Annotated in this window: 51 protein-coding genes (2 of these 51 only partly in view); 29 read left to right on the top strand and 22 right to left on the bottom strand. The window is 44.3% G+C overall.

Annotated features, from left to right (window positions below; genetic code table 11):
- On the bottom strand, positions 1 to 664 hold the beginning of the coding sequence (locus EPL05_RS04525; RefSeq protein ID WP_128532523.1) for a translocation/assembly module TamB domain-containing protein. The gene continues 3791 nt to the left of window position 1, outside the view; only the first 664 of its 4455 coding nucleotides appear in the window; the start codon lies at positions 662 to 664; its stop codon lies beyond the left edge, outside the window.
- A 203-nt stretch (positions 665 to 867) separates the two neighbouring features.
- On the opposite strand from EPL05_RS04525, the gene tsaD reads away from it, so the two are divergent.
- Entirely contained in the window at positions 868 to 1899 is a 1032-nt protein-coding gene (gene tsaD, locus EPL05_RS04520) for a tRNA (adenosine(37)-N6)-threonylcarbamoyltransferase complex transferase subunit TsaD (protein ID WP_128532521.1), read from the top strand.
- 70 nt (positions 1900 to 1969) lie between these two features.
- Positions 1970 to 2167 carry a hypothetical protein gene (locus EPL05_RS04515; protein ID WP_128532520.1) on the top strand — a complete coding sequence of 66 codons (198 nt, stop codon included), beginning with the start codon at positions 1970 to 1972 and terminating at the stop codon, positions 2165 to 2167.
- Between the two features lie 74 nt (positions 2168 to 2241).
- Here EPL05_RS04515 and EPL05_RS04510 read toward each other — a convergent pair whose 3' ends face one another.
- Positions 2242 to 4293 carry an IPT/TIG domain-containing protein gene (locus EPL05_RS04510; protein WP_128532518.1) on the bottom strand — a complete coding sequence of 684 codons (2052 nt, stop codon included), beginning with the start codon at positions 4291 to 4293 and terminating at the stop codon, positions 2242 to 2244.
- A 124-nt stretch (positions 4294 to 4417) separates the two neighbouring features.
- Positions 4418 to 5293 (bottom strand): alpha/beta fold hydrolase, encoded by an 876-nt coding sequence (locus EPL05_RS04505; RefSeq protein WP_128532516.1) that lies wholly within the window; start codon positions 5291 to 5293, stop codon positions 4418 to 4420.
- A gap of 298 nt (positions 5294 to 5591) precedes the next feature.
- Here EPL05_RS04505 and EPL05_RS04500 point away from each other — a divergent pair, with 298 nt between their 5' ends.
- Positions 5592 to 7439, top strand: a complete 1848-nt coding sequence (locus EPL05_RS04500) for a DEAD/DEAH box helicase (protein ID WP_128532514.1) — start codon at positions 5592 to 5594, stop codon at positions 7437 to 7439.
- A gap of 118 nt (positions 7440 to 7557) precedes the next feature.
- Here the strand turns inward: EPL05_RS04500 and EPL05_RS04495 are convergent, their stop codons facing one another.
- The 5 genes from EPL05_RS04495 to EPL05_RS04475 all read right to left on the bottom strand — a co-directional run bounded on the left by EPL05_RS04495 (position 7558) and on the right by EPL05_RS04475 (position 12206).
- Positions 7558 to 7872: a hypothetical protein gene (locus tag EPL05_RS04495; protein ID WP_128532512.1), complete on the bottom strand. Its 315-nt coding sequence runs from the start codon at positions 7870 to 7872 to the stop codon at positions 7558 to 7560.
- 58 nt (positions 7873 to 7930) lie between these two features.
- Positions 7931 to 8269: a hypothetical protein gene (locus EPL05_RS04490; protein ID WP_208394674.1), complete on the bottom strand. Its 339-nt coding sequence runs from the start codon at positions 8267 to 8269 to the stop codon at positions 7931 to 7933.
- Positions 8270 to 8298: 29 nt separating this feature from the next.
- Entirely contained in the window at positions 8299 to 9306 is a 1008-nt protein-coding gene (locus tag EPL05_RS04485; protein WP_128532510.1) for an NAD(P)H-dependent glycerol-3-phosphate dehydrogenase, read from the bottom strand.
- Positions 9307 to 9480: 174 nt separating this feature from the next.
- On the bottom strand, positions 9481 to 10821 hold the full coding sequence (locus EPL05_RS04480) for an efflux RND transporter periplasmic adaptor subunit (protein ID WP_128532508.1): 1341 nt from the start codon (positions 10819 to 10821) through the stop codon (positions 9481 to 9483).
- Between the two features lie 32 nt (positions 10822 to 10853).
- Positions 10854 to 12206 (bottom strand): TolC family protein, encoded by a 1353-nt coding sequence (locus EPL05_RS04475; protein WP_128532506.1) that lies wholly within the window; start codon positions 12204 to 12206, stop codon positions 10854 to 10856.
- 89 nt (positions 12207 to 12295) lie between these two features.
- On the opposite strand from EPL05_RS04475, the gene EPL05_RS04470 reads away from it, so the two are divergent.
- The 6 genes from EPL05_RS04470 (at position 12296) to EPL05_RS24175 (ending at position 18708) form a co-directional block, all read left to right on the top strand.
- Positions 12296 to 12919 (top strand): polysaccharide deacetylase family protein, encoded by a 624-nt coding sequence (locus tag EPL05_RS04470; protein WP_128532504.1) that lies wholly within the window; start codon positions 12296 to 12298, stop codon positions 12917 to 12919.
- Between the two features lie 48 nt (positions 12920 to 12967).
- Positions 12968 to 13789, top strand: coding sequence for an alpha/beta hydrolase (locus EPL05_RS04465; RefSeq protein WP_128532502.1), 822 nt, complete (start codon positions 12968 to 12970; stop codon positions 13787 to 13789).
- On the top strand, positions 13774 to 14049 hold the full coding sequence (locus tag EPL05_RS04460; protein ID WP_128532500.1) for a PQQ-dependent sugar dehydrogenase: 276 nt from the start codon (positions 13774 to 13776) through the stop codon (positions 14047 to 14049). Before EPL05_RS04465 ends, EPL05_RS04460 begins: the two co-directional genes overlap by 16 nt.
- Before the next feature lie 339 nt (positions 14050 to 14388).
- The gene (locus EPL05_RS04455; protein WP_128532498.1) at positions 14389 to 16656 is read left to right on the top strand and encodes an aconitate hydratase; all 2268 of its coding nucleotides are present in this window, start codon (positions 14389 to 14391) and stop codon (positions 16654 to 16656) included.
- Between the two features lie 127 nt (positions 16657 to 16783).
- Positions 16784 to 17704 carry an energy transducer TonB gene (locus EPL05_RS04450; RefSeq protein ID WP_128532496.1) on the top strand — a complete coding sequence of 307 codons (921 nt, stop codon included), beginning with the start codon at positions 16784 to 16786 and terminating at the stop codon, positions 17702 to 17704.
- Between the two features lie 179 nt (positions 17705 to 17883).
- Positions 17884 to 18708 (top strand): glycine-rich domain-containing protein, encoded by an 825-nt coding sequence (locus EPL05_RS24175; protein WP_208394673.1) that lies wholly within the window; start codon positions 17884 to 17886, stop codon positions 18706 to 18708.
- Between the two features lie 66 nt (positions 18709 to 18774).
- Here the strand turns inward: EPL05_RS24175 and uvrA are convergent, their stop codons facing one another.
- A complete protein-coding gene (uvrA, locus tag EPL05_RS04440; protein ID WP_243837212.1) occupies positions 18775 to 21735 on the bottom strand; it encodes an excinuclease ABC subunit UvrA in 2961 nt (986 codons plus the stop codon).
- 435 nt (positions 21736 to 22170) lie between these two features.
- Here uvrA and EPL05_RS04430 point away from each other — a divergent pair, with 435 nt between their 5' ends.
- The 4 genes from EPL05_RS04430 to recA all read left to right on the top strand — a co-directional run bounded on the left by EPL05_RS04430 (position 22171) and on the right by recA (position 25493).
- The gene (locus EPL05_RS04430; protein ID WP_128532494.1) at positions 22171 to 22755 is read left to right on the top strand and encodes an RNA polymerase sigma factor; all 585 of its coding nucleotides are present in this window, start codon (positions 22171 to 22173) and stop codon (positions 22753 to 22755) included.
- A gap of 29 nt (positions 22756 to 22784) precedes the next feature.
- A complete protein-coding gene (locus EPL05_RS04425; protein ID WP_128532492.1) occupies positions 22785 to 23072 on the top strand; it encodes a hypothetical protein in 288 nt (95 codons plus the stop codon).
- A 521-nt stretch (positions 23073 to 23593) separates the two neighbouring features.
- Positions 23594 to 24352 (top strand): endonuclease III, encoded by a 759-nt coding sequence (gene nth, locus EPL05_RS04420; RefSeq protein ID WP_128532490.1) that lies wholly within the window; start codon positions 23594 to 23596, stop codon positions 24350 to 24352.
- A gap of 133 nt (positions 24353 to 24485) precedes the next feature.
- On the top strand, positions 24486 to 25493 hold the full coding sequence (recA, locus tag EPL05_RS04415) for a recombinase RecA (protein WP_128532488.1): 1008 nt from the start codon (positions 24486 to 24488) through the stop codon (positions 25491 to 25493).
- Positions 25494 to 25582: 89 nt separating this feature from the next.
- On the opposite strand, the gene EPL05_RS04410 is transcribed toward recA, so the two are convergent.
- The gene (locus EPL05_RS04410; protein ID WP_128532486.1) at positions 25583 to 26050 is read right to left on the bottom strand and encodes a DUF4293 domain-containing protein; all 468 of its coding nucleotides are present in this window, start codon (positions 26048 to 26050) and stop codon (positions 25583 to 25585) included.
- Between the two features lie 133 nt (positions 26051 to 26183).
- On the opposite strand from EPL05_RS04410, the gene truA reads away from it, so the two are divergent.
- Both truA and EPL05_RS04400 read left to right on the top strand, forming a co-directional pair.
- Positions 26184 to 26960, top strand: a complete 777-nt coding sequence (gene truA, locus EPL05_RS04405; protein WP_128532485.1) for a tRNA pseudouridine(38-40) synthase TruA — start codon at positions 26184 to 26186, stop codon at positions 26958 to 26960.
- Between the two features lie 105 nt (positions 26961 to 27065).
- Positions 27066 to 28820, top strand: coding sequence for an ABC transporter ATP-binding protein (locus EPL05_RS04400; RefSeq protein WP_243837228.1), 1755 nt, complete (start codon positions 27066 to 27068; stop codon positions 28818 to 28820).
- Between the two features lie 3 nt (positions 28821 to 28823).
- Here the strand turns inward: EPL05_RS04400 and EPL05_RS04395 are convergent, their stop codons facing one another.
- The gene (locus tag EPL05_RS04395; RefSeq protein WP_128532481.1) at positions 28824 to 29075 is read right to left on the bottom strand and encodes a hypothetical protein; all 252 of its coding nucleotides are present in this window, start codon (positions 29073 to 29075) and stop codon (positions 28824 to 28826) included.
- Between the two features lie 391 nt (positions 29076 to 29466).
- On the opposite strand from EPL05_RS04395, the gene EPL05_RS04390 reads away from it, so the two are divergent.
- The 6 genes from EPL05_RS04390 to EPL05_RS04365 all read left to right on the top strand — a co-directional run bounded on the left by EPL05_RS04390 (position 29467) and on the right by EPL05_RS04365 (position 34678).
- Positions 29467 to 30345, top strand: coding sequence for a cell division protein FtsX (locus EPL05_RS04390; RefSeq protein WP_128532479.1), 879 nt, complete (start codon positions 29467 to 29469; stop codon positions 30343 to 30345).
- Between the two features lie 83 nt (positions 30346 to 30428).
- Positions 30429 to 30698, top strand: a complete 270-nt coding sequence (locus EPL05_RS04385) for a DUF3098 domain-containing protein (protein ID WP_128532477.1) — start codon at positions 30429 to 30431, stop codon at positions 30696 to 30698.
- Positions 30698 to 31492 (top strand): undecaprenyl-diphosphate phosphatase, encoded by a 795-nt coding sequence (locus EPL05_RS04380; protein WP_128532475.1) that lies wholly within the window; start codon positions 30698 to 30700, stop codon positions 31490 to 31492. The genes EPL05_RS04385 and EPL05_RS04380 overlap by 1 nt, the downstream gene beginning before the upstream one ends.
- Positions 31493 to 31742: 250 nt before the next feature.
- Complete coding sequence (gene truB, locus EPL05_RS04375) at positions 31743 to 32483, top strand: tRNA pseudouridine(55) synthase TruB (protein ID WP_243837211.1); 741 nt, start codon at positions 31743 to 31745, stop codon at positions 32481 to 32483.
- A gap of 68 nt (positions 32484 to 32551) precedes the next feature.
- Complete coding sequence (locus EPL05_RS04370; RefSeq protein ID WP_128532471.1) at positions 32552 to 33502, top strand: bifunctional riboflavin kinase/FAD synthetase; 951 nt, start codon at positions 32552 to 32554, stop codon at positions 33500 to 33502.
- 117 nt (positions 33503 to 33619) lie between these two features.
- Complete coding sequence (locus EPL05_RS04365; RefSeq protein ID WP_128532469.1) at positions 33620 to 34678, top strand: DUF2157 domain-containing protein; 1059 nt, start codon at positions 33620 to 33622, stop codon at positions 34676 to 34678.
- 78 nt (positions 34679 to 34756) lie between these two features.
- Here the strand turns inward: EPL05_RS04365 and EPL05_RS04360 are convergent, their stop codons facing one another.
- Positions 34757 to 35383, bottom strand: a complete 627-nt coding sequence (locus tag EPL05_RS04360; protein WP_128532467.1) for a LysE family translocator — start codon at positions 35381 to 35383, stop codon at positions 34757 to 34759.
- Between the two features lie 106 nt (positions 35384 to 35489).
- On the opposite strand from EPL05_RS04360, the gene EPL05_RS04355 reads away from it, so the two are divergent.
- On the top strand, positions 35490 to 36467 hold the full coding sequence (locus EPL05_RS04355) for a cobalamin-binding protein (protein WP_243837210.1): 978 nt from the start codon (positions 35490 to 35492) through the stop codon (positions 36465 to 36467).
- An 80-nt stretch (positions 36468 to 36547) separates the two neighbouring features.
- Positions 36548 to 39118, top strand: a complete 2571-nt coding sequence (locus tag EPL05_RS04350; RefSeq protein ID WP_128532466.1) for a family 20 glycosylhydrolase — start codon at positions 36548 to 36550, stop codon at positions 39116 to 39118.
- Positions 39119 to 39199: 81 nt separating this feature from the next.
- On the opposite strand, the gene EPL05_RS04345 is transcribed toward EPL05_RS04350, so the two are convergent.
- The 3 genes from EPL05_RS04345 to EPL05_RS04335 form a co-directional block, all read right to left on the bottom strand.
- Entirely contained in the window at positions 39200 to 40255 is a 1056-nt protein-coding gene (locus EPL05_RS04345) for a proline iminopeptidase-family hydrolase (protein ID WP_128532464.1), read from the bottom strand.
- 292 nt (positions 40256 to 40547) lie between these two features.
- A complete protein-coding gene (locus tag EPL05_RS04340; protein WP_128532462.1) occupies positions 40548 to 42623 on the bottom strand; it encodes a TonB-dependent receptor in 2076 nt (691 codons plus the stop codon).
- 69 nt (positions 42624 to 42692) lie between these two features.
- Positions 42693 to 44012: a PQQ-dependent sugar dehydrogenase gene (locus EPL05_RS04335; RefSeq protein ID WP_128532460.1), complete on the bottom strand. Its 1320-nt coding sequence runs from the start codon at positions 44010 to 44012 to the stop codon at positions 42693 to 42695.
- Positions 44013 to 44165: 153 nt separating this feature from the next.
- Between EPL05_RS04335 and EPL05_RS04330 the strand changes: the two genes are divergently transcribed.
- Positions 44166 to 46118 (top strand): gliding motility-associated C-terminal domain-containing protein, encoded by a 1953-nt coding sequence (locus EPL05_RS04330; protein ID WP_128532458.1) that lies wholly within the window; start codon positions 44166 to 44168, stop codon positions 46116 to 46118.
- Here EPL05_RS04330 and EPL05_RS04325 read toward each other — a convergent pair whose 3' ends face one another.
- The 4 genes from EPL05_RS04325 to EPL05_RS04310 form a co-directional block, all read right to left on the bottom strand.
- Positions 46119 to 47378, bottom strand: a complete 1260-nt coding sequence (locus EPL05_RS04325) for an outer membrane beta-barrel protein (RefSeq protein ID WP_128532456.1) — start codon at positions 47376 to 47378, stop codon at positions 46119 to 46121.
- 38 nt (positions 47379 to 47416) lie between these two features.
- The gene (locus EPL05_RS04320; RefSeq protein ID WP_128532455.1) at positions 47417 to 48073 is read right to left on the bottom strand and encodes a hypothetical protein; all 657 of its coding nucleotides are present in this window, start codon (positions 48071 to 48073) and stop codon (positions 47417 to 47419) included.
- Between the two features lie 44 nt (positions 48074 to 48117).
- The gene (locus EPL05_RS04315) at positions 48118 to 48858 is read right to left on the bottom strand and encodes a hypothetical protein (protein ID WP_128532453.1); all 741 of its coding nucleotides are present in this window, start codon (positions 48856 to 48858) and stop codon (positions 48118 to 48120) included.
- Between the two features lie 95 nt (positions 48859 to 48953).
- Positions 48954 to 49475, bottom strand: coding sequence for an NADPH-dependent FMN reductase (locus EPL05_RS04310; RefSeq protein WP_128532451.1), 522 nt, complete (start codon positions 49473 to 49475; stop codon positions 48954 to 48956).
- A gap of 267 nt (positions 49476 to 49742) precedes the next feature.
- Between EPL05_RS04310 and EPL05_RS04305 the strand changes: the two genes are divergently transcribed.
- Genes EPL05_RS04305 through lepB form a run of 5 tightly spaced genes read left to right on the top strand, consistent with a single transcriptional unit; the run spans position 49743 to position 54410 of the window.
- Complete coding sequence (locus tag EPL05_RS04305) at positions 49743 to 50546, top strand: ParA family protein (protein WP_128532449.1); 804 nt, start codon at positions 49743 to 49745, stop codon at positions 50544 to 50546.
- Positions 50547 to 50551: 5 nt separating this feature from the next.
- On the top strand, positions 50552 to 51460 hold the full coding sequence (locus tag EPL05_RS04300; RefSeq protein ID WP_128532447.1) for a ParB/RepB/Spo0J family partition protein: 909 nt from the start codon (positions 50552 to 50554) through the stop codon (positions 51458 to 51460).
- A 3-nt stretch (positions 51461 to 51463) separates the two neighbouring features.
- A complete protein-coding gene (locus EPL05_RS04295; protein WP_128532445.1) occupies positions 51464 to 52159 on the top strand; it encodes a DUF5683 domain-containing protein in 696 nt (231 codons plus the stop codon).
- A 22-nt stretch (positions 52160 to 52181) separates the two neighbouring features.
- Entirely contained in the window at positions 52182 to 52931 is a 750-nt protein-coding gene (dapB, locus tag EPL05_RS04290) for a 4-hydroxy-tetrahydrodipicolinate reductase (RefSeq protein ID WP_128532443.1), read from the top strand.
- Positions 52932 to 52943: 12 nt separating this feature from the next.
- Complete coding sequence (gene lepB, locus EPL05_RS04285; protein ID WP_128532441.1) at positions 52944 to 54410, top strand: signal peptidase I; 1467 nt, start codon at positions 52944 to 52946, stop codon at positions 54408 to 54410.
- Positions 54411 to 54648: 238 nt separating this feature from the next.
- Here lepB and EPL05_RS04280 read toward each other — a convergent pair whose 3' ends face one another.
- From EPL05_RS04280 to EPL05_RS04270, 3 genes are all read right to left on the bottom strand, one after another.
- Complete coding sequence (locus EPL05_RS04280; protein WP_128532440.1) at positions 54649 to 55665, bottom strand: Gfo/Idh/MocA family protein; 1017 nt, start codon at positions 55663 to 55665, stop codon at positions 54649 to 54651.
- 150 nt (positions 55666 to 55815) lie between these two features.
- Positions 55816 to 56880 carry a hypothetical protein gene (locus EPL05_RS04275; protein WP_128532438.1) on the bottom strand — a complete coding sequence of 355 codons (1065 nt, stop codon included), beginning with the start codon at positions 56878 to 56880 and terminating at the stop codon, positions 55816 to 55818.
- Between the two features lie 100 nt (positions 56881 to 56980).
- A protein-coding gene (locus EPL05_RS04270) for a class I SAM-dependent methyltransferase (RefSeq protein ID WP_128532436.1) crosses the window boundary here: on the bottom strand, positions 56981 to 57671 show its 3' portion. 197 nt of this gene lie beyond the right edge of the window; the window shows 691 of its 888 coding nt (coding positions 198–888); the start codon falls outside the window, past its right edge; its stop codon occupies positions 56981 to 56983.

The following is a 57671-nucleotide window of genomic DNA, read 5'->3' as shown; positions in this document are numbered from 1 at the left end:
GGGTGATGATATCCAGGTTTTGTAACAGTATCTGGGTTGTATCAATAGTAGTGTTGGCGTTAAAGTTGTTTACCTTAAAGCCGCTTTGTTCCTGCAGGGTAAGCCCGGTAACATTGGCTTTAAACAAGTGGTTCTTCAGGTCCATATTGCGCACTACGATGCTGAAATGGTTTACGTCGAGATCATCGAAGTTAACACCGCTTATTACAGCGGTACGCAACTTGTTTTTATACTTAAAATGGAAGTTATTTACCGCAATTTTATCAAAGTTGAGCGTCCATGGTTTTGCCGATGGCTTTTTGGTAGTATCGCTGCCGCCAGAGTTGAAATAATCTATAATAAACTTAAGGTTGGTGGTGCTGTCTTTCTGCTTTTTGAGATAGAAAGTGCCGTTATCCAACTGGATGGACTTGAAATCGATAACCCGTTTTTTGATGCTGCTGAAAATGGAAAACCCGCTAAGTTCTACCGCAAGTTTCGGGGTGCTTAATAAAGTATCCTGCTGCTTATCCAAAACATACAAGCCCTCCAGCACAACCGATTTAAATGGTACAATGTACAGGCTTTTTATATCAACCGTAGTTTTAAGTTCTTTTGATAAATAAACGGTAGCTTTTTTTCCCGCCCAGGTTTGCACCGGCTTATACTGGAACAGTATTAACACTATGCTGACAAACAACAGCAGTACCAATATAATGCCTAACGCTATTTTGAGTAGTTTTTTAATAACTTTGTGTTTAATTTAATTAGTGAATGAGCAATTTACTGAATGATTGAATAAGCCCTATCGCTATACGCTTATACACCCAAATAGTTTGCTTATCAATCACTAATTCGCTAATTCATTAAATCAATAATTTCTTAAAAGTGCCTGTAATATTAGGAATCGAATCTTCATGTGATGAAACCTCTGCATCGGTTTGTGTAGATGGTGAGATATTGAGCAATGTTATTGCCAACCAAACCATACACGAAGCCTATGGAGGTGTTGTGCCCGAGCTTGCCTCGAGGGTTCATCAGCAAAACATTGTCCCTGCTGTACAACAAGCCTTATTAAACGCAAAAGTAAACAAAAATGATATTGATGCGGTAGCTTTTACACGCGGTCCCGGCCTTTTAGGTTCTTTATTAGTTGGCGTGTCGTTTGCTAAGGCATTCGCGCTGGCTAAAAACCTGCCCCTTATTGATATTAACCACATGCAGGCCCATATTTTAGCTCATTTTATTGGCGATCATAAGCCAACGTTTCCCTTCATATGCCTTACCGTATCGGGCGGGCACACACAAATAGTGCTGGTGAAAGATCACTTTGATATGGAGATCATTGGCCAAACACTGGATGATGCCGCCGGTGAAGCAATGGACAAAACCAGCAAAATATTAGGCTTGCCCTATCCAGGCGGCCCGCTGATAGATAAAAACGCCCGAAGCGGCAACCCCGACGCTTATAAATTTCCTGAGCCCCAGATCCATGGCTATAATTTTAGCTTTAGCGGGGTAAAAACTGCCATCCTGTATTTTATTAGAGATAACGTTGCTAAAAATCCAAACTTTATCGAAGAGAACCTGGCGGATATTTGCGCGTCGGTAGAAAAAAGGATAGCTACCATTTTGCTGAATAAACTAAAACGCGCGGCGGAAGAGTACGGCATAAAAGATATCGCTTTGGCGGGTGGCGTATCGGCCAACACCGGTTTGCGCGAAGCGCTCACCAACCTTTGTGCCGATAAAGGTTGGAACTGCTTCATCCCAAAATTTGAATACTGCACCGATAATGCTGCTATGATAGCCATTGCCGGGCACTATAAATACTTAAAAGGCGAATTTGTAGGGCAGGAGGTAGCACCACTGGCCAGAATGCCATTTGCACCCCAGCCCCCTGAAGGGGGAGCAGGATAGCATAACGCATCAATTAATTTAATACTTTTACAAATAATTTTATTCCCCTTCAGGGGGGTAGGGGGCCAACATGACCGCAGCATCACTTATTTTTTGGGCAATCTTCGTATTGCCACTTATCGCTTTTTTAGTATGGGTAATGCGCCAGGATAAGCGCAAAGGCAAATTAGGCCTTATCGTGTTAGCCATAATTGTAGTTGGCGTTATAGTTTATATGTACTGGAACCACATGTTCCAGGCCGGCAGTGTTACGCCTACCCCGCAATAACCGCTACTAACTTCCTTAATAATAAAATAGCTCCCCTTAGTAAGGAGAGCTATTTTCTAATATTGTAGCTGCAACTAAATACCGCGGCGGAAGATCCTGTGCGAGCCGCTGGTGTTGAAGCAGAAGATGTAATAAAAATCTTCTGTTCTTTGAATCCCACCAATAACGTAACCCGAAGGGATGGTTTGCTTCGCAAAAGTTGTACCCTGATCTACAGAGATATTAAAGCTTGTACCGCCGTAAGTTACAACCGTACCAAATGTTTTTACAGTAAAGCTTTGTTCATCGCTAATTTTAACCCATGCCTCACCTTGCCCAGTAGACCTGTAAAGGCGAAGAGCATTTAAAGTGTTATTACTTGGCGGAGAGAATAAAGCAAACTGGTAATTGTCAGACGATTTAAAGAAATCCTGGTAGCCGCCCGCATACGCATAAATACCCGTTGTACCGTTTGTGGCGTTCCATGTTTTACCCTGGTTGGTAGACCGGTAAATTACGTGTTTGGCCAGGCTATCCGGAAGGTTATGGGCAATATCTATCGCGTAAAAATATTTACCATTTGCATCGCTGGTTAAATAATCAAGAGACGCGCCCTGAGGGATCTGTAACTCGACCGTCGCCCAGGTATCGCCTTTGTCGGTAGAGGTAAATAATTTGGTGGCGTTCATTATTGCTAATACCCCGGCTCTTGTAACCATGCCGGTAAAGCCCTGGTTTGGCAAGTTAGCATCGGGGAGTAGTTTTGTCCACGTAGTACCATTAGCTGATTTGGCAATACCTTGATTGGTAGTAATGTAATATGTGCTGCCATCAGATGCAACCAGGTGGATCTGCAGCGATTGCAGATCAAACGGCAGATTGTTGTATACATTTGCGTAGCTTGTTCCATTGCTGGTGTAGTACAGGTAATTTGGCGCCAGCCCGCCGGTGAATAGCATCGTTTTGCCTATTGATGCGGACAAGTTGATGTTTTGAATTAAAGGCATAAAACCTGTTTCCTGCCAATCGCCATTGGTTTGAGGGATGATTACTACATATTCGCTGCTGGTAAGTGTCGCCCCACTTCTAACGCTTACGGTTATTGGGCCGGTAAGCGCGCCTTGCGGAACTGTGACAACGAGTTTGGTGGTAGTAGCACTTTTAACTACAGCAGTTAATGAGCCTTGTACGCCGGTAAATTTAACCGAGTTCTGCCCCGGGTCGGTACTGAAATTTGTGCCTGTGATGATTACAGTATCGCCCACTTTGCCGGTTGCGGGTGATATAGAAGTTAAGGTTGCCGGCTGTATGTAGGTGAAAGTTGGGCCGGTAGTAAGGTCGCTGTTTTTTACTTTAAGGGTAACCGCGCCGGTTGTACCGTTTTGTGGGGCGGTTACAATAATGCGGGTTGCCGTTGCAGATTTTACCGTTGTAGCCACCCCATTAAATTTAACTTCGTTCTCGCTGGCTATGGTGCTGTAATTTACTCCAGTGATAGAAACCGAATCGCCGGCTTTACCCGATGTAGGGCTGATATTTTCGATAGTTGGCTTCGCAGCTACCGGGGTAGGGTCTTTTACTTCCGATTTTGGTTTGGTTACATTTAAAAAATTAACAAACGTGAATGAGCCCGCTGAATTAAACTCGCGGCCGGCTGCGTCTTTAAAATTGATGCTCCATTTTACGGTGATGGACGTGTTGGTGATAGTTATTTCTATTGAACCAGAGTAGGCAAAATAAGTATTGCCGCCACTAAAGTACGATACATAGCTTTGTACCGGGCTTGGGCTATCGGCGTATATTTTAATGGTATGCGAGCCCGGGTTAAAAGAGGTGCCCGATTTTTTGGTAAGCGCTAAAATGCCGCTTTTAAGATCGTTTAAAAAGAAATTCAACTTATCGCCCGAAGCATTTAGCGTGGCGGAGGTTTCTAAAGCCTTGCTTGCGTCGCCATCGGTAGAGTAGTAGGTTGATGTGAGCGCGCCGGCATCCAGCTTTATGGTTTTACCATCAATTGTGCCGGTCATCGAGCTGCTTGCAGTAGGTGTTGGGTCAACTTTCTTGTCTTTTTTACAAGAGCTGACCGCCAGAATAAGCAATAGCATCAAGGTAAGCGTTTTCGACAGGGTTTTTAAGTGGGTTCTCATTGCAGGTAATATGGTTTATTCACCCGTAAATGTCAACTAATTAAAGTGTTATGCCAATAGTGCATTTGCGGTATATTTTTCTGCGTACTGGTACGCATGCTGTAGGGCTAAGTTTAAACCCTCTTTACTTCAATACGTCCCATTTCTCTATCTTGCGGTACGGCTTGCTAAAAAAATCGCCTATTACACGGTTAAACATATCGCGGTAGTAAATAGGAGTAGAGTGCCCGGAGTTTGGCAAGATCCATAAATACGATTGCGGGATGTTTTTCGCTATCAGCATGGTATGTTCCGGGTTTATTACATCATGGTCGCCACCGATGACGAGGGTGGGGCAGCTTATCTTATGCAAAGCTTCCGGTTTTATATGCGGTTCGTAGCTAAGCAGGTGCAGTAACAGCACTTGGTCTTTTATCAGCCTCGAAGGATTTTTCATTTTCTTTAGCGAATCAGCCGTAAATACGTTTTGCTTCATTACTAAATCGGCAATATAGGGGTAAACAGCCGTCGTATCTGGCCAAAGGTTAGCACCGGTTACGGCAAGCATTTTTACTTTATCGGGGTTACGCATGGCTAACAGTAAACCCTCTATTCCGCCATCGCTCCAGCCAATTACATTTGCGTTTTTAAGCTTAAGCTGATCCATTAACGCGTTAAGGTCATCGCTTAACATTTCGTAGCTGAGGGAATCTTTGTCGTTATTGGATTTTCCCTGCGCACGGCTATCGGCCAAAATTACTTTGTATTTTTTGGCGAAATAAGGGATCTGATACCTGAAATCTTTTATCGAGCCGCCGTTACCGTGGATAATAAGCAAAGGTTCGCCTTTACCATAGATCTCGTAATACATTTTAATGCCGCGAATCTCGGCATACTTTCCCACTGCTTTGTTTTGGCCGTAGGTGTTGGTGTCTTTTTTGGCGGTTTCTTTTTGCTGGGCATAGCCGCTGCAAATAACTAAGGCTAATAAAATAGTGAGAAGGGCTTTGATACGTTTCATGATGGCAAGGTGTTGATTTTTAAAGGTATAAAATAACCGGCCAATACAGATATTTTTTAATTGATATTTTCCAATATCGGCGGCTTTTTAATGGGGCTGATAGTCGCCCAAAATTTCGCCGGATTATGATGTTTAAATAATCCGCACAAAAAACTGTTTGATTTTGAGAGTTTTATAGCTAATTCTGAGGCTAAAATTATCATTATTTTAAATTAGCAAAAAGGTATTGGATTAATAGAATATAAAACGTACTTTTGCGCTCGATTTGGCGATGTAGCCAAATACGTTATTTTAATTCATGAACCCATTTATCAATCTGGGAATCCGTCATGATATTGTTAATGCCATCTCTGAGTTAGGATTTGAAAATCCTACACCAATCCAGGAACAGTCAATTCCGGTATTGTTAACAGGCAGCAACGATTTTGTCGGATTAGCCCAAACAGGGACCGGTAAAACAGCTGCTTTTGGACTGCCGCTATTAGAACTGCTCGATTTCGAAGTAAATCATCCGCAGGCGCTTGTTTTATGCCCAACACGTGAACTTTGTTTACAGATTACGAACGACATTAAGAACTACGCCAAAAAAATGAACAACGTTAATGTTGTTGCCGTTTATGGCGGTGCAAGCATTCAGGATCAACTACGCCAAATTAAACGCGGCGTACAGATCGTTGTGGCCACACCAGGCCGTATGCTTGACATTATTAACCGTAAAGCGATAGACTTTTCGCAGGTTAAGTTTGTAGTATTGGATGAGGCTGATGAGATGCTCAACATGGGCTTCCAGGAAGACATTGACAGTATTTTATCCACCACTCCTGACGAGAAAAAAACCTGGCTGTTTTCGGCCACAATGCCTTCCGAAGTAAGAAGGATCGCTAAAAAATACATGGATAACCCTTTTGAGTTAACCATGGGCGAAAAAAACACAGGTAATGTAAATATAGACCACGAGTACTACGTAGTACGTGCCCGTGATAAATATGCTGCCTTTAAACGTATTGTTGATAACAACCCGTCTATCTTCGGTATCGTATTTTGCCGTACTAAAATTGAGACCCAGGAAATTGCCGAGTCGTTAATGAAAGACGGTTACAATGCCGATTCTTTACATGGCGACCTTTCGCAGCAACAACGCGATAAGGTAATGAAACGCTACCGCGAACGCAGCCTGCAATTATTAATTGCTACTGATGTTGCCGCACGTGGTATTGATGTTAACGATGTAACACACGTTATTAACTACAGCTTACCTGACGAAATTGAAAACTACACCCACCGTAGCGGCCGTACAGCCCGTGCAGGTAAAACAGGTGTATCTATCGCTATCATCAACAGCAAAGAGCTTGGTAAAATTCGGCAGATAGAACGTACCATTGGTAAAAAGTTTATCAAAGCAGAGATCCCTACAGGGTTTGATGTTTGCGAGAAACAACTTTTTTCATTGTTACACAAAGTACATAACGTAACCGTTAACGAAGAACAGATTGAACAATACATCCCACGTATTATGGATGAATTTAAAGATCTGGACAAAGAACAGGTTATCAAACGGTTTGCATCAATAGAGTTTAACCGCTTTTTAGATTATTATCAAAATGCACCGGACCTTAATGCCCCTGCGGACGATTTCCGTACAAGGGATGGCGAAAGAGGTGAGCGCGGTATGCGCGACGCCGGTGGCAAAAGCGAATACACACGCCTGTTTATCAATTTAGGTAGTGTTGATGAATTTAACCGCGGCGATCTGCTGGGTTACATTTGCAACAACTCTAAAATAAGCGGCCGTACTGTTGGTAAAATTGATGTTAAAGGTGTTTACTCTTTCTTTGAAGTAAGCAACGGCGATGTTGACCAGGTAGTGAACAACTTTAAAGGCGTTGAATTTAAAGGCCGCGAAGTTAGGATAGAAATATCTGGCGAAGGTACCAGCACAACCCGTACAGGTGGTGGCGAAAGACGCGAAGGTGGTTACCAAAGACGCGAAGGCGGCGGCGGTTTCAACCGTGAAAGAAGTGGTGGTGGCGAAAGACGCGAAGGTGGCTTTAACAGGGACAGGAACAAAAGCGCCGGTGGCGGTGGTTTCCGCGATTTCTCTGGCAAACCCCGCGAGGAACGTCCGGAGCGCCGCAGAAGATTCTAATTTAGTTTTTTAGTTTTTCATAAGAGTTTTTGGGGGGTAGTTTACCCAAAAGCATAGTTTTAGTTTAGTTTTGTTTACAAGGCCTCTCGTTTGCACCAGCATCCGGGAGGTTTTTGTTTTAACGGCTAAATTCTACCGCTACAGAATCCGGGAACAGGAGGTTTAACTGCTTTTCGTCCAGGTTTTGTATTACAAACTTAGTGTAGGGCAGGTTACCTTCAAAGGAGGTAAAAATGGTATCGCCTTTCAAAAAGTAATCTTCAGCCTCATTATCCAGCGTAAACTGCTTTTCGGTGATCTTTAGGCTGGTGATGCTGTCTTTAGATTTCCAGTTCCCCTGCAATTTTTTGTTAGATTCGTTTTTATGGCAGGCAGCCGTGAGCAGCATACCTGCGCAGGCCATATGTATAAATGTTAAAGCGTAGGATTTCATGAGGTTGATAAGGTAAAGAAAAAGCACCTGCTTTGCAACAGGTGCTTTAACGGTATTTTTAAGGCTTAGCAACTAAGGCCGATTTTCTCACATAAATGTGACGCCCCTTATAGTTTACGTAGTAGTAGTGAGCATTTTTATCAATGTAGATAGTTTGGCCGTGTGGCCCAACCATGCCGTCGTATTTTTTATCTAAAACCGCCGCTGCGCCCTTCGATGTAACTTCGGCTGTTTCATTGCCAACTTTGCTGGCTGTTTTTTTTGTTGCTTTCCATCCCTTTTTTACGGTTGTGCCAACTTTTTGGGTAACGGTTGTGTCTTTATGCGTTTGTGCAAAAGTAGAAGAGGCTGCAAACATAGCTGCCGCAAACATTGCTGTACTGAATAACTTTTTCATGGTATGGTAAATTGAGTTAATTAGCGTACTTAACTCAATTTCTCTGCCAGTTTACGCATTTCCGCCGCAGGGGAAGCTTTTTTATATAAAATAGCGTAAACAGCATCGCATATAGGCATATCTACCTTGTACTGGCGGTTTACCTGGTGTAGGCAATTTACTGCATAATAGCCTTCAGCTACCATGTTCATTTCCAATTGTGCCGATGTTACCGTGTATCCTTTGCCAATCATATTGCCAAAAGTACGGTTGCGGCTAAACTGCGAATAGGCGGTAACCAGCAGATCGCCCAGGTAGGCCGATTCTTTAATGTCCCTGTCTATAGGGTGTACCTCGTCTACAAAGCGTTCCAACTCGCGTATGGCATTTGATATTAATACCGACTGGAAGTTATCGCCATAACCTATGCCATGGCAAATACCGCTGGCAATGGCGTAAACGTTCTTCAATACGGCGCCGTATTCGGTGCCGTAGATATCATCAGATACAATGGTTTTAATGTAGCGGGTGTTCAGCATCGCCGCAAACTCGGTAGCCAGGTCAACATCCTGCGAGGCGATGGTAAGGTATGATAGTTTCTCCAGCGCTACCTCCTCTGCATGGCAGGGCCCACTTATCACCATAAAATTGCTGAAAGATACGTTGTAGTTTTGATTCAGAAATTCGCCGATGATCTGGTTTTCATCAGGTACTATTCCTTTAATGGCCGACACTATTTTTTTGCCGGCAAGGTCTTCGGGCGTTATTCCAGCCAAGGCTTCTTTCAAAAACGCGGCAGGCACATTCAGGAGGATGCAATCTGCAACTTGTATCAGGGGTTTTAGATCGGCAGATATATTTGCCGCCGGCACTTTAATTTCTACAGAACTTAAATAGTTGGGATTGTGCCCAAATTTGCTGATATGTTCAACCGCCTGCTCGTTCCGCATCCACCAAAAAATCTCTTTTTCTACGGTGTTATCGGCAAGTATTTTAATGTTAGCGGTGGCCCAGCTTCCGCCGCCAACTACGGTAATTTTATGTATTTGCTTAAGCATTACAGATATAATGTACTACCGGGGCAATTGGTTTTCCCCAGCGGTACAAATAAATGAAAAAAAGGCGATAGGTAAAAGGTTAAGGGTAAAAGGTAATTTGAGAAGCAGCTATACAAAACAAAAAGAGGTGAAAGATCCTAAAACCTTTCACCTTTCAGCCTTTAGCTTAAAAAACTAGTTTTTCTTAGTGTCGCCGGTAAATAGTTTGGCTTTATCTACTTTTTCTACTATTTGTCCATCTTTAAGGTCTTTAGAGATAGCTGCAAATGGTGCAGATATTACTTCTTCGCCGCCTTTAAGGCCGCTTAGTATTTGTATGTAGGTATCATCCTGTATGCCGGTTTTTACTTGTACCTGTTTTACTTTGTTCGCTTTATCAAGCACAAACACATATTCTTTAGCTATTGGGGTGCTTGCTGTTTTCTTAGGATCTTCGGTTCCGTTGCCATTTGCCGCAGGTTTCTTTTCTTCGCGGGTGGTAACCGATTGTATTGGCACCGATAATGCTTTTACATGACTTGTTTGGATGTCAACCGTAGCGGTTAATCCCGGGCGAAAAGGAGAGTGATTTGCAGCGTTCTTTTTCAGCAATTCCAGGTATGATTGCGCGGTGATCCTTACTTTTACGGTAAAGTTGGTTACCTGGTCGGCATTAGTACCAACCACGTTTGCCGAACTGCCTATCTCTATCACCTGGCCTTCAAATTTTTTGCCAAGGAAAGCGTCTATCTCTATTTGCGATGGGTTACCAACAGCTATGCGGTTGATATCGTTCTCATTTACATCAACATTCACATCCATTTTGTTCAGATCGGATATGGTCATGATCTCGGTACCTGCAAATTGCTGGGTTCCTAAAACGCGCTCGCCTATTTCTATAGATAGTTTTGATACAACGCCATCAACCGGTGCATAAATGGTTGTTTTGGCAAGGTTATCATGTGCTTCTTTAACAGATGCGGATGATTGGGCTAAGCCGTATGTAGAGCCTATAACGTTTTGTTTAGCTGCTTCTAAAGTTGCCTTGGCACCCTCGTAGTTGGCTTTTGCCTGCTCAAATTCGGCAGCGGTAAGTACTTTATTTTTGTAAAGCTCCTGGCTGCGTTTGTATATAGAGGCCTGGTTTGCAAAGGTAGCTTCGTTTTGTTTCAGCATTTGCGATGAGTTGCCAACGTTTGCTTTTTGTGAATTGTAAGAGGCAACTGCACGGTCGTAACCCGATTTTAAGATATCTGGGCGGATCTTACAAAGCAGCTGGCCTTTTTTTACCACGTCGCCTTCTTTAATAGGCAGTTCAACTACCTCGCCGCTCACCTCGGGGCTTATTTTTACCTCAATGTGTGGTTTAATTTTGCCGCTGGCAGATACGTTTTCGTTTATATCGCGCGTATCGGCTTTTTCAACTGCAACTTGCGTTAGTTTAGGTTTGCCAATTACGCCCGTAGCTTTCAATATAAAAAGCAGTACGGCCAGTGCGCCTAAGCTGATAAGGATATATTTAGTAGTCTTTCCCATGATATTTTTTCAGGATTTTATTTATTTAAAGTTTAGAGTGTTATAGGGTTACCAAGATAATAATCAATTACCTTACTTCTAAATATTACCTCGTAACGTGCCTGGATCAGGTCGAACTGGGATTTATTCAGGTTGGTTAACGATGTGTTGTAATCGAGCGAGTTTACCAGCCCTACATTGTACCGTTGCTGTATTACATTAAAGGCTTCTTTATTGGCCTGGTACGCTTGCTCGGTACTTTGCAGCTTCTTGTTGGCGGCCTGCACATCTAATACTGCTTGTATAATTATTTTACTGAGGTTGTTTTTTGACAGTTGCGTATTTACCTGTGCATTTAAAAAGTTGATGCGTGCTTTGCGTACCGATGTGCGGGTTGTAAACCGGTTAAAAATCGGTATCTGTAAAGAAATACCTACCGACTGGTTAAAGTTATCTTTGAACTGATCTACAAAGGGGTAATTGGCCCCATTAATGGTACGCGCATCAGAGTAAAATGAATTTGCCGAACCGAAAAGCACAACGCTTGGATAGTAGGCTCCCATGGCTGTTTTTATGGCTTGCTGCGATACCCGTTCCCTGGTTTCGGCAAGTTTTACATCAGGGTTAATTTCCAACGCAGTTTTTATTACGCTCGCGCCGTCATAAGCAGTACGTACATCGCCAAGTTTGCTGATATCCGGTTTCTCAACTGTGATCTCTTCCAGCGGGTTCATCTCCATGTATTGCTTTAGCACCAATAACGAAATATCTAACTGGTTTTGTGCCGTGGTTAAATTAAGCTCGGCAGTAGATCGCTGTGCTTTAGCTTGCGATAGGTCGGCAAGAGTTTGGTTGCCTACATCAAAATTCTTTTGCGCGCGGTCTAAAGCTATTTTAGATATATCTATCTGTTGTTTGGCGGCAGTAACTAAATCCTGATTGGTTAATATGGCTAAATATTGCGTAACTACGTTTAACACCAGGTCATTCTTTATTTTAGCGGTGTTGCTTTTATCAACATCAACCAAAATACGGTTTTGAATAATTTGATTGCGCAGTTGGAATCCCTGGAAAAGAGTTACTTGCGCATTAACGCCGCCATCTATTGCAAAAATACGCTGGTTAACGAATTGATTTGTTGACGGATCAGCGCTACGGCCAAAGTTATAGTAAGCACGCGGGCTGGCACTAACGGCCGGCAGCCTATTGTTTCTGCTTTGTTCATAATCTGCAACGCTAAGCGCTTCGTTATACTGGGCCTGTTTTATAGTAAGGTTACGTTCAAGCGCGCGTTCTACCGCTTTTTGCAGGGTGATAACTTCCTGTGCGTTGGCAGTTATGTTGGTGGCAGCAATTAATATGAGGCAAGCAATAGTTACTTTTGTGATTGGTAATTTTAGTTTCATAATATTGGTATACAATTATAAGTAATGCTATTACTTTGCAAGCCTTTTTTGTTGTGTTAAAATATGTTAAGATCTAACCTCTTGTGCGCATGTACCTCGTAAAAACTCCCCGGCTCCTTAAATGGTTATATCCTAACCTAATATGGGATGCCGGGCCCGGTGCCCGCTGTATTTATTTGACTTTTGACGACGGCCCTATACCCATTGTTACACCATTTGTGTTAAATATTTTAAAACAGTACAATGCAAAAGCAACTTTTTTTTGCATCGGCGATAATATTGACAAACACCCGGATGTATTTAATGAGGTAAAAAACGCCGGGCACGCCATTGGGAACCACACCTACAATCATTTAAAAGGATGGGATACTGGCAATGAGACCTACCTGGATAATTTTTTGCAGGCCGATAAATTAGTAGCGTCCAGTCTCTTCCGTCCGCCGTATGGGCGGATAAAGAGGGCACAGATAAAATTGCTGAAGCAGGCGCGCCCCGATTTGAAAATTATGATGTGGGATGTGCTGAGCGGCGATTTTGATACCGCGCTTGAACCCGAAGCATGCCTTAAAAAGGTGATTAAACATACCGAAGCCGGCTCTATTATCGTGTTTCATGATAGTTTAAAAGCCTTCGACAGGATGCAATATGTGTTGCCGAGGGCGATGGAGTACTGGAGTAAGCAGGGGTATACATTTGGTGCCTTGATGCCCTGAAAGAATACTTTTGATTTGTATAACGGCCGATATTTTCTACCTTTCGGGATGTACAGGAAATTATTATTACAGATATTAGGGGTGTTTTTCGTTTTCGCCATCCAAAATGTTCGGGCACAAAGTAGTACCGCGTCAGATACCCCGCGTATTATTGTAAGCAGTATAAAAATGCCGCAACTGGGCAGAGAGCGCACCATCAGGATCTATCTGCCGGCAGGCTATGCCACTTCCAACAAGAAATATCCGGTTTTGTACATGCACGACGGGCAGAACATCTTTACCGGCAATACCAGTTTTGCCGGGAGCTGGCTGGTAGATTCTACCGCGAAAACTTTTCCGGTAAATAAACAAGCAATTATAGTTGGGATAGATAATAGCGGCAAATACCGCATGGCCGAATACAACGCGTACGAAAGTAAGTACGCCAAACCCGAAGGCGACGCCTATGCAGATTTTATTGTGAAAACGCTTAAACCATATATCGACAGTGTATATCGCACAAAAAAGGAAGCCAAACACACCGCGATAGCAGGTAGTTCTATGGGAGGGCTGATCTCGATGTACGCTGCGGTAAAATATCCGGATGTATTTGGGACAGCTGGTGTTTTCTCGCCGTCGTTTTGGATAGCGCCACAACTTTACAAGTTGGTAGAAGACACAAAGATGAACACCAAACAAAAGTATTTTCTATCCTGCGGTGATAAGGAAGAGGATGAAGTTGATTATGTGAACAAGATGGATTCGATATTAATTAAAAAAGGGTTTAAACTAAAAAATGTGCCTGCTCCCCTGGTTATAAAAGGCGGCAAGCATAACGAAGCGCAGTGGAAAGCATCTTTTAAAACGTTTTACGCCTGGTTGATCAATTAAAAGACCATAAGGCATCGATTACTAATAACAACGACGCTAAACCGCAATGGAAAAACTCATTGCTGCTTGCCGTGCTGAAAGATTCGGAATTGTTGCAACTTAAACTAAACACTGCCGGTGATAAAGTGGAGGTAGTGAATACCTTTTACAAAAGTACTTACGGCCGTATGCGCGACGTAGCCATTTCGCCACAGGGAGATGTTTATATTATTACAAGTAATGGCACTAATGATAAGATCATTAAGGTGAGTAAACAGTAAAAGTTTTACGGAGTACCCTTTGCATTACATCTTGTTGTTACAAGCGGGTTTGTAAAAAAGTTTACAAAAGTTTACACTTTTCAATATGTTAACTTATTAAATTATTGATAATCAATTGCTTGAATAAATTGAAGGGTTTACACTTTTTCAGAACGGGTCATTTTTATTTGCTAATATTTAGCCCGATATTATTGATGAATGAGGGTTCTTATTTATATCGCATCTAAATAACATTTGTACAATGGCTTGACTGTGAATAAAGTTTATAATTTGTAAATTCGCCGCTAACCAGCGGAAACGCGTGGTTATCTCGTTTTACCACTAAAAAAATCAAACATTATGGCTTTTGATTTAGACATGATCAAAAAAGTTTATGATCGCTACAGCACCCGTATTGCGGCTGCACGTACCGCGACCGGTAAACATCTTACTCTTACAGAAAAAATATTATACGCTCACCTTTCCGAAGGCGATGCTAAAAAAGCTTTTGAACGCGGTACCGACTACGTTGATTTTGCACCAGACCGCGTAGCTATGCAGGATGCTACGGCGCAGATGGCCCTTTTGCAGTTTATGCAAGCTGGCCGCCCGCAGGTTGCTGTACCATCAACCGTGCATTGCGATCACTTGATACAGGCAAAAGTTGGCGCTGTTGAAGATCTGAGCACCGCTGTTGATATCAATAAAGAAGTTTACGATTTCCTTTCATCTGTATCTGATAAATATGGTATCGGTTTCTGGAAAGCCGGTGCGGGTATCATTCACCAGGTTGTGTTAGAAAACTACGCTTTCCCGGGTGGTATGATGATAGGTACCGACTCACACACACCTAACGCAGGTGGTTTGGGCATGGTTGCCATTGGTGTTGGCGGTGCCGATGCCTGCGATGTAATGGCAGGTTTGCCATGGGAGCTAAAATTCCCTAAACTCATCGGTGTTAAGTTAACCGGTAAATTATCTGGCTGGGCTTCCGCTAAAGACGTTATTTTAAAAGTTGCAGGTATCCTTACCGTAAAAGGTGGTACCGGTGCTATTGTTGAATATTTTGGCGAAGGTGCACGTTCTCTTTCTGCTACCGGTAAAGGTACCATCTGTAACATGGGTGCCGAAATTGGTGCAACTACCTCTATCTTCGGTTACGACGAAAAGATCGCGACTTATTTAAGTGGTACTTCACGTGCAGAAGTTGCCGAACTGGCCAACGCCGTTGCCGAACACTTAACCGGTGATGATGAGGTTTACGCTAACCCAACCGAATACTTCGACCAGGTTATCGAGATCAACTTATCAGATCTGGAGCCACATATTAACGGCCCTTTCACACCGGATCTGGCATGGCCTATCTCTAAATTCGCTACCGCTGTTCGCGAGAACAACTGGCCGGTTGAATTAGAAGTTGGTTTGATAGGTTCTTGTACCAACTCATCGTACGAGGATATTACCCGTTCGGCTTCTATCGCCAAACAGGCTATTGATAAAAACCTGCAAACTAAGGCGGAATTTACCATCACTCCGGGGTCGGAATTGGTACGTTACACTGTTGAGCGCGATGGTTACTTAGGTACTTTTGAGATCATGGGCGGCGTCGTATTGGCAAATGCCTGCGGTCCGTGTATCGGTCAATGGGCACGTCATACAGACGATCCTACACGCAGAAACTCTATCATCACATCGTTTAACCGTAACTTTGCAAAACGCCAGGACGGTAACCCAAACACACACGCGTTTGTTGCTTCACCAGAAATTGTAACCGCCATGGTTATTGCCGGTGATTTAACCTTTAACCCGCTTACCGATACCCTAACTAATAAGGACGGCGAACAGGTGATGCTGGATGAACCACTGGGTATAGAAATGCCGGTACGTGGTTACGCGGTAGAAGATGCCGGGTACCAGGCACCAGCCGAAGACGGCAGCATGGTAGAAGTAAAGGTTAGCCCAACTTCTGCACGTTTGCAATTGCTTGATCCATTCTCTGCATGGGAAGGTACTGACATTGCAGGCTTAAAGCTGCTGATCAAAGCAAAAGGTAAATGTACTACCGATCATATTTCGATGGCTGGCCCGTGGTTGAAATTCCGCGGCCACCTTGATAACATATCAAACAATATGCTTATCGGTGCTATCAACTATTTTAACCTGAATGCTGATAGCGTTAAGAATGCACTTACAGGCGAATACGGCCCTGTACCTGCTACCCAGCGGGATTATAAAGCAAATGGTATAGGCAGTATAGTAGTAGGCGACGAGAACTACGGCGAAGGCTCATCACGCGAGCACGCTGCGATGGAACCACGCCACTTAGGTGTACGGGTTATATTGGTGAAATCATTCGCCCGTATCCACGAAACTAATCTGAAGAAACAAGGCATGTTGGGTATCACTTTCGCCGATAGCAACGACTACGACAAAATTTTGGAAGATGATACTTTCGACATCGTAGGTTTAACCACCTTCGCTCCGGGCCACCAGTTAACCGTGGTATTGCACCATGCAGACGGCACCAGCGAAAGCTTCCAGGTTAACCATACCTACAATGCACAACAAATTGAGTGGTTTAAAGCAGGCGGTGCCCTAAACATCATCCGCAGGCAAATGGCCTCTTAATTTCGAATTTTCAATTTCGAATTTATAAAACTTAAGCCTTCCCAATTGGGGAGGCTTTTTTGTTGAGAATTCGTTGTAACTTTAAAAAAGCACAGATATCTAAACTAAAACACACCTATCTACATAAATGAAATTCTACCAACTTTTTGCATTTATCGCTTTTGTGCTACTATTTACAAATAACCTGCTGGCACAAACCAACAAGAAACTCATTGCCCAATTAGATACCATTTACCAATCCGACCAGCAATACCGCAGCAAGGCCATGCAGGAAGCCGGCAAGAACAATCCGGAATTAGATAAGGCTAACATGGATAAGCAAGCTGTCGCGGATAGGGCCAACCTGGCTAAAATAGAAAAGATATTTGCCCAATACGGCTATCCCGGTAAAACCATGGTGGGAGAGAAGTACCAGTCGGTAGCTTTTATGGTGATACAGCATAACGACCAGGAAGCGCAAGAGAAATATCTGCCTTTATTAACGGGGGCCGCCAATAAAGGAGAATTTCGTGCTACATCGCTTGCGATATTGATCGATAGGGTGAAAATGGGGAGGGGCGAAAAACAGGTGTATGGCTCGCAAATGCACGAGACAAAGGATGGCGTTAAAATATACCCGATAGAGGATGAGCCAAATGTAGACATCCGCCGGGCAAAGATAGGCTTGCCGCCATTAGCGCTTTACGTTAAAACCTGGAATATTGATTATCATGTGCCAACCGCCGAAAAACCAAACCCTGCCAGTATGTATTATGTGCAGGAAGAGCGCCATGAATCGCCGGTGGAAGCCGTAGGCGGTACCGCAGCTATTTATGCCCAATTAAATTACCCCGACAAAGCGAAAGAGAATAACATTACCGGCTTTGTAACCGTGCAACTCACGATAGATAAAGATGGTAACACTAAAAATGTGGAAGTAATTAAAAGCCTGGGGTACGGTTGCGATGAAGAAGCCCTGCGTGTGATGAAAGCAGTAAAATACACTAACAAAACTGGCGAGGATAATGATATACGGGTGAAGTTGCCGTTTCCCTATAAGAAAAAGTAACGAGCGGGACGATTATGATTAAGACTAAATAAGTTCGCGTTTTTTACGACATTTTATTGCTTGTCCAGAGATGTAGTTGGTGTTAATATTAACAACCAAATAAATAATAATTACTTAACACTAAATACACTTTAGTTATCTTCTTTCTCGTTAGCTTTAGCTAATTTATACATACAACAATGATGAAAGAAGAAATTACATTATGGCAAAAAATTGAAGCGTTCCGGCTTGATGACCCGGATGCGGGCTTTCAATTTTCTGCCAGGCTGGCCAGGGAGAACGGCTGGAGTTTGGAGTACTCGCACCGCGTGATAGCCGAGTACAAAAAGTTTATTTTTATGTGCTGCATCAGCAACACGGGCGTAACCCCGTCCGACCCGGTAGACCAGGCATGGCACCTGCATTTAACCTTTACCCGCTCGTACTGGGTGGATCTGTGCAGGGATACTATCGGCAAACAGATACATCACAACCCAACTAAAGGCGGTGTAAAAGAAGCGGATAAATTTGATGGGTTCTACAATACATCGCAAAAGCTTTATCGTGATAAATTTGGAATAGCGCCACCAGTGGATATCTGGCATGATAACGATGAGCGCTTTTCAGATATCAACTTTCGGCGGGTGAACCTGAGCCGCAACTGGGTGATTAAAAAGCCGCGGCTATCGGTAGCGTTGCTTACCTTATTGATGCTGGTTGTTGCCTGCACAGTATTTATCCAGGCGGATGGTGATTATTGGGCATCATTAATTGCGGTAGGGGCAGTAATACTTGTTGCTATCGACGTTCGTAGATGGAAATCAAACCCCAATAGAGGGAAGAACAATAATGATAACAGCGGCAGCGGTTGCAGTACCGCCGGATGTGGTGGAGATATGGACTCGTCGCATCATGGAGGCCACGACGGCGGGCACAGCGGCGATGGCGTACACAGCGGTTGCGGAAGTGGCTGTTCAGGATGCTCTTCCTCGGGTTGCAGCGGATGCGGCGGAGGTGGTGATTAAACAAAAATAGCGACAGGTTGCCCCATCGCTATCAAAAATTTTGCTCCCCTTCAGTGGGCTGGGGGGCTAAAACCTCTCCTTCAAAAATTCCCCGGTAAAACTATCAGCCTTTTTGATCAGATTCTCCGGAACGCCTTCAAATACTACATTACCGCCACGGTTACCACCTCCGGGACCGATATCAACGACCCAATCGGCACATTTTATCACATCCATATTGTGTTCAATCACAATAATGGTATTGCCATGGTCTAACAGGGCGTCGAATGATTTTAGCAGCTTTTTAATATCAGCAAAGTGCAGCCCGGTTGTAGGCTCATCAAAAATAAAGAGCGTTTTATGCGTGTTGTTACCCTTCACCAGGAAAGACGCCAGCTTAATACGCTGTGCTTCACCGCCGGATAAAGTATTGCTGGATTGGCCTAATTGCACATAGCCCAAGCCAACATCAACTAATGGTTTTATTTTGGCTAATATTTTAGGCTCTTTGTTGAAGAACTCCAAAGCTTCGTCGATGGTGAGCTCCAACACCTCAGATACATTCTTTTCATTGTAAGTAACATCCAGTATATGCTGTTTAAAGCGTTTACCGGCGCAGGCTTCGCAGGTTAAAAAGATATCGGCCATAAACTGCATCTCTATCTTCACCTCGCCTTCGCCCTGGCAAACATCGCAGCGGCCACCCTCTACATTAAAGCTGAATGCCGATGGTTTTAATCCCGCTGCTTTAGCGACCGGTAGGGCTGCATATAGGTTGCGAATCTCGTCCCATGCTTTAACATAGGTAACCGGGTTAGAGCGAGATGAGCGGCCAATTGGGTTTTGATCCACCAGTTCCACCTGTTCTATTTTGGCGTAATCGCCCTCAATGCTGTCGAAGCTGCCGGTTTGTTCGCCGTTATAGTTCCCCAATATTTTCTGCAGGGCAGGGGCAAGCACACGTTTCACCAAACTGGTTTTACCCGAGCCGGATACACCCGTAACCACGGTAAGTACCCCCAGCGGGAATTTGGCATCCACGTTATTCAGGTTGTTTTCGCGCGCGCCTTTTATTTCAATATAATCGTTCCATTTACGGCGCTGAGCTGGAATAGCGATGGATTCGCGGCCGCTTAGGTATTTACCGGTAAGGCTGTTATCGTCTACAATAATTTGCTCGTAAGTGCCGGTGAAGATAAGGTTACCGCCATGCGTACCAGCTTCGGGGCCGATATCGATGATATGGTCGGCAGCTTTCATGATCTCTTCCTCGTGCTCCACCACCAAAACGGTGTTTCCTACATCGCGCAGAGATTTTAATACCCCAACCAAACGTTGTGTATCACGTGGGTGCAAGCCAATGCTTGGCTCATCCAGTACATAAATCGAACCAACCAGGCTACTCCCCAACGAGGTTGCCAGGTTGATACGCTGCGACTCTCCGCCGGATAGCGTGTTTGACAAGCGGTTAAGCGTTAAATAACTCAGCCCTACATCATTTAAAAACTGAAGGCGGTTCACTATTTCTAACAATAAGCGTTTCCCTATTTTAACATCGGTAGGGCTCAGGTTTAAGCTGCTGAAGAAAGTCAGCGCGGTATCCAAAGGCATCAGCACCACGTCGGTAATGGATTTGCCATCTACCTTAACATAAGACGCATCTTTGCGCAAACGGCTGCCTTTACACTCCGGGCAGGTGGTTTTACCCCGGTATCTCGACAGCAGAACTCTGTACTGTATCTTATAAGTTTGCTCCTCCATTTCCTTAAAGAACTCGTTCAGTCCGCGGAAATATTGGTTACCGGTCCATAATAATTGCTGCTGCTCTTCGGTAAGCTGGTTGTATTGGCGATGGATGGGGAAGTCGAATTTCAGCGAGCTTTTTACCAGCTTGTCGTTCCATTCGCGCATTTTTTCACCGCGCCAGGGGGCAATAGCACCTTCGTATACGGTTTTACTTTTATCGGGGATAACGAGGTCCTCGTCTATACCAATAACCTTACCATACCCCTCGCAGCGTTTGCAGGCCCCATAAGGGTTGTTAAAGCTAAAGAAGTTTGGAGAGGGTTCTTCAAAGCGAATATCGTCCAGTTCAAAACGGTCGCAAAAAAAGCGCTCGTTCTCTACATCGCTTTCAGGCTCGCGGTAACGCACATAGCAATCGCCCTTACCTTCAAAGAACGCGGTTTGGATACTGTCGCCCAGGCGGCTTACGGTTTCTTCCTCGTCGTTCCTGGTGATCCGGTCGATAACGATGCGCACCGGCAATTGATGAGTGGAGAGTTGCGTGTTGTGGGCGGTTACCTGGCTTTCGGCATTCTGGCTGTCAATTTCGGCCTGGATAGCTTCCTCTGCCTTTTGTTTTTTGGTCTTGGCTTTCGCCTTAGGCCCGTCGGCCACTATTTCGTCAATGGTTTCTGCCAATAAATTCGCGTTCAGACTTTCATCCTCTAATAAAGCTTCAATACGGTTCATTACACCGTTTATCTCCACGCGGATAAACCCCTTTTGCATCAGCACGGCAAGCTCTTCTTTAAGGCTGCGGTTATTATGAGGGTGCAGTGGGCATAGGATGGTTACCTGTGTATCCAAAGGCAAACCCATAATAAAGTTGATCACATCGGTAACGCTGTCCTTTTTTACTATACCGCCCGATACCGGCGATATGGTTTTGCCTATGCGCGAGAACAGTAGTTTGAGATAATCATAGATCTCGGTACTGGTACCCACGGTAGAGCGCGGATTACTGGTAATTACTTTCTGCTCAATGGCTATAGCCGGGGCTATACCTTTAATATAGTCTACATCCGGTTTGTTCATCCGGCCCAAAAACTGGCGCGCATAACTGCTCAGGCTTTCTACATACCTGCGCTGTCCTTCGGCATAAAGGGTATCAAAGGCGAGCGATGATTTGCCCGAGCCCGACATGCCGGTGATAACCACCAGCTTGTTTTTGGGGATGGCCACATCCATATTTTTGAGGTTGTGCACCCGTGCGCCTTTGATGATGATATGTTTCTGCGGATCTTTTTCGGCTTCTTTGATCATTCTTTTAGTTGATGGTTGATGGACCATAGTTCATGGCGAATGCTTCCGGAAATTTAATAGTTATCGGGCTAAACCCTTATTTAATTCCTTAGTCTAAACGCTAAATAACCAATCCATTAACTGATATTTATTTTGTAGAGTTATGAACCATGGTCTATCAACCATAACCCGCTCTGCCGCAAAAATCCTAAAATATTTAGCTTTTTGCAAGCCGGTTTAGGAATAGTAGGAAGAATAAATGAATACTTGCAATATACTGACATGTAAACTTTATGATGCAGGCATGACAATGCCCTCTCTAAAAAATATTTGTTTTTATTTTGAAGATTATTATATTTGAGGGTAACATTTTTTAACCCCTAAAAGAAACGCTATAGACAGAACTCTACTTTTAATAACGACAAAAAAATTAATTTAGTTTATTAGTAGCTTTCTATGGATTTTCAATTGAAAAGTGATCAGGATCTAATCCATCTATATATCGCCGGTGACGAAGCAGGACTTGTTGAGCTCATCCGGAGGTACCAATCAAAAATTTACACTTCTATTTACCTGCTCGTTAAAGACGAAGCTTTGGCCGAAGATATTTTCCAGGATACGTTTATTAAGGTAATTAATACGCTAAAAGCCGGCAAGTATAACGAGGAGGGCAAGTTTTTGCCATGGGTAACCCGTATTGGGCATAACCTGGTGATAGACCATTTCCGTCGTGAAAAACGCGCGCCTATGGTTAGCAACGGCGACGACTTTGATATTTTTGAAGTACTGGGCAATTACGATGAAAGCGCGGAAGACCGGCTGGTACGCGAGCAAACCCATAAAGACTTAAAATCGTTGATACAACTGCTGCCCTCTGAGCAAAAGGAAGTATTAATTATGCGCCACTTTGGCGATATGAGCTTTAAAGAAATTGCCGACGTTACCGATGTGAGCATCAATACCGCCCTTGGCCGAATGCGCTACGCATTGAACAATCTGCGCAAAATGATGCAGACGAAAGAACTGAGTTTGAAAAATTAGTTTAGCCGCTGGTTGATTAGGGGTTAAAATTGGAAAATATTGAGGCTTTGGTCGATTATTCGGCTAAAGCCTTTTTCGTGCCTTTTGGTGTCCGTTGGCTGAAGCCAACGGCAATTATGCTTATATTCGATTTTACTCTTTTCAATTATTGCGCCCCATTTATGGGCCGGAATAATAAAATGATTGACGTGGCTTTAGCCGAAAACGACATCGCGTTTATCCATAAATTCCGCTTTTTAATTTTCTTTTCACTTAAATTACAATTTTCCTTTCCGCAAATGCGTTATAAAAATGCACAAAATAAACGTGTCGGTTAAACACAATGACTGTGTGCTTAGGCAAACATTATCAGCGGGTTAAGTAAGTGAAAAAAATTTCATTTAATTTTCATCTTCATAAAATATTCGTCTTTAACCATCGTTATTTATCTAAACAAAAAGATAGCTTATGGGTGAAACCTTTACAACAAATTTCTACGCGGTCACTAACAAAACTCAGATGAAAGAGTCAGGAACACTTGAAAATCTGGATGCGGACTCAGTGATATTCTATCACTCTATCCATGCCGAATTGGATCTTCTGAAAAAGAAGCCAAAATTGCAAACCATCCACCAGATACTTGATTACTCAAAGAGTTTACGTTAAGTACTACGCACCCCCGAAACTGGTTCATAGATCATACTTTTGGCAAGGCCGATCGTTTGATTTATGAACCTTTCTATTTTGGTTCAATTGTTCATTAGTTCAGTTGTTCATTGGTGCAGAGTTTAATATAATTGCATAAGTAATCGCCGGTTCAACCCAATGAACTAATGAACCAGCGAACCAATGAACTAACATGCTAAAAGCCGAACGCTACCGCCACTTCGTTGAATATTTTTCCAAGAATCAGCCCAATGCAGTTACCGAATTGCATTATAACAGCCCATACCAATTGTTGGTAGCCGTGATCTTATCGGCTCAGTGTACCGATAAACGCATCAACCAGGTTACCCCCGCGCTTTTTGAACGTTTCCCGGATGCTGCCGCTTTGGCTGCTTCTGATGCCGACGAGATCTTCACCTACATCCGCAGTGTGAGTTACCCTAATAATAAGGCTAAGCACCTGGCAGGCATGGGCAAAATGCTGACGGAAGTTTTCGGCGGCGAGGTGCCTTCTGATCTGGACGACCTGCAGAAAATGCCCGGCGTTGGTCGCAAAACAGCTAATGTAATTGCTTCGGTAGTTTTTGATGCCCCTGCTATTGCCGTGGATACCCACGTTTTTAGGGTTGCCAACCGGTTGGGGCTTGTGCGTGCCAGTACGCCCTTAGCAGTTGAAAAGCAGCTGGTGAAAAACCTGCCCGAAAATACACTGGCCATAGCGCATCACTGGCTGATATTGCACGGGCGCTACATTTGCGTGGCCCGCACACCTAAATGCGAGATTTGTCCGCTTACCTGGTTCTGCAAATATTACGCGCAGCAAAACACCGAAACGGCGCTTTTAAAAGCCGAGGCTTTAAAATTCCGAAAGGCAAAAGATGCTAAAAAGAAGAAAGTGCAGAAGGCGATAGTGAAGGAGTTGGTGAAGCGTAGTGTTGATAAAGATATTTGATTAGTAGTCGCTGGTTAGTTAACTTCATCCGCCACTCCTTGATAATAAGGCGATTTCACAATTAAAATAATTACTAAAAAAATTAGCAAATAATAAATATGTTATTTACATTTGTTTCACGAAAAAAATAGAGATGAGCAATACAGATAAAATGAAGGCACTGCAGCTTACCCTTGATAAGCTGGAAAAATCTTACGGGAAAGGCACTATCATGAAGTTGGGCGAACAAGCCATTGAGCCAACAGAAGTAATATCAACCGGTTCGCTGGGTCTTGATATCGCTTTGGGTGTAGGTGGTTTGCCAAAAGGCAGGGTAATAGAAATATACGGCCCGGAATCGTCAGGTAAAACTACCCTGGCCATACATGCCATTGCCGAATCGCAAAAGAAGGGTGGCATCGCGGCTTTTATTGATGCGGAGCACGCCTTTGATAGGTTTTATGCTAAAAAGCTGGGTGTAGACGTAGAGAACCTGCTGATCTCTCAACCGGATAATGGTGAGCAAGCGCTTGAAATTGCCGATAACCTGATTCGTTCGGGTGCCATCGATATATTAGTAATTGACTCTGTTGCCGCATTAGTACCCAAAGCCGAAATTGAAGGCGAAATGGGCGATTCTAAAATGGGTTTACATGCAAGGTTAATGTCGCAGGCATTGCGTAAGCTAACCGGTACCATTAGCAAAACAGGGTGCTGCTGCATTTTCATCAACCAGTTGCGCGATAAAATTGGTGTGATGTTTGGTAACCCCGAGACTACTACCGGTGGTAACGCCTTAAAATTCTACGCTTCGGTACGTTTGGATGTACGCCGTATATCACAAATTAAAGATAGTGACGAGGTATCTGGTAACCGTGTTAAGGTGAAAATTGTAAAGAACAAAGTGGCCCCTCCATTCCGTATTGCTGAGTTTGATATCATGTTTGGTGAAGGTATTTCCAAAGCAGGTGAGATCATAGACCTTGGTGTAGAATACAATATCATCAAAAAAGCAGGCTCATGGTTTAGCTATGGCGATACCCGCCTTGGCCAGGGCCGTGATGCCGTTAAACAACTGATATTGGATAACCCGGAACTGATGGAAGAACTGGAAGTGAAAATAAAAGCAACGGTAACAGGTGAAAGTTTGGCAGAAGCATAATTTTAGAACTTACGATTTAATAAATTTTGTAAACAGAGAAAGCCTTCCAATTGGGAGGCTTTCTCTGTTATATATGTTTGAATCCGAAATTACCTCAACCTATCTGCCGATTTCACCAACTTTTCATCCCTCTGTATCGCTTTAAAAGCAAAAATGATAAGGATAATACTGAGTGAAGTGAGGAACAAACCAACGCCCATATTCTTATATTCAAGGGTAATAGCACCCACTACTTTTTTAACGGTCTGCGCCATCCAGAAGCTGTAACCTATTAAAGCCAGTATGGCTATATAGCAGAAATTTATTTGCTTCTTGCGGTTTTTATACATAAAAATAACGGCCAATGGCACGAGCCCGATAATAGCGGTGGCAACTGTTAGGGCGGTAAAAGTTTCTAATAGTTTGTCTTGTCCGTTAACTATTTCGTAAACGCCGGTTACGCTTACATTAACGAGTTTGCCGTCTACATAAATATTGTGCGCCAGCGGGAACAGGAAAAGCCCGAACATTACGATGGAAGCGGCCAGGAGATAGATACTTTGTATTCGTTGTAGCATTTTGTGTTTAATGTTTAACAGTTTGTAATATTAAAACTACTGGCAAATATAATAGATATAGCCCGCTTATAAATTCAAACATTTGCAACATTTTTAACGCTTGCAACATCGCTACAAAACTTACCTTTGCCATGTGGCAAATACCCAACGCTATTTTATCGAACTCGCTTATGATGGTACCAAATACCACGGTTGGCAGGTACAGCAAAACGCCGTAAGCGTACAGGAATTACTGAACAAAGCATTAAGCACTTTATTGCGCCAGCCAATAGAAACGACTGGTTGCGGTAGAACGGACACTGGCGTACATGCAAAAGAATATTTTGCGCATATAGATGTGGAGTCCATAGACCATCGACCATGGACCATGGACAAAAGAAGCCTCAATGCCCTGCTTCCGCACGACATCGCAATTAAGAATATTATCGCCGTTTATCCCGAAGCGCACGCCCGCTTTGATGCCACTTTACGCAGTTACGAATATCATATCCACTTTGAAAAGTACCCGTTTTTACATGGATATTCGTGGTTGCTGCGCGATAGGCCAAACCTGGAACTGATGAACCAGGCTGCGGCAATTATCATGGAATATTCAGATTTTAGCTGTTTCAGTAAATCAAATACGCAGGTTAAAACCAATAATTGTAAAATTGTAAAAGCGAAATGGGAACAAACTGAAAAAGGCATTGTATTTAAAATATCTGCCGACCGTTTTTTACGTAATATGGTGAGGGCAATTGTAGGCACGCTGTTATCGGTAGGCAAAGGTGAAATGCTGCCCGAGGGTATCCACGATATTATCCAAAGCAAAAATCGCAGCAAGGCGGGCACCAGCGTACCTGCATGTGGATTATATTTAACAGAGATAAAATATCCATACCCTTTAATCGGGGTTGGTTTAGATAGGTAGATGGCAAAAGAAAATAAAGAAACCACTTCAAAAGCTCCCCCTTCAGGGGGCGGGGGGGGCAGCGTTACCGGTAAGGCTTTCGATTGGCATTTGCTTAAGCGCATTATGCATTATGTAACACCGTACAGGTCGGTTTTCGTGATCGCTGGCTTCTTAACTATTTTCCTGGCTGTTATAGCTTTGATCCAGCCTATCCTTATTCAGCGCACGCTGGATAAATATATCCTCACTAATGACTACCATGGGCTGGTATTTATGGTGGAGCTGATGGTTGGCCAGCTCATCGTCCAAACCATTGCGCAGTATTACCAAACTTATTTAACCAACTCTTTGGGCCAATCTGTAATTCGCGATCTGCGGAAGGATGTTTTTAACCACATCACGAGCCTGCGCCTAAAGTATTTCGACCGTACACCTATCGGCATGCTGATAACCCGTACGGTATCAGATCTGGAAACTATTGCCGATATTTTTTCTGAGGGGCTGATCTCTATCATGGGCGATATGCTGCTGGTGTTCGCGGTTATTGGATATATGCTTTGGCAGGACTGGAAACTGGCGCTCATTACCCTCATTCCGATGCCGTTCTTGTTTGCATCTACCTATGTGTTTAAGGAAGCTATCAAATCCTCCTTCCAGGAAGTGCGTACACAAGTGGCGCAATTGAATACCTTCCTTGCGGAGCATATCAGCGGGATCAGCATTATCCAGTACTTCTCCCGCGAGGAGCAGGAGATGCGCAAGTTTAAGGCTGTGAACCTTAAATATCGCGATGCCAACATCCGTTCTAACTGGTATTACTCCATCTTTTTCCCGGTGGTAGAAATTTTGTTTGCGGTTTGTATGGCGCTGCTGGTTTGGTACGGCTGCAAAAGGATCCTGAACGACCAGCAAATGCATGCCATATCGGCATCTCAAGGCGGCATTACGCCGGGGCTAATCACCAGTTTTATTGTGTTGCTGAATATGCTGTTTCGCCCTATTAGGCAGCTGGCGGATAAATTCAACACGCTGCAAATGGGGATGGTAGGAGCCGACAGGATATTCAAAGTGCTGGATACCGACGAGGTGGCTACTGACGATGGCAAACTTGCTCCGCCGGCCTTACAAGGCGATATAGAATTTAAAGATGTTTGGTTTGCGTATAACGATGAGAACTGGGTACTTAAAAACATCAACTTCCACATTAAGCCCGGCGAAACGCTGGCTTTGGTAGGGGCAACCGGCGCGGGTAAATCATCAACCATTAACATCCTCAACCGTTTTTATGATATAGGTAAAGGTACAGTAACGGTGGATGGGCACGACATTCGTGAATACAAGGTAGATTACCTGCGTTCCAAAATAGCTACGGTGATACAAGATGTGTTTTTGTTTACTGACACCATTGGCAACAACATCAGCCTCAATAACACCGAAATAACGCGCGAGGAGATCATCGCGGCAGCAAAGGACGTTGGCGCACATGAATTTATTGAACGCTTACCCGGCGGTTATGATTATAACGTAATGGAGCGTGGTGCAACTCTATCTGCAGGGCAGGCGCAGTTGATCTCGTTCATTCGCGCGCTGGTTTATAACCCGGCTATATTGGTTTTGGATGAGGCCACTTCATCGGTAGATACCGAAACCGAATTGCTGATACAAACAGCCATTAATAAACTGATGCAGGGGCGCACGGCCATTGTAATAGCCCATCGCTTATCTACCATACAAAATGCCGATAAGATCATCGTTTTAGATCATGGCGAGATTATGGAAAGCGGTACCCACCAGGAACTGCTGCGGATTGAGAACGGCTACTACCGCAAACTGTACGATCTGCAATTCAACTCGGCGGGGATAGCCAAGCCAATTTAAGCGCTATTTCGATTCCAGCCTGCGTTCGTCGTCGTCAGATGCGTCGGGCTGGTTTTTCTTTGGCGCGTCGTTTACCGATTTTACAGGTTGTTCCTCGTTCTCGTACCTTTTTGCCAAGTTTTCCTGTTGAGGCTCATCGGCATTATACTCTTTATCGCGGTTCTTTACAACGCTTTTATGCCCTTCGTCATTTGGCCTTTGAGTAGGCGTATCTGATGGAGATGGTTTATCGTGGTCGTTTGCTGGAGTTGTCATGATGAGATAACAGGCAGCACTTTAATTTGTTTATTGCCGGATGGCCTGTTTTATACGATTTCCGCGTTTGATAAGAGTGGAAACCCCGGAATGGAGCAGCGCTCCTATCGGCACTGTGGAATGAGGAGTTGGAGCGGATAGCACGGGCCGAAGGCAACGCCATAATGTGAATGGTTGATTGGTGAGTTGAGAATGGTTTTAGGCTGAGATTCAAAATTCTGCTCAATCCTTAAATCCCTTAATCGTGTTAGTGTCCGTTAATTATTGTTAATTATCCCGCATAAACTTTTACCTTTAGGGCAGGTTTGTTATTTTCGCAAACTATAAGAATTGATGTGCATACGCGTTATCTCGTATCTCACATCTTAAATCTCATATCTAAGGAAGGCACATGGAAGAATTTGAAGCAAGCGAATCGGCAAAAAAGACCAAAACGATATATATATCTACCGTTTTTGGTATTGCTATGGTTTTATTGATGATAGGGCTATTGGGGCTGATCTTGGTGAAGGCAAACAACCTGTCGCGTTACGTAAAAGAAAACATTGTGCTTAATATTTTTATGGACGATGCCGCCCACGAAACAGACGTGCTGCAGTTTCAAAAACAGTTGGATGGCAACCCAATGGTTAAGCAAACGCAATACGTAAGTAAAGAGCTTGCCGCCCGTAATTTGCAAAAGGACCTTGGTGAAGATTTCGTGAAATTCCTGGGGTATAACCCCCTTTCGCAATCGCTGGATGTGTATCTGAAAGCCGATTACGCCAATAATGCAGGCATCGATAAATTTAAGGCCGAACTGATGAAGAACCCACTGGTGAAAGAGGTGAAGTACCAGCAATCATTGGTTGACCAAATGAACCAAAATCTGAAATCCATCATATTGGTGATACTCGCTTTCGCGGCCATATTTGTGGTACTATCGGTGGCGCTTATTAATAATACCATCAGGCTGGCTATCTACTCGCAAAGGTTTCTCATCAAGTCTATGCAGTTAGTAGGGGCAACCAAGGGCTTTATTCGTAAGCCGTTTTTGTTGTATGGCATCTGGCACGGCTTATTAGGCGGCTTAATTGCTGTGTTGATACTGATAGGCACCCTTTACCTGGCCTACCAGCAAATACCCGACCTGGTGATCCTGCGTAACTACACCGAGTTCGGCATCGTGTTTTTAGGTGTTATTGGCATTGGGGTTATCATGTCTGCCGTGAGCACTTTCCTGGCGGTAAACAAGTTTTTACGTTTAAAAATATACGATCTGTACAGATAGTTCATTGGCTCATTGGTTCAATAGTTCATTGGGAGTGTTGAGGCACTTCTAAATCATAAATCACAATTCAACAATTAAAATATATGGCATTGCAATCAAAACCGGCCGGTCCGGTTAAAACAGCTCCCAAACCAGCATCACTGCAGACCACTACCCCGGCCCAGTTTGTGTTCGGTAAAGAAAATTATCGCTGGTTAATTATCAGCATTGCTGTAGTAACTTTGGGTTTTGTGCTAATGAGCGGCACCACCGATATTTACAGCACTACAAAAATTGTAATTGCACCAATAGTTGTATTGGCGGGCTTTGGTTTAGGTTTTTACGCGATCCTAAAAAAGACAGCAGCTAACTAATGAATATTATTCATGTAATTGTGCTTGCCATCATTGAGGGCATCACCGAATTTTTGCCTATATCTTCCACCGGGCACATGATCATCGCCTCGTCGGTGATGGGCATCCAAAGCGACGATTTTGTTAAGCTATTTACCGTTGCTATCCAGTTGGGCGCTATCCTATCGGTAGTCGTTTTATACTGGAAACGCTTTTTCCAAACCCTCGATTTTTACTACAAATTATTTGTAGCCTTTCTTCCCGCAGCAGTGTTCGGGTTGCTATTCAGTAAAAAAATTGACGAATTGATGGAAAGCGCTCTAACAGTAGGTATCACCCTGTTTATTGGAGGCGTTATTTTATTGTTTGTTGATAAATGGTTTAACAAGCCCGACGTTAAAGAAGAAAAAGAGATCAGCTATCTTACCGCGCTTAAGATCGGTTTCTTCCAGTGCTTATCTATGATTCCGGGCACTTCGCGCTCTGCTGCAACTATTGTAGGCGGTATGTCGCAGAAACTTACCCGCAAGGCAGCCGCAGAATTTTCGTTCTTTTTAGCAGTGCCCACCATGTTTGCCGCAACCGCCAAAAAATTATATGACTTTATTAAAGACGGTCACGTTTTTACCGGCGAAGAAATAAAGCTTTTAGCTATCGGTAACGTTATAGCCTTTATTGTGGCTTTATTAGCCATTAAAACATTCATCACCTTTTTAGAGAAACGTGGCTTCCAACTATTCGGCTGGTACCGTATTTTAGTAGGAGGGGTTATTATAGGTCTTTATTTAAGTGGGCATAACCTGCAGATTTTATAAGATACACTATTGTTATGCAGGATAGCGATGTGCTGAAAGCCATCGCTATTTTTGTTTGTAAGGTGCCTGAATCAGAATTTACAGAATTAGAAAATTTTCAGAATAAAATAAAGTGACCGAATTACCGCAATGACGGTTATCGAATTCTGTTCATTCTAAAATTCTGTGAATTCTGATTCAGACAGGGGGCTGCATAGTAGAATAGAATGCCATCTGTAAAATCTTTACCTTTGCCGCTTAAAAAATAATTTTGAGCACTACTACTTTCACCAATATTCAGGACTTTGCCGACGGACAACTGTTGCTGGTAAACAAACCCTACAAGTGGACAAGCTTTGATGTGGTTGGCAAGATCCGCAATGCCTTTAAGCCGCTGAAGTTAAAAGTTGGCCATGCGGGTACGCTCGATCCGCTGGCAACGGGGCTGCTCATCATCTGCACCGGTAAAATGACCAAGCAGATAGATACCTTTCAGGCCGAAGAAAAAGAATACACAGGCACCATGGTGCTGGGCGCTACCACCCCGACTTATGACCTGGAAAGTGAGCCCGAACAGAAATTTGAAATAAGCCACCTTACCGAAGATCAAATAAAGGCCAATTGCGCGCAGTTCACGGGCGATATTCAGCAATACCCACCTGCCCATTCGGCCATAAAAATTGATGGCGAACGCCTGTACGAAAAGGCCCGCCGTGGAGAAGAGGTGGAACTGCGCCTGCGTAACGTAACCATTACCGAATTTGAGCTAACCCGGATAGAACTACCCGAAGTAGACTTTAGGGTAGTATGCAGCAAAGGGACGTACATCCGCTCGTTGGTGAACGATTTTGGCGCGGCGTTAAATAATGGTGCCTACCTCTCGCGCCTGCGCAGAACCCGTAGCGGCAATTACCGTATAGAAGATGCGCACGAAGTGTTGGAGTTGGTGAATACTATTAGGGATTTGAAGAGCGTTGGATCCGCGGATGATGCATCAGTTGCGGGTCAATAATTTAGTTCAATAATAAAAAAGCTTTCTTCGTTGTACTTTCAACGTTTACCTTTGAGGAATCCTTAAAAATGAAGATATATCATCACATAGATGAATTTACGCCCTTAGAAAACGCCGTGGTTACCATCGGTACTTTTGATGGCGTGCATATCGGGCACCGTAAAATTATAGCTCGTTTAAAAGAATTGGCCGAAGCTGCGGGTGGTGAAACAGTTATTTTAACTTTCTTTCCGCATCCGCGGATGATCTTGCATCCCGAAGACGAGAACATCAAACTCATTACCACCATTGCTGAAAAGGCCGAACTGATGGAGCAATTGGGTGTAGACCATTTGATCATCACCCCGTTTTCGCGCGATTTTAGCAACCAGTCTGCTGAGGAATATATTCGCGATATATTGGTGAAGAAGATCGGTATAAAAACAATTGTAATAGGCTACGATCACCGTTTTGGTAAAGATCGTAAAGGTGGGCTGGAAGACCTCCTGAGGTTAGCCACTCAATATGGGTTTGAAGTGCTGGAGATTCCCGAACAGGATATTAATGATGTTGCCATCAGTTCTACCCGTATCCGTACGGCTTTGCTGGATGGGCAGATAGACATCGCTAACGAATGTCTGGGCTATCCGTTTTTTATTACCGGTAAAGTTATCCGTGGCGACCAGTTGGGCCGGCAGTTGGGTTATCCTACCGCCAACCTCATGCTGGAGGAAAGATACAAGCTGATCCCATCAGACGGGATCTACGCGGTAAGAGTGAAGGTAGAAGGGAAGGAATACAACGGTATGGCATACATTGGCCACCGCCCAACCGTTAACGGCATGACGAGGAACATCGAGGTAAATATCTTCGATTTTAACGCCGATATCTACAATAAACAATTGCGCATGGAATTTTTGCACTTTGTGCGCGAGGACATCCGCTTTGCATCATTGGATGAATTAGTGGTGCAGTTAGGCAAAGATAAAGAGGATGTGCTGGCGTTGTTAGTGTTGGATAATCCCCAGTTTAACACCTAACCGTCCTTATTCTCTTATCACTATGGTTTTAAGACAAGGTTAAATACCCACTTGATAATATCGCGTTAATTAATTTAATTCGTATCGCTCTAATCTAAAATTGGCGTAACGTGCGGTATGGCTAAACTTAACCTCGACAGGCAGGAAAGTGAATTTTTAAACAATACCATCTCCCATTGGGAAAAACACCATTTAGTTGACGCCGAACAAGCGGAAAAACTTCGCACTTCTTACGAGGTAAAGGGTTTCGACTGGATGCGGCTGGCCAAATATTCTTTTTGGGTAGCGCTCATCTGCGGGGTGGTGGCTGTAGGTTCGCTTATTGTGGATGACGCGGTTATCAACTGGATAAAAAACCTGTACGATACGCCTGATATTGTTATCGCTATCCTCTCGGCAGCCCTGGCTGTGGGGCTGTTTTACCTCGGCCGCAAACGCGAAAAATTGCACCCCGAAAAGATTTTCAGTAACGAAGCAGTTATTTTTACCGGCGTGTTATCTACTGCTTGCAGCATTGCCTACCTTGGCAAAACCTTCGATAATCATTCGGGGCACTATTCACTTTTGTTTTTAGTATCGGTATTTATTTATGGTTTTTTAGCATGGCGAATGGGTTCGCGGTTGATATGGCTTTTCGCGCTGGTATCGCTGGGGAGCTGGTTCGGTACCGAAACAGGCTACCAAACCAATTGGACGTTTTACTTTTTAGGCATGAACTATCCAATGCGTTTCGTGCTTTTTGGGTTATTGTCGGTAACCGCCTGTTACTTCCTTAAAAACAAAAAATGGTTCAGCTTTTTTTGGGAACTTACCTATGTAGTTGGTATGCTGTACCTGTTTATGTCGCTTTGGCTGCTGAGCATCTTTGGCAATTATGGTAGCCTGGATGCTTGGTGGACCATCAAACAGATCAGCCTGTTTTATTGGGGCATTATATCGGCGACAGTAGCTGGTGGCTTCCTGTTTTACGGCTTAAAAAGTAAAGATGTAATTGCCCGGGAGTTTGGCATTACCTTCCTCATTATATTCCTCTACACCAAATACTTCGAGTACTTTTGGGATGGTACTAACAAAACACTGTTCTTTTCTATCCTCGCACTATCGTTTTGGCTGATAGGGCGCAAAGCGGAGAAGATCTGGAATATCAGTTCGAAGCCGGGGCGCCCAACCCCCTGAAGGGGGAGTTTTTGAAAACACTCTTTTACTCCGTTTGCAAACTTCTGTTCCCCCTTCAGGGGGTTAGGGGCTCGCCTCCTAATGATGCTTGAAAAACACCAGATAGATCTGTTTAAAAACGTGGTACAGTGCAAAGCCGAAGAAAAGTATGGCGATACTGGTATCTATAATTTTGGTGCTCAGCGCGAATTTCTTTTGCAGGTAGCTGGCAAATTTGGCATATAAAAACAGCGCGATAAATGCACCCATAGCCGAGCCAACACTGAAAAATACCAGGTCGAGCGGTTTGTCATCTATCCATTCGTGGGTAATAAGGTAGGTGCCGGTTACCATCCAAAATGGGATTTGCATGGGGTTTAAAAAACCTAATAGGATGCCGTATTTAATGCTGGCGTGCTGGCTGTAAGTAGTTTTCGGCGGGGTGTTTCGGTTACGCCAGGTGATAGCAGCCAATGTGCCAAACAGGACTACCATTACCCAATCTATAATAGTATCCAGCCTCACTTCTTCTGAAAGCCACTTGGCCCCCAGCATTACCACGTAGGTGAAGAAAAACTCCACGCAGGAGAACGCGATGATAAACTGCAGGGCCTGTTTTATGCCGCGGTTTATAGTTATTTGTACAAGCGTAAGGTTTATATTACCCGGCGGTATATAGCCTATAAAATTGGCTATCACCCCGGCAAGTAAGGTTAGGAATATCATCGGGGACAAAGATAATACTTTACGGGGCAATAAAATAAGAGATAGCCCCATGGGAGATATGAACGATTGTGGATTATGCAAACTCATTATTTCGCATATTTGCACCTTGAATGGGAAGGTAAAGCAAAAGCAAACCGCCCGCTGCAAACTGAATATTATGCCTGCTCCTAAAATAGTATCCTTATTGCCCGCCGCTACCGAAATTGTTTGCGCGCTCGGCCTCGAAAATAGCCTAATTGGCCGTTCTCATGAGTGCGATCACCCCGAACAGGTAAAGGCCCTGCCGGTATGCTCGGAGGCTAACTTTCCAGATGGTTTAAGCAGTGCCGATATTGATGTGAAAGTAAAGGAGATATTGGCCGATGCGCTATCGGTTTATACCGTAAACCGCGAGGTGATAAAAGAGCTGCAACCCGATGTGGTGATCACCCAGGCGCAATGTGAAGTGTGCGCGGTTTCCCTGCCCGATGTCGAGCAAGCTTTAGAAAACTACCTGGATAAACCCGCCACCATCATATCGTTGCAACCCAATAGCCTCGATGATATATTTAACGATATCGCTACCGTTGCGGCAGCCCTCGAAGTTGCCAAAGCAGGCGAGCAATTAATTGAAGGCCTGCAGGAACGCGTAGATATTATTCGCCATAAGCTAAAGTTTATGGAAAATAAGCCTACGGTTGCCTGTATAGAGTGGCTGGAGCCGATGATGTTATCCGGTAATTGGGTGCCCGAGCTGGTTACTATCGCTGGCGGCGTGCCTATCCTCACACAAGCCGGCAAGCATTCGCCCTATGTAAACTGGGCAGATATACAAGCGCAGAACCCGGATGTGCTGATACTGATGCCTTGCGGCTTTTCCATTGAACGCACCATGCGCGAAATAGACGTGCTGCTGCAGTTGCCTGGCTTCGGTGAAATGAAGGCTGTAAAAAACAACCGCGTTTACATTGCCGATGGTAACCAATACTTTAACCGTCCCGGCCCCCGCATTGTAGATTCGGTAGAAATATTAGCAGAGATCATCCATCCAAAACAATTCATCTTTGGTTATGAGGGTGAGGGCTGGATAAAATTCACACTTTAAAAAATATTTTAAGAAGTATAGCCAACATTATAAATCGATATTTTAATTATATTTACGGTTCTCAACCTAATATAATTGCCATGCGTCGTTTTATCCTACTATTTATTGTTGCCGTTACCAGTGTAAATTCGTTTGCCCTTACCCGCGAAGAGCCAAAACTTGATCCGCAAAACCTGCACATCAGCTGGGAAGTAGTTGATAATAACTATCAAAATAAAGGGCAGGCGCTTACCGCGTTGGTGATCACCAACAAAGGCAAAACGGCTTTACCTGCTTCGGGTTGGAAAGTCTACTTTAACTCTTCGCGTAATTTTTTGCCTAATGCAACCACCGGCAATGCTACCATAACTCCAATAAATGGCGACTTATACAGCATTACACCAACTGCCAAATTCCCGGAGATAAAGCCCGGTGAAAGTGGCCGTATTGAATATGTTTGTGAATCGCCGGTGGTGAATTTCACTGATGCCATTGAAGGCCCGTACCTGGTTTGGGATAACGAACCTGCAAAAGGCTACGCCCTTGGCGAGTTTACGGTTAAGCCTTATAACCCTACTTACCAGGGTTTAATAACTCCGGAGATATTGTATAACCAGAACAAAACTATATTGGATATCCCGGTTGCCGGTTTGCAGAAAATAATCCCAACGCCTGTAAACTACCAGGAAAATTTAGGTGGCTTTTTTAATTTAGATAAAGGCGTAATGCCCGGAGTATCTGTCGATCATAAATTCGACAAAGAATACGGACAGCTGCTTGCATATTTAGAAAATTTAATTGGAGATAAGTTTCACAACAGTTCGAAATCAAAAGGCCTAAAGTCGATAACTATCGGATATAAAACCGGCTTGAGTGTTGAAGGATACGAGTTAAGCGTTCAACCATCGGGAGTACAAATAGTTGCCTCAACATCAGCTGGTATATTTTACGGCATCCAGTCGTTTAAAATGCTTATTCCTGTCACAAATAAAGTACAGTCATCAATTCTTATCCCTTGCGTTGAAGTAAAAGACGCGCCCCGCTTCCCGTACCGTGCGGTAATGCTGGATGTGGCCCGTAACTTCCAAAGTAAACAACAGGTATTAAAACTGATAAACCTGATGGCGGTTTATAAACTGAACACCCTGCACATGCACCTTACAGATGATGAGGGCTGGCGAATTGAGATCCCATCGCTCCCAGAACTTACTACCCTTGGCTCTAAACGAGGCCACTCGCTGGATAGTAAAACCAACCTGCCTGCCTCACATGGTTCCGGTCCCGATTTTAGCAACACTGCCGGTACCGGTTTTTATACCAAGGCCGATTATATCGAGATCTTAAAATACGCTAACGAACGCCACGTAACCGTTATCCCCGAAATTGAAACGCCAGGCCATGCCCGTGCGTCTATCAAAGCGATGGATGCCCGATACGAGCGTTTATTGGCTGCTGGTGATAAAGCCGGCGCAGAGCATAATTTGCTGCGCGACCTGAACGATAAATCGGATTACCGCTCGGTACAGTACTGGAATGATAACGTGATCGATGTATCGCTGCCGTCTACCTATAACTATATTGAGACCGTGGTCGGTGACCTGGTGAATATGTACAAAGAGGCTAACGCGCCCCTGCCCGCTATCCATTTTGGTGGCGACGAGGTGCCTGCACATGTATGGGAAAAATCTCCGGCTTACCTAACTTTAAAAGCCACTCATCCCGAGATACAGGGTACAGGCGACCTTTGGTATTACTTCTACGGCAGGGTGAACGATATTTTGAAGAAACGTAACATCAAACTTTCCGGGTGGGAAGAAATGGCTCTGCGCAAAACCAATGTAGACGGGCATGCCACCTACGTACCCAACCCGCAGTTCGTAAACGAAGGGATGCAGGTGGATGTTTGGAACAATGTACTGGGCGACGGGCAGGAAGACCTTGCTTACAAACTGGCAAACGGCGGTTACAAAGTAGTGCTTACATGCGTTACAAACCTGTATTTTGATATGGCCAACTACAAGTCTTTCGACGAGCCGGGATACTATTGGGGCGCTTATTTGGGGATAGATAAATTCTTCTCATTTATCCCGTACGATTACTTTAAAAATGCCGACGTAGATAAAAACGGCATCGCCATTAACCGGAACCTGTTTGTGGGTAAACAACGCCTTACCGAATATGGTAAAGAAAACATCATCGGCCTGCAGGGTGCCTTATGGGGCGAAACCGTAAAAACCGCCGAACGAATGGATTATATGATCTTCCCAAAACTGATTGGCCTTGCGGAACGTGCCTGGGCAAAGGACCCATCCTGGACGACAGAACGAGATACCGCTAAATCCCGTATTTTATATAATGAGGACTGGAGTAAATTTCTGAACATCCTCGGTAAGCGCGAATTGCCGAGGCTGGCTTATTATAACGGCGGTTACAGTTTCCGCATCCCAAAACCGGGTGTTGTGTTAGAGGATGGTAAATACCTGAGTAATATTCAATACCCCGGCCTCGTCATTAGGTACACCACGGATGGTACCGAACCGACTGCCAAAAGCAAGCTTTACAACAGCCCGGTAGACGCAAAAGGGCTGGTGAAATTCAGGGCCTTTGACTCAAAAGGGCGAGGCGGTAACATGGCCGAAGGACCTGCTACTAACCCCAAGCCTGCAATTTAGATTGGTTCATGGGTGATAGTTCATAGATAATAGAAAGATAGGACGGCAGTACGAACTAACTTCCTAACCATGATCTATCAACTAATCTACTTTTTTCTCTCCCGCATTTACGGCTTTTATAAATCTGACAAGGCCGCGCATGTAGGTGCGCTGATCATCGTACATGGCCATGTGGCTGCCTTTTTCGCAATACAGGTAGCTGCCGTTTTGCACCTGGGTGGCTATCCATTCCATGTGCTTTGGGTCCATGGTATCGTATTGGGCACCGATGCTCAGCGTAGGTACAGATAAGCTTTTGATCTCCTTTTTACGATCCCAGTTCACCAGGTTGCCGGCAATACCGAATTCGCTTGGTCCCTGCATGGTTACATATAACGACTGGTTCATTTTTCCGAGAGAGCGGGTTACAGGTTCAGGCCACTCGGCGCTTGGCATTCTGAGGATGTGCTTTTCATAAAAATTGGGTTGCAGCAGGCCCATATAATTAGGGTTTGCATAGTCTTTTTTTGCTTCAATACCGCGGATCTGGGCTAATACTTTTGGGTCGAGCCGTTTAGCTAAAACCTCCGAATATTTGCCATAATCGGGGCAACTTACCATCATATTGGAGATGATAAGGCCTTTTAAATGCGCCTGGTATTTTAAAGCGTATTCGGTAGCCAAAATGCCACCCCAGGAGTGGCCCAGCAAATAAAAATTGTCCTTATCCAAATGCAGGGCTTGCCGTACCTGCTCCACTTCTTCCACATAACGAGGCAGGCTCCACATAGTGGTATCTTTAGGGTTATCAGAGTTTCCGCAACCTAACTGGTCGTAGTAGATCAGTTCAATTCCTTTGCCGGGCAGAAAGCTTTCCATGCACTCAAAATATTCGTGCGTGGCGCCGGGGCCGCCGTTAAGCAGCAATATTTTCATGGTGGGGCTGTTGCCCAGTTTTTTAGTCCATACCTTGAATTTGCCTTTTGGGGTATTGATGCTCACCATTTGCACCCCGCCGTTTTTTACGCCGGAGGTAGTATCTCTAAAATAATCGCTCAAAGCGGGTTCTTCGTACTGTTTCGCCGCAGGGCTTACACAGGCAGAAATGCAGGCAGCTGCAACAATAACCGCCGAAAGGATAAAGGTTTTTAATTTCATGATGAGACTGAGATTTGGTATAAATCTAATGAATTTTTGTTGATGGTTCATAGGGGTTAGCACCATCTCAGATTACTATACTTTCAGAGGTGTTCCACATTTAAATGTGGAACACTTATTTTAAAAAATCATTGATTATCAGTATTTTATAGTTTTTGGAGAAACACTTTGGAGCACCCCTGTTCCTTAATTAATTTTTGTAATCTATTTATTATCAATAAATTAAATAAAATGGCTCAATGAAATTAAAAAACAGGAGTGAACACCTTTATGTTAACCGGTTGCTCCCTTTTTACAGAGAAATACCTAATCCCGCATAATAGCTCCTTGGGGCAGCAGGGTTGTAATACCGGTTGCCAATGGCGTTGAGATCATTCCCGAGGCTGTATTTTTCGTTCAGGAGATTATCGGCACCGGCATAAATCTCCAGCCTGGTTTTGCCAAGTTGGTGCTGCCACGATGCTTTTGCCTGTAACAGGTGATATTTGCCCACGTAAACGGTGTTGGCATCGTTCAAGGGTATTTTAGAAGTATAGTTATGCTGCACAAAAACCGACAGGCCCTGCGGGAGCAGTACCTGCAACGACGATACCACAACTTCGCGTGGTACGCCGGTAAGTTTATTACCCGAGTAATTATTCCCAGCCACATTATAATCCCTAAAGTTGAACCTGCTGATGCTTAACGAGGTGTTAAATTGCAGGCCGCGTATAAAATGCGTATTGTTTTGGCGAATGAGCCAATCGGTAAAAGCCAGCTCGAAACCCGGCTGTTTGGTGCCGCCTGCGTTTACGTAATACTCCGTTTCGTTAGGGTTTAACTGGCGAACAATGGCATTGTTGATTCGGTAATAAAATACGGATGCGTCCAGTAACATGCTTTCATCTTTATTCCGCAGGCGGAAACCGGTTTCATAGTTCCAACCAAATTGTGCTTGCAACCCTGTGTTTACTATATTATCCGTCGGCCTCACCTCGGCAGTGGTAGGGGTAGAGTAACCACGGCTGACCGATGCGCGCCATATAAAATCGTTGGTGAGCTGGTAGGATAATGCGAACCTCGGCATCAGTTGCGGCGTAAAATCGCGGTTGGTAAAGTCAGCCTCGTTTAGCGGTGCAGTGTTCCTGAATTTATAATGATAGTAATTCAGGCTGAGCGCCGCCTCGGCGTGCAGGCGTTTATAAATATCTGCGGCGTAACGTGCAAAAAAGAAGTGCTGGTTGGTGTTGATCTTGTCTATCTTTTGCACGTTACCTTTATCGCCCTTATTGTTATCGTAGTTGCTGATGAGTGAGTTGGTTTGCTGCCACTCCAGCCCAATATTCAGCTTGCCATCAAAATTGGCAGACTGCTTGCCCTCGAATTGGAAATAGGTACGCAAGCCGTAGGTGTTTTCGTCCCGTTGTTCGTAATTGGTGATGAAAGGGTTGGCAAAATCTACATGGTTGCCAAATACCGTGAGCACGTTGCGTACACCATCGGCTATTTTAGCATCATTGGTTATGCCGCCCAATAGCAATTTGGTATTGATGCGGATCTTTTGATCGATAGCCCCCGGTAAAGTTTTGGTAGGCAGCCTCGCCGACCGCGGATCGGTTTCGGCCTGTGCAAGCGTTAAGCCGCCCGGTGTTTGATAACCCAGATCGGAATAGAGTACGGTGGCGCGTAGCTCGCTGTTTTTGGCATATTGCCATGCATCGCCGGCTTGTAAATAGTTGCGGTGCATCCGGCTGTTTTGCCGGTAGCCGTCGTAGTTTTGGTAGGATTGGTTAAAGTTGAAACGGTAGTTCTTGCTGCTGTTTTGCAGGGACACCTTCTGGTGAAATAAACCATACGAACCACCATTTACACCTGCCGAAAGGTAGCTGCTATCCAATCGGTTTACGGGGCTTAATAAAACCACGCCGCCGCTATTGGCCCCAAACAAACTGCCGTCTGGCCCTTTTAATATTTCAATATGGCGGATGTTACCGATATCGAGGGCATTTAAGTAGGTATTGCCACCTGCATCGGTTAAGGGGATCTCGTCAAAATAAACCTTCACATCCCTAACCCCAAAAGGCGATCGGAGCAAACTCCCCCTTATAGATAGCCTGTAGCTCCCGGGCGAGCGCTCTTCTGCCCGTATGCCGGGTACGGTATTTAAAGCGGTTATAAAGGAGTTATCGGGCTGTAGTTTTAATTGGGCCGCGCTAAGTACGCTTACAGATGCAGGTACGCTTAGCACGGGTTGCTCGGTAAGGTAGCCTTTAACAGTAACCATTTTCAGTTGCTTTAATGTATCGGCTTTAGGCTGAGTTTTATTTTGAGCGATAGCGCTGCCGGTTATGATAGATAGGGAGAGCAGGCCGAGGTAAAATTTATTCATAGCGGGTATGAAACAAAAATAGCCCTTTAAAACTAAAAGGGCTATCTATCGTAAACATTTACAGCAATATTACTTAGCGGCCACGCGCCATATTTTATTGCCGGCGTCATCGGCTACCAGCAGCGAACCATCCTTGGCAACGGTTACTCCAACCGGTCGGCCGTATACTTCTTTTTTTGCATCATTAGCAATAAAGCCGGTTAAAAAATCTTCCATTTTTGCGCCGGGTTTGTTATTGACAAAGGGAAGAAAGGTGACTTTATAACCAGATAGTAACGACCGGTTCCAGGAACCGTGCTGACCTATAAAGGTGCCGCCATTGTACTTTGCCGGGAATTTTTTGCCATCGTAAAATGCAATGCCTAATGATGCAGTGTGGGCACCCAAAGCAAAATCTGGTGTGATGGTCTTCTTTACCATATCGGGGCGCTTAACTTTTAGGCGCGGGTCTTCGTGCTGGCCGAAGTAGGCCCAGGGCCATCCGTAAAAACCGCCATCGTTAACGCTGGTGAGATAATCGGGTACAAGTTCGTCGCCCAGTTCATCCCGCTCGTTCACCACGGCGTACAATACACCTGTTCCGGGTTGCAGATCTATGCCCGCCGGGTTACGCAAACCCGAGGCGTAAATGCGCTCGCCGCTACCGTCGGGGTTTATCTCTAAAATATCGGCACGGCGCTTTTCTACTTCCATGCCATGGTCGGCCACGTTGGTGCCTGAGCCTACCGAAATATAAATTTTTGCACCGTTGGCGTTGGAATGCAGGTTACGTGTCCAGTGGTTGTTGTAACCTCCGGCAGGCAGCGATAGTATCATTTTGCCGGGGCCTTCTATTTTGGTTTGGCCGCTTTTGTAGTCGTACTTCCAAAGTCCATCCGTATTAGCCACGTAAAACGAGTTGCCTATGATAAGCATTCCGTAGGGTTGGTTCAGCTTATCCAGAAAGGTTGTTTTTACCTCCGGCACGCCATCTCCGTTGGCATCGCGCAGCAACGTAATTTGGTTGGCACTTTTACCTAAGTATTGCGAACCCGCCGCGCCGATGATCTTGGCCCCCAGTTTTTTGATGCCTTTCAATTCGGTATTGGCTTCCGATACCAATATATCGCCATTAGGCGCTATGTAAATATTGCGCGGATTTTTAAGGCTATCTGCAAAAAGGCTTACGCTAAAGCCCGCGGGTGCCACTGGTGTTTTGCCGTTTGGCCAGCCTATCACCTTGCAATAGCTCTGTACAGATTTTGTTTCGAAGGGAGCAGGTAGGGTTACTTCCTGCTTTTCGGGCGTCTGTACAACATCTTTTTTGGTAGGATCGGTTTTCGGCTTATTTTGAGAACAGGCTGATAAAATTGTTCCGATGAGCGCTATGTATATAAATCTGGCTTCCATTTTATCGTGTTGGTAAATAAATCAACTTTTGATGATGCGTTTTGTTTCAACCTGATATTGCTTTGGATTATAAAGAGAATAAAAAATAATAAACATGCACGGTATCTTAAAAAGATTATTTTTGGGAAATAACTGTTGTACAACAGTGCCAACATGCTACCAATCAGACTAAAGATACTTTTTTTCCTGTTTTTAATTTTCGCTGCCGCGCAAAGCAACGCCCAGGAATGTAAGGGCGGTTTGGGTGATGCGGTTATTAACCAGGATTTTGGATCGGGTAGCGGTTATGGCCCTGCTTTGCCAGGTACGGTTACCAATTACAGTTATATAAGCAATACCTGCCCGCCGGATGGCAGCTACACTATAGCCACAGGTACAAGCGGGTGTTTTGGCAATAGCTGGCATACCGTACTGCAAGATCACACCGGTAACCCCAACGGTTATATGATGATAATTAACGCATCGAACAACCCCGGGCAATTTTTTAAACAGCAGACACCCGTGGGCTCGCTTTGCCAAAATACAACTTACGAGTTTTCCGCCTGGATCCTGAATGTAATCCTTCCTTCGGCGTGTGGCAATCAAAGCACGAAGCCAAACATCACTTTTTCTATTGAAACAACAGCAGGAGTAGTGCTAAAAACGTACGACACAGGAGATATACCTCCATCTAACTCGCCACTTTGGGAAAAAAAAGGCACGTTCTTTACTACGCCTGCGGGCGTGGCCGATGTGATAGTGAGAATGGTAAACAACGCGCCGGGCGGCTGTGGCAACGATCTTTTACTGGACGATATCACCTTTAGGGCCTGCGGCCCTATAGTACAGGCAGGCTTTGGCGGCGTGGCAACGGTTACCAGCCAAAATGTATGCAAGGACCAGCCTGCGGAGTACGATATTACGGCTACCACGGGTGATGGCTACACTTTGCCAAAATACCAATGGCAGCAAAATTTTAATGATGGCAATGGCTGGGTTGATATGCCCGGCGAAACGGGTACAGGCGTGCATGTAGCCTTCACGAGCAGGCCGCTTGGCCAATATATGTACCGGCTGGGTGTGGCAGAGGGAGACAACATCGTATCGTTAAATTGCCGCGTATACTCTAACCCCGTGAGTATTGATGTTACATCTTACCCGGTTGTGCCGCCCATTCCGCCAACGTCTGTTTGCGAAGGGGATGTGCTTACCCTCACGGCAAGCGGCGGAGCAACTTATAGCTGGACGGGGCCAAACCTGCCCGCTACTACCCAAAACCCACTAATTATTCCAAATGTGACGGCGGCAAATGCCGGTGAATACAACGTTATAGTAACATCTGCGGCGGGCTGCCAACAGCCGGGGAAAGCAGAGGTTACCGTTAACTTAAAGCCGGTGATTACCATAAGCCCCGCGGCTGTGATATGCCAAAGCGCCAGTACCACCTTATCTGCAAACGCGCCGGGTGCGGCATCGTACAGTTGGTTGCCCACAACGGGGTTGTCAGACCCTAATTTGCCTAACCCGGTCGCCAGTCCGCAAGCAACCACTGTATATACGGTAACGGTAATGGGCACCAACGGTTGCAGCAGTACAGCGCAGGTGGAAGTAAAAGTGATAGACCGCCCGGTAGCTAACGCGGGGATAGACAAAAAGATCTTCGAGGGGCAGTCGGTTACACTGGATGGCAACGCCACCGGCGAGATATTAAGCTATGAATGGACACCGGCCACTTACCTGTCAGATCCGCATTCGGCAACACCAACCGCCAACCCTATAGATGATATTACCTATACCCTAACCGTTACCTCGCTAAACAGTTGTTTTACCGCCCAAGACCAGGTTTTTGTGAGGGTTTATAAAAAGATAGTGATCCCCAATACGTTTACGCCCAATAATGATGGTACTAACGATATCTGGAATATTGAGGCCTTAGAAACCTACGTGCAAAGCATCATCACTATTTACAATAAAAGCGGCCAGCAGGTGTACACCGATATTGGTTACAAAAAACCATGGACAGGCATTTATAATGGCAAGCAATTACCTGCCGGCACTTATTATTATTTAATAGATCTGAAGAACGGAGCACCGCTCTTGTCGGGTTGGGTGCTGTTGGTGCGATAGTTATTTCTGTTTACCTAAAATATAGTTTACACCAAAGTTGTAGCTGGTTTGTTTAAGCCCATAAACGCTGTCGCGTGAAATTGGGTTTCCAGATAAATGTTCGGCATATACCTGGAATTTTTTGTAAATTAAAAATCCAACTTTGTAGGTTATTGCATTATTGTAACTGCTAAATAAAAATGGTAAGTACTCGTTTGGTAAAGGCGTACCATCATATTTCAAAAATTTCTTATTGAAAAAAGTATATTTGCTTATACCAAAACCCAACGATAAATAAAATTTAAAGTTATCGCCGTTATAAACGTTGTAAGAAACGGAAGGTGTTAAAGAGGTTACCAATTGATCGAAACTATATGATGTATTTAAGAAAGTATTTTTATATTTAATATCTGTTACCGAAAATTCAATAGAAAACACCAGCCTGCGAGTATTTGGATTAACGTAAGCATTAAAACCGATCACCGCTCTCGGCAAAATAGAGTTATATGGCACTCCCGCCGCATCGCCATTCTGGTCGCGCGAGGTGGTTTTAGTTGTATTTACGCCAAGGCCGACATACAGATCAAAATTATCATTACTACCGCTGGGTTGGGTTGAAGCAACCTGGTCTTTGGTATACCCGTTCATGGCGGTTGCAATTTTCAGCAGATCGGGTTTGTTGTATTCGGCACCGTCCATTGTTTGTTGTAAGCGGTCGTCAAGCAGGTTTGCTTTTAAAGCTATAGCAGTAAGCTGCTGCAAATAAGTTGCCTCTATAGTTGTCTTGCTTTTTTGTATCTCACCGGTGTTACCGTTATAATACACCCTGTAAACCAATTCGTGTACAGCGTTATCAGCACCGGGGTCACTGTAAAAATAACGTGGTTTTATAGCATCTAAATACGAATAAAGGTTAATCACTTTACCGGTTTGTAATACTTTTAAAAAAACATCTTGTACGGTAAAGCTGGTATCGCGGCCACCGAGTACCCGGTTGTTATTTGTTTCATCACGGCTAACAGGCCCGCTGTAGCGCTGGTAGATGTCCAGCTTATCGATGTTAAAATATTTAATATCAGTTGGAGTAAAATTGCGGATCTTGTTATCCGGTGTTCTGAAACGGATGCTTGTGGGGTTGCTGCCCCATTCCTGGTAATCCACTTCGCCTTTTACGGTATCGCCTTTTAAGGTTACAACATAGCCGGGTTTGAAATTGCTTTGTGCTAAAGCGAGCGTGGTAAATAAAAATGTAAGTGATAGTGATAAGTAAATTTTCTTCATGTTTAGGGAGCGTTGGATTATTGGATAGTGTTAGATATTTATTTTTTTACACCGTTTATTTTGTTTACAACCTCAAGTATGTAACTTTTCGTATAGCGTAGCCATTCAATTTTGTGTTGCATATCGGGTGTCATTAAATTGTGTTTAAGGGCGATGTTGTATAATTGAGTCATAAATGTGCTTTCGTTTACCGTACGGCCGGTGCCCGTATATACGTTTACCTTTGCCGAGTTATAGTAAAGGCGGTACCCTAATTCTACCGGCATTTCGCCATCTTTTTCGGTGATATAAAAACGCGTTTTTACATGATCGCTAAACGAATAAAGGGACAGCTTTTCTCCCTTTTGCAGTACTTTTAAAAATACCGTATCAATCCTCATTGATGTATCCCGTTCGTTTAATACTTGTTGTTCGCTAATGTGATCAAGGGTAATAGGCCCCGCATAGCGTTCATATGCGTCGTGCCCGTTAATGCTAAAACACCTCGTGTTATCGGTTGTTAAAACTGTTATGTTTTCAGTTCCGGCTGGTTTAAACTTAATTATGTGGGGCTTGCGGTTTACGCCGCTATTATCAAAATAGCCTCTTAGCGTATCACCTTTTAATGTAACGGCATAACCTTCTTTATAGCTTTGGGCAAATGATGTTGCGGTAATAAAAAGAAAAAGGAAGGGTAGCGCGTAACAGTATTTCATATAAAATTTAGGCTGTATAGTTTTCTGGTGTGAATAATGTCGCATCAAAAAGCTGCGTTTAAAATAGCGAGAACTACAAACGTAGCTATCACCACCAACCCAATGGTACCAATGCCCTTGCTTTTCTTTGCTATTTCGCTTTTTGGGGTGCCGTTTATTTTAGCCACTACCTCCTGCATGGCGATTTGCGTGTATTCTGCCTTGTCTATTATTTTTTTCATGCTGTCGTTAAGCATGTTTTTTTTTAAAGCCAGCCCCGAGAGTTGTTTTTTATAGGAGGTTTCACTTTGGGTTTCACGGTTATAGCTGCCTGTTTCGGCAGGGTAATACACCTTAAAAATGAGTTCTAAAGGAGTTGCTCCAGCTGCATCACTGGTGTAAAACCTGCTTTTAATATCATCGGTGTAGGCGTAAAGGGTTGCATTTTTTCCGGTTTGCAGCACTTCTAAAAACACGGTATCAACTTTAAAACTGGTATCGCGCCCGCTGTTCAGCCGGTGTTCGTCGGTCACATCAAGGCTGATACTTACCAAATGGCGTTCGTATTGTTCCAGCCCGGTAAAGGCGAATGAGCGTATTTGGCTGATGGGGAGTTTCTGCACTTCCGCTATGCCGGTTTGTTTAAATTTAACTATATGGGGGTTACGGTCTAAACCGCTATGGTCTATATAGCCCCTTAGTGTATCGCCTTTTTGCGTAACGGCATAACCATCTTTATACCCCTGGGCAAATGATGTTGCGGTAATAAAAAGAAAAAGCATGGGTAGCGCGTAGAAGTATCTCATTCTTTAGTTAAGGTTTATAATTGGCGGCATCAATATACACAAATTCTATAAACCTAATAAACTTAATTACAAGAGCGAAAAACGATTTGCTGCTATTAGAATTTGATGAATTTATCTAATTGCTCGTCGGTAAACTTCAGGGTATCGGCAATAAACAAATTCCCATCTGTATCAAGCTCCTGTTTGATGGCCGCGATATGGATCTTAAGCGGCAATACATGCAGATGCACATAATTGCATATCCCGGTAAAGTGATCGATGCCGCGTATGTTACCATATTTGCCGGAAGAAAGGCCCACCAGCGCGGCCTTTTTTTCGTAAAAGCTATCCGGGAAATCGCAGCAATCTATAAACACTTTTAGCACACCGGGGAAACTGCCGTTATACTCTGGTATCACAAATAAAAATTTGTCGGTACCGGTAACCATCTCTTGGATCTTTTCAAATTCGGGGCTACGTTTACCGTAGAGGTCGGTCTCTATTAAATTTGGCGGCAGGTCGGTAAGCGAAACCAGGTTAGCCTGCTGCCCTTTTTCGGCCAGCCGTTTTTGATAGTATTTAGATAGTTTAAATGTAGAGCTATTTGGGCGGTTGGTACCTGATATAATAGTAAGCATGCTTTTTAATTAGTGAATGATTGAATTAGTGATCTAGTGAATAAGAAATTGTGACTTTATTACCTATGAGGCTAAAATCACTAATTAACTCCCTCGCTAATGCCCTAATTTTCCTCCGCAATGTTTGTAAGTTGGTAAATGCTGTGGATTTCTAAATTATTTTAATGTGTATCTTTATCGCGGATAAAAAACATTACAAACATAAAAATTTCTGTACTGGTTTTTCGTTTCAAATAAACCGCTTAATTAATTTTTTGAACATATATAATGGGTAAAATTATAGCTTTGGCCAATCAAAAAGGTGGCGTAGGGAAGACGACATCATCTATAAACCTGGCCGCAAGTTTGGCAGTATTAGATTTTAAAACCCTGTTGCTTGATGCCGACCCGCAGGCTAATTCCACATCGGGTATCGGCTTCGATCCGCGCAATATCAAAAATAGCATATACGAGTGTATCATTAATGATATCGACCCGCATGATGCTATCCAAAAAACCGAAACACCAAACCTGGACCTGCTACCGGCGCATATAGACTTGGTTGGTGCCGAAATTGAAATGATAAACCTTCCCAACCGCGAGTATAAAATGAAAGCGGTGTTGGAAAGCATCCGTAACGAATACGATTTTATTATTATCGATTGCTCGCCATCATTGGGTTTAATAACCATTAACGCGCTTACAGCTGCTGATTCGGTTATTATCCCGGTACAATGCGAGTATTTCGCACTGGAAGGTTTGGGCAAATTGCTTAACACTATTAAAATTGTGCAAACCCGCTTAAACACCAATTTGGAAATAGAGGGCATATTATTAACCATGTACGATGTGCGCCTGCGCCTTTCTAACCAGGTGGTTGACGAGGTGAAAACGCACTTTGAAGATATGGTTTTTGATACCATTATACAGCGTAATACCCGCTTAAGCGAAGCGCCAAGCTTCGGTATATCGGTAATTATGCACGATGCTAACTGTAAGGGTGCGGTTAATTACCTTAACCTGGCCCGCGAGATCATTCGCAAGAACGGGCTGGTAAAGGATGAACAACTGGCAACTATCGAAACCGCTTAAGCTATATGAGTGCAGAGAAAAGAAACGCCCTTGGCAAGGGTTTAAGCGCGCTATTGAACGATTCGCCAAGCGTTAATCAAAATAAGAATATCACACAGGGCAGTTCGGTATCCGAAACTAACAGCCTTGGGTCTATAAGCGAAGTAAAGATAAGCGAGGTTGAGGTAAACCCTTTTCAGCCCCGTACCGAATTTGACGACCAGGCGCTGGCCGACCTGAGCGCATCTATTAAACTACAAGGTTTAATACAGCCTATTACCGTTAGGCGCATCAATTCGCATAGTTTTCAGCTCATATCGGGCGAGCGTAGGCTGCGTGCCAGTAAACTGGCCGGCCTTACGCAAATACCGGCGTACATTCGCAGTGCTAACGACCAGCAAATGCTGGAGATGGCGCTGATAGAGAACATCCAGCGCGAAGACCTAAACGCTATTGAGGTTGCCCTGAGCTTTCAGCGTATGATTGATGAGCTGAAGCTGAAACAGGAAGAGTTAGGTGATCGCGTAAGCAAAAACCGCAGCACGGTTACCAATTACTTAAGGCTTTTAAAATTACCGCCAACCATACAGGTTTCCCTGCGCGATGCTGAAATAAGCATGGGCCATGCCAAAGCTTTACTGGCCGTGGAAGACCCGGCTACGCAACTGTATATTCACCAGCAAATTATAAGGCAGGGGCTATCGGTACGTAAGGTGGAGGAATTGGTGAGGGAGATACAACAGGCACCCAATAAACGTGAAGGCAAACAGCCGGAGTCGCTCACTTTTCAGATGCAAAAGATCCAGGACGACCTTGCTTCCAAATTCAGCACGAGGGTAAAGCTAAAAGTTAATACCCAAGGCAATGGATCGATAGAAATACCGTTCCTATCAGAAGATGATCTGGGCCGTATACTCGAAATGCTGGATTGGTAAATTATGCTTAAACAACTGTTTGTTACTATATTTTTTTTGAGTTTTGCATCGGTATGTTTAGCGCAAAAGCCCGATACCCTTGCAAAAACTAAAGATACCACGGCAGTTGTTAAACGCGATACAGTTGTGCGCAGTACTTTCGCCCCCAAAATAAAAAAGGAAAAAGTTTACCACCCCGATAGCACACATATACCCAGCCTTGCCGTAAAAAGATCGTTGATCGTACCGGGCTGGGGGCAGGTATACAATAAAAAATACTGGAAGGTGCCGCTTATTTACGGAGGATTAGGCCTTTTGGGTGCTGCGGTTATATACAACCAAGGCTATTTTAAACAGTTTTTGGCGCTCGCCAAGATCAGTAAAACCGGCAGCATACCTGTTAAGGACGATCCTTTGTACCCATCCTATATAAAATATAAGGCCGAGTACGACCTTTATAAAAGCTATGGTTACCAAACGCTGGCAGATGCATCTGACGGGTACCTGCGTAACCGCGACCTAAGCATTTTGGGTATTTTGGCGGTTTGGGGTATCCAGGCTGTTGATGCCTACATCGATGCCAAGTTCATCAGCTCTTATACGGTTGATAACGATCTCTCCATAAAAGTTGCCCCGGGGCTTATTGGCCAGCCGGTTTATGCATCAAATTTTAACAGTTCGTATATTCCGGGTATAAAAATTACCTTTACGCTTAAATAGTAAGCTGCAATAATTTATACGGATGAAGATCGCATTATTAGGCTATGGTAAAATGGGCAAAATTATAGAAGGTATAGCCCTTAGCCGCCAACACGAAATCGTTTTAAAAATAGATAAGGACAACCAGCAAGACCTAACGGTAGAAAACCTGCAAAAGGCCGATGTTGCCATAGAGTTTAGTACCCCCGGTACTGTTTTGGATAACATAAGCACCTGCTTTAGCGCCGGCGTGCCGGTTGTTGTGGGTACTACGGGCTGGCATAATATGATGGCTTCGGTAAAGGCCAATTGCGAAGAAAGCGGTAACACCCTTTTATACGCCACCAACTTTAGCGTGGGCGTAAACATCTTTTTCCACGTAAATAAAATTTTAGCGAAGCTGATGAATAACTATCCGTACTACGAAGTGCAGGTAGAGGAGATCCATCACACGCAAAAGCTCGATTCGCCAAGCGGAACAGCCATAACCATTGCGGAAGGGATATTGGATAACCTGGATAGCAAAAAAGACTGGGTGAACCTGTTAACAAATGCGCCAACGGCGGATGATAACAGTGTTGCCTCCGATGAGTTGCTGATTGAGAGCCACCGCATTGATAGTGTACCCGGTACACACACCGTTATATACGATTCTGAAGTGGATAGCATAGAGTTTAAGCACACCGCCCACAATCGCAATGGTTTTGCTTTAGGCGCAGTATTAGCTGCCGAATGGCTGCAGGATAAAAAAGGCTTCCACTCGGTAGAAGACATGTTTAATTTTAACGTTTAACCAAGATACATAGTGAATTTAGCAGGATTTTTTATTGCGTTTTTTCTACTCATTATTCTGCCTTACATAGGCCTTTGGAAGTTATTTGAGAAAGCGGGTGTTGCGGGCTGGAAAGCCTTAATACCTTTTTATAATTTATACGTAATGATAGAACTGAGCGGCAGACCTGTCTGGTGGTGGTTCTTATTGTTTATTCCCGGCATTGGCGTTTTAGTCGCAATAGGGATCTGTGTAGATTTTGTTAAATCATATGGTAAGGTTAGCTTGGGGCAGATACTTGGTGGCGTAGCGCTACAGTTTGTGTTTTTACCCAAATGGGGCTTCGACAAAGAAACCACCTATTGGGGGCCATCTGCAAGCGCCGAGTTTAAAGAGAAGCATAAAAAGAAACTGGTTAAATCGTCCGGTCGTGAGTGGACGGAAGCCATTATTTTTGCTGTTGTAGCAGCTACGCTGATCCGTACCCTGTTTATAGAAGCTTACACCATTCCAACACCTTCAATGGAGCGGTCCTTATTAGTGGGCGATTTCTTATTCGTAAGCAAGGTTAATTACGGCGCACGTACGCCCATGACACCTATCGCTTTCCCGTTTGCGCACCATACCATGCCTTTGTTAGGTACCAAGGCTTACTGGGATGGGCTGGAACTGCCTTATTATCGCCTGCCTGGTTTAAGCGATGTGAAAAAAGGCGATGTGGTAGTTTTTAACTACCCAATGGAAGCCGACGCGCCATTTAACCGCCCTGTGGATAAGCGCGAGAATTATATTAAGCGTTGCCAGGGTGCCCCCGGCGATACCATTGCACTGCTGCACGCACAGGTATATGTTAACGGCAAAGCCATGCCAACCCCGCCGGGCTCGCAAATTGATTACACCATTGTAAATAACGGTACCGATCTGAACCCCGATATTTTGGATGAGCTGAAGGTATCCAATTACGAAAATATAGGTTCGCCTACCATGACCAAAGAAGCGGCTACCAAAATAAAAGCCTATTCAAACATCAAATCTATCACTGCAAATATTAAGCAACCAGGTGCTGCCGATCCGTTTAACCCGGTGTTTCCGGCTGCTACGCCAAAGTATAAGCTCGACCCTAAAAACAAGGATTTTGATTGGAACGTAGATAACTTCGGCCCCATCATTATCCCTAAAAAAGGTTGGACGGTTAAATTGGATAGCCTTACACTGCCTGTTTATGGCCGTGCTATTGAAGTTTACGAGGGCAATAAGCTGGAGATATTAAATGGTGAGATATTGATAAATGGTCAGAAAACCACCAGCTATACCTTTAAAATGAATTATTACTGGATGATGGGCGATAACCGCCACGATTCGGCTGATTCGCGGTACTGGGGTTTTGTACCCGAAGACCATATTGTAGGCAAGGCCCTGTTCATTTGGATGAGTTGGGACGAGAACTCCTCCTTCCTCGGCAAAATCCGCTGGAGCAGATTGTTTAGAGGGATAGAATAAGATTTTGAAACGCCGGCGAGAGCCGGCGTTTGTGGTAAACACCCTTCATAAAACACGGTGTCATTTCGATAGAGCAGCCGGAGGAAAAGCGAGGGGGCGAAAGAGAAATCTTGTACGCCACGCATCCGGACTATAAATAGCGACATGCAGTGGCGTAAAAGCAAAGCGTACAAGATTTCTCGTCGCTGCGCTTTCCTCGAAATCCTTGGTAGGATTGAGTTGCGATTTTTTGCGCTCCCTACTCGCCAATAAACTTCAACCCTACTTGTTTTCTCGCTTCATCAATCATCGCTATCATCCCGCGCGACATTTCGTGGGGGAGTATAGGGCTTTCTAATTTCCCCGTACGCAGCAGGTCTGCAAAATGGGCTATCTCGTAGTTTAGCCCACCATCAGTAAACGGTTCGCTTATTTCTACACTTCGTCCGTCTAAATAATCAATTGTGGCCTTAGCCGGGTTCCACCAGTTTTTTTGGATGGTGATATGGCCGAGGGTGCCGCAAATGAGGGCATCACCTTTGCCATGCAAGTCGAACCCGCAGTAAACCTGTGCATAGCCATGCTCGTGTTTGGTTTGAAAGATGCTGAACATATCTATCCGGGTATCGTCTATATAACCCATCGCCTGTACTTTCTGCGTGGCCCCAAGCCAGCTGATGGCCAGGTAGGCCTCGTAAATACCAATACCCATCAGGCTGCCGCCTGCCAGTTCGAAACTAAAGTTAGGGTGGTCTCGGCTGATATCAGCTACCGACGACCCCGCCCGCACATAGCCTACACGGCCAATAGGATCTTGTTTAATATAATCCAGCAATTTGCGGTAAAGCGGAAAGAAAGGGGGCTTCATCCCTTCCATAAACAGGATCTTCTCCTCCCGGGCTACGGCAAGTACTTTGTCCAGCTCGGGTAGGTTTAGCGTAGCTGGTTTTTCACAAAGTACGGCTTTACCCGCGTTAAAGGCTTTAATGCAGTATTCTGCGTGGCTGTTGGGGAGCGTTGCAATGTAAACAGCATCAATATCGCTTGCCAGCAATTCATCTACGCTGGTGCAGGCTTTGCCACCGTATTGCGCCACAAAGGTGCCCACCGTCTCCGCCCTGCGCGACCATGATGCCGCCAGCACGTTGCCCGGCAGTGAATTTAACCCCAGCATAAACCGATGCGCTATGCGCCCGCAGCCAATAATGCCCCATTTGAGTTGTGAATGGAGAGTTGTGAGTTGTGAGTGGCTGGGTAAGTTCGGGGCAACGTCCATTTTTGTAGTATTATGCTTAAATTAAGAACGCTCCATTCACTAAAAGTGAATAGAGCGTTCTATACTTGTTAATTATTTGGCAATCTGGATAAGGATTATCGTTAAATTGTTATCTAACTATTCACCACTCTCCAATTACCACTCACCACCTTATTGGTACTGAATGTAAATAGGGTATGGTTTATACCTCGATAATACTTCCTCAGGGGTAAGCATGTGGTGAGGTGCTTTTTTAATATCGTTTTTGTAGAACAATTTAAAGCCTGTGAATTGTACCGGCTCCTGGTTAATAAAGTAACGGTAGGTGCCGGTCTTCAGGTCGGGTTCGCCCCATCCATCCATATCCATTACCACCTGTACCTCGGGGTGCAATTTTATGTTTTTGTAATTGGTCACCATTTTTTTAGTAAAACGGTGAACGATCAGGATTTTTGGAGGTAAGCCATTTTTCTTAACAATACCCGCCAGGTAATTTGATACATAGTTGATATCGGCAGCATCGTAGGTACCGATTTTTTTGCCGGGCTTACTACCGTCTTTCATAGAAAACTCAGGGTCCATACCAAAATGTACCTGTGGCATTTTAAGGTATGGCTCAAATAAAGGCAATTCCTGCTGTATAGTGCTTAACGATACCTGCACATCCAGAAAAACCAGCGCATGTGCTGTTTTTGCCATGGCTAAAACGCTGTCTATTTGTTTAAATGGCATGCGGTAACGGTATTTGCCGTCCTTGCCGGGTGCTCCCTGTGCAACTACAGCTATGTAATGCAAGGCCGGTTGTACTGGTGTTTTCGGGTCGGCTTTTTGCCAGGCTTTTACTTCGCCTTTTAATTTGGCAAGCATTTCTTTCGGCGGCAATTCGCCCAGGATGCCCATCTTTTTTGAGTATAGATTACCGTAAAACGCTACTATGCGTTTAAATGGCAAAATAGCGCCGCCAAGTGGGGTAGGCTGGTTTTTTACAGGCCATCTTCCGCTGGTATCGCCATGGGCGTTGAATTTTAGCAGAGAATCGTATAAAGCTTTATCCGTGGGAGGGTAGTCGGATTTTACCACACTGAGCGTATCGGGGCCGGCATCTTCTGCTTTTTTGGCTGTGGAATCAGCTTTTTTATCAGTCGCTTTTCCGCCGCCGCCGGATGTGCAGTTTGTGAAAAATACGGCCGTGCACAGCACGAACAGGGCAGAGAACAATACACTTTTAAATTTCATAGATGTGGCGATGTTTTAGAACGTTATGCGGTTTATGGCCGCGTATTATTTAATAATTAGCTAAATATAATGCTTGTAAAGATAGAAATACCTTATTATATCAGGATTTATTTTTATAAAACTTACCAAATACGCCCAGTGGCAACTTGGTGCCCGCGGTGGCTTGTAAATACAATTCACCTATCTCCAGGTTCTCTACTTTGGGGAAAGCTTTCCTGATGAGGTTCTCTATAATTACCGATGAAAAACCGAGCGAGTAGGTGTTTAAAATCAGGAAATGCTCCTCCGGATCCAGCAGTTGGATCACATCGGTCATCATCTCGTTGATGCTGTCCTCCAGTTTCCATTTTTCGCCGTTAGGGCCGTTGCCATACGCCGGCGGATCAAGGATAATGCCGTTATAAGTTTTGCCGCGCTTTACTTCGCGCTTTACAAACTTGAGGGCATCCTCCACCATCCAGCGAATATCTTTCAGGCCGGATAATTCCTGGTTTTCGTTTGCCCAGGTAACCACCTGTTTTATCGAATCTACGTGGGTAGTATCGGCACCGGCGGCTTTTGCTATTAAAGAAGCGCCCCCGGTGTACGCGAAAAGGTTAAGCACCTTGGGGGTTGGCGTTTTAAACTTTTTAATGTTATCAGATATGAAATCCCAGTTAACAGCTTGCTCGGGGAAAATGCCAAGGTGTTTAAACGAGGTTAGGCCCAGTCGGAATTTTATCGCTACATCATCATTTTTGTATTCGATATGCCAGCGGTCGGGTGTTTTAGGGTCTTTCTTCACCCAGTCG

Source organism: Mucilaginibacter gilvus, from assembly GCF_004054195.1.
Classification (GTDB): Bacteria; Bacteroidota; Bacteroidia; order Sphingobacteriales; family Sphingobacteriaceae; genus Mucilaginibacter; species Mucilaginibacter gilvus.
Note: the sequence above shows the minus strand (reverse complement) of the source record. Positions and strands in the feature narration are given on the sequence as shown.

Coding starts and splice junctions, on each gene's coding strand:
- EPL05_RS04400 (WP_243837228.1), top strand. CDS start 27,066: ATGCATTATGTAACACCGTACAGGTCGGTTTTCGTGATCGCTGGCTTC.
- EPL05_RS04380 (WP_128532475.1), top strand. CDS start 30,698: ATGAATATTATTCATGTAATTGTGCTTGCCATCATTGAGGGCATCACC.
- EPL05_RS04370 (WP_128532471.1), top strand. CDS start 32,552: ATGAAGATATATCATCACATAGATGAATTTACGCCCTTAGAAAACGCC.
- EPL05_RS04385 (WP_128532477.1), top strand. CDS start 30,429: ATGGCATTGCAATCAAAACCGGCCGGTCCGGTTAAAACAGCTCCCAAA.
- EPL05_RS04330 (WP_128532458.1), top strand. CDS start 44,166: ATGCTACCAATCAGACTAAAGATACTTTTTTTCCTGTTTTTAATTTTC.
- EPL05_RS04515 (WP_128532520.1), top strand. CDS start 1,970: ATGACCGCAGCATCACTTATTTTTTGGGCAATCTTCGTATTGCCACTT.
- EPL05_RS04295 (WP_128532445.1), top strand. CDS start 51,464: ATGCTTAAACAACTGTTTGTTACTATATTTTTTTTGAGTTTTGCATCG.
- EPL05_RS04325 (WP_128532456.1), bottom strand. CDS start 47,378: ATGAAGAAAATTTACTTATCACTATCACTTACATTTTTATTTACCACG.
- EPL05_RS04495 (WP_128532512.1), bottom strand. CDS start 7,872: ATGAAATCCTACGCTTTAACATTTATACATATGGCCTGCGCAGGTATG.
- EPL05_RS04430 (WP_128532494.1), top strand. CDS start 22,171: ATGGATTTTCAATTGAAAAGTGATCAGGATCTAATCCATCTATATATC.
- EPL05_RS04335 (WP_128532460.1), bottom strand. CDS start 44,012: ATGGAAGCCAGATTTATATACATAGCGCTCATCGGAACAATTTTATCA.
- EPL05_RS04305 (WP_128532449.1), top strand. CDS start 49,743: ATGGGTAAAATTATAGCTTTGGCCAATCAAAAAGGTGGCGTAGGGAAG.
- uvrA (WP_243837212.1), bottom strand. CDS start 21,735: ATGATCAAAGAAGCCGAAAAAGATCCGCAGAAACATATCATCATCAAA.
- EPL05_RS04345 (WP_128532464.1), bottom strand. CDS start 40,255: ATGAAATTAAAAACCTTTATCCTTTCGGCGGTTATTGTTGCAGCTGCC.
- EPL05_RS04505 (WP_128532516.1), bottom strand. CDS start 5,293: ATGAAACGTATCAAAGCCCTTCTCACTATTTTATTAGCCTTAGTTATT.
- dapB (WP_128532443.1), top strand. CDS start 52,182: ATGAAGATCGCATTATTAGGCTATGGTAAAATGGGCAAAATTATAGAA.
- EPL05_RS04275 (WP_128532438.1), bottom strand. CDS start 56,880: ATGAAATTTAAAAGTGTATTGTTCTCTGCCCTGTTCGTGCTGTGCACG.
- EPL05_RS04480 (WP_128532508.1), bottom strand. CDS start 10,821: ATGGGAAAGACTACTAAATATATCCTTATCAGCTTAGGCGCACTGGCC.
- EPL05_RS24175 (WP_208394673.1), top strand. CDS start 17,884: ATGATGAAAGAAGAAATTACATTATGGCAAAAAATTGAAGCGTTCCGG.
- EPL05_RS04280 (WP_128532440.1), bottom strand. CDS start 55,665: ATGGACGTTGCCCCGAACTTACCCAGCCACTCACAACTCACAACTCTC.
- EPL05_RS04300 (WP_128532447.1), top strand. CDS start 50,552: ATGAGTGCAGAGAAAAGAAACGCCCTTGGCAAGGGTTTAAGCGCGCTA.
- EPL05_RS04465 (WP_128532502.1), top strand. CDS start 12,968: ATGTACAGGAAATTATTATTACAGATATTAGGGGTGTTTTTCGTTTTC.
- EPL05_RS04455 (WP_128532498.1), top strand. CDS start 14,389: ATGGCTTTTGATTTAGACATGATCAAAAAAGTTTATGATCGCTACAGC.
- EPL05_RS04510 (WP_128532518.1), bottom strand. CDS start 4,293: ATGAGAACCCACTTAAAAACCCTGTCGAAAACGCTTACCTTGATGCTA.
- EPL05_RS04475 (WP_128532506.1), bottom strand. CDS start 12,206: ATGAAACTAAAATTACCAATCACAAAAGTAACTATTGCTTGCCTCATA.
- EPL05_RS04320 (WP_128532455.1), bottom strand. CDS start 48,073: ATGAAATACTGTTACGCGCTACCCTTCCTTTTTCTTTTTATTACCGCA.
- EPL05_RS04410 (WP_128532486.1), bottom strand. CDS start 26,050: ATGCTACAACGAATACAAAGTATCTATCTCCTGGCCGCTTCCATCGTA.
- EPL05_RS04340 (WP_128532462.1), bottom strand. CDS start 42,623: ATGAATAAATTTTACCTCGGCCTGCTCTCCCTATCTATCATAACCGGC.
- EPL05_RS04315 (WP_128532453.1), bottom strand. CDS start 48,858: ATGAGATACTTCTACGCGCTACCCATGCTTTTTCTTTTTATTACCGCA.
- EPL05_RS04365 (WP_128532469.1), top strand. CDS start 33,620: ATGGCTAAACTTAACCTCGACAGGCAGGAAAGTGAATTTTTAAACAAT.
- EPL05_RS04360 (WP_128532467.1), bottom strand. CDS start 35,383: ATGATATTCCTAACCTTACTTGCCGGGGTGATAGCCAATTTTATAGGC.
- nth (WP_128532490.1), top strand. CDS start 23,594: ATGCTAAAAGCCGAACGCTACCGCCACTTCGTTGAATATTTTTCCAAG.
- EPL05_RS04450 (WP_128532496.1), top strand. CDS start 16,784: ATGAAATTCTACCAACTTTTTGCATTTATCGCTTTTGTGCTACTATTT.
- EPL05_RS04390 (WP_128532479.1), top strand. CDS start 29,467: ATGGAAGAATTTGAAGCAAGCGAATCGGCAAAAAAGACCAAAACGATA.
- EPL05_RS04395 (WP_128532481.1), bottom strand. CDS start 29,075: ATGACAACTCCAGCAAACGACCACGATAAACCATCTCCATCAGATACG.
- EPL05_RS04485 (WP_128532510.1), bottom strand. CDS start 9,306: ATGCTTAAGCAAATACATAAAATTACCGTAGTTGGCGGCGGAAGCTGG.
- EPL05_RS04500 (WP_128532514.1), top strand. CDS start 5,592: ATGAACCCATTTATCAATCTGGGAATCCGTCATGATATTGTTAATGCC.
- EPL05_RS04310 (WP_128532451.1), bottom strand. CDS start 49,475: ATGCTTACTATTATATCAGGTACCAACCGCCCAAATAGCTCTACATTT.
- recA (WP_128532488.1), top strand. CDS start 24,486: ATGAGCAATACAGATAAAATGAAGGCACTGCAGCTTACCCTTGATAAG.
- EPL05_RS04350 (WP_128532466.1), top strand. CDS start 36,548: ATGCGTCGTTTTATCCTACTATTTATTGTTGCCGTTACCAGTGTAAAT.
- EPL05_RS04490 (WP_208394674.1), bottom strand. CDS start 8,269: ATGAAAAAGTTATTCAGTACAGCAATGTTTGCGGCAGCTATGTTTGCA.
- EPL05_RS04470 (WP_128532504.1), top strand. CDS start 12,296: ATGTACCTCGTAAAAACTCCCCGGCTCCTTAAATGGTTATATCCTAAC.